Annotated in this window: 49 protein-coding genes (1 of these 49 running past the window's edge); 16 read left to right on the top strand and 33 right to left on the bottom strand. The window is 65.7% G+C overall.

The window, feature by feature from the left end; translation table 11 throughout:
- From F4Y72_07265 to rpmH, 11 genes are all read right to left on the bottom strand, one after another.
- Positions 1-45, bottom strand: partial view of an ABC transporter ATP-binding protein gene (locus tag F4Y72_07265; GenBank protein MXZ28092.1) — the 5' portion only. It extends 1,764 nt beyond the left edge of the window; only the first 45 of its 1,809 coding nucleotides appear in the window; its start codon is at positions 43-45; its stop codon lies off the left edge, out of view.
- Positions 46-948 (bottom strand): ABC transporter permease subunit, encoded by a 903-nt coding sequence (locus tag F4Y72_07260; protein ID MXZ28091.1) that lies wholly within the window; start codon positions 946-948, stop codon positions 46-48.
- 22 nt (positions 949-970) lie between these two features.
- A complete protein-coding gene (gene oppB, locus F4Y72_07255; protein MXZ28090.1) occupies positions 971-1,909 on the bottom strand; it encodes an oligopeptide ABC transporter permease OppB in 939 nt (312 codons plus the stop codon).
- Positions 1,910-1,975: 66 nt separating this feature from the next.
- Entirely contained in the window at positions 1,976-3,598 is a 1,623-nt protein-coding gene (locus F4Y72_07250) for a hypothetical protein (GenBank protein ID MXZ28089.1), read from the bottom strand.
- Positions 3,595-4,356 carry an ABC transporter ATP-binding protein gene (locus F4Y72_07245; GenBank protein MXZ28088.1) on the bottom strand — a complete coding sequence of 254 codons (762 nt, stop codon included), beginning with the start codon at positions 4,354-4,356 and terminating at the stop codon, positions 3,595-3,597. The genes F4Y72_07250 and F4Y72_07245 overlap by 4 nt, the downstream gene beginning before the upstream one ends.
- Before the next feature lie 64 nt (positions 4,357-4,420).
- Positions 4,421-6,064: a peptide ABC transporter substrate-binding protein gene (locus F4Y72_07240; GenBank protein ID MXZ28087.1), complete on the bottom strand. Its 1,644-nt coding sequence runs from the start codon at positions 6,062-6,064 to the stop codon at positions 4,421-4,423.
- Positions 6,055-7,926, bottom strand: coding sequence for a tRNA uridine-5-carboxymethylaminomethyl(34) synthesis enzyme MnmG (mnmG, locus tag F4Y72_07235; GenBank protein ID MXZ28086.1), 1,872 nt, complete (start codon positions 7,924-7,926; stop codon positions 6,055-6,057). Before mnmG ends, F4Y72_07240 begins: the two co-directional genes overlap by 10 nt.
- 69 nt (positions 7,927-7,995) lie before the next feature.
- Positions 7,996-9,339 (bottom strand): tRNA uridine-5-carboxymethylaminomethyl(34) synthesis GTPase MnmE, encoded by a 1,344-nt coding sequence (gene mnmE, locus F4Y72_07230; protein ID MXZ28085.1) that lies wholly within the window; start codon positions 9,337-9,339, stop codon positions 7,996-7,998.
- The gene (yidC, locus tag F4Y72_07225; protein MXZ28084.1) at positions 9,285-10,964 is read right to left on the bottom strand and encodes a membrane protein insertase YidC; all 1,680 of its coding nucleotides are present in this window, start codon (positions 10,962-10,964) and stop codon (positions 9,285-9,287) included. The genes mnmE and yidC overlap by 55 nt, the downstream gene beginning before the upstream one ends.
- Positions 10,952-11,329, bottom strand: a complete 378-nt coding sequence (rnpA, locus tag F4Y72_07220) for a ribonuclease P protein component (protein MXZ28083.1) — start codon at positions 11,327-11,329, stop codon at positions 10,952-10,954. The genes yidC and rnpA overlap by 13 nt, the downstream gene beginning before the upstream one ends.
- A gap of 108 nt (positions 11,330-11,437) precedes the next feature.
- Entirely contained in the window at positions 11,438-11,572 is a 135-nt protein-coding gene (gene rpmH / locus F4Y72_07215) for a 50S ribosomal protein L34 (GenBank protein ID MXZ28082.1), read from the bottom strand.
- Positions 11,573-11,738: 166 nt separating this feature from the next.
- Between rpmH and dnaA the strand changes: the two genes are divergently transcribed.
- The 4 genes from dnaA (at position 11,739) to gyrB (ending at position 18,294) form a co-directional block, all read left to right on the top strand.
- Entirely contained in the window at positions 11,739-13,094 is a 1,356-nt protein-coding gene (gene dnaA, locus F4Y72_07210) for a chromosomal replication initiator protein DnaA (protein ID MXZ28081.1), read from the top strand.
- Between the two features lie 234 nt (positions 13,095-13,328).
- Positions 13,329-14,459, top strand: a complete 1,131-nt coding sequence (dnaN, locus tag F4Y72_07205; protein ID MXZ28080.1) for a DNA polymerase III subunit beta — start codon at positions 13,329-13,331, stop codon at positions 14,457-14,459.
- A 49-nt stretch (positions 14,460-14,508) separates the two neighbouring features.
- Positions 14,509-15,570 carry a DNA replication and repair protein RecF gene (recF, locus tag F4Y72_07200; GenBank protein ID MXZ28079.1) on the top strand — a complete coding sequence of 354 codons (1,062 nt, stop codon included), beginning with the start codon at positions 14,509-14,511 and terminating at the stop codon, positions 15,568-15,570.
- Between the two features lie 216 nt (positions 15,571-15,786).
- Positions 15,787-18,294 carry a DNA topoisomerase (ATP-hydrolyzing) subunit B gene (gene gyrB, locus F4Y72_07195; protein ID MXZ28078.1) on the top strand — a complete coding sequence of 836 codons (2,508 nt, stop codon included), beginning with the start codon at positions 15,787-15,789 and terminating at the stop codon, positions 18,292-18,294.
- Positions 18,295-18,331: 37 nt separating this feature from the next.
- Here the strand turns inward: gyrB and F4Y72_07190 are convergent, their stop codons facing one another.
- From F4Y72_07190 to F4Y72_07155, 8 genes are all read right to left on the bottom strand, one after another.
- Positions 18,332-19,057: a 1-acyl-sn-glycerol-3-phosphate acyltransferase gene (locus F4Y72_07190; GenBank protein MXZ28077.1), complete on the bottom strand. Its 726-nt coding sequence runs from the start codon at positions 19,055-19,057 to the stop codon at positions 18,332-18,334.
- A complete protein-coding gene (gmhB, locus tag F4Y72_07185; protein ID MXZ28076.1) occupies positions 19,054-19,602 on the bottom strand; it encodes a D-glycero-beta-D-manno-heptose 1,7-bisphosphate 7-phosphatase in 549 nt (182 codons plus the stop codon). The genes F4Y72_07190 and gmhB overlap by 4 nt, the downstream gene beginning before the upstream one ends.
- A gap of 21 nt (positions 19,603-19,623) precedes the next feature.
- Positions 19,624-21,732, bottom strand: coding sequence for a glycine--tRNA ligase subunit beta (locus F4Y72_07180; protein ID MXZ28075.1), 2,109 nt, complete (start codon positions 21,730-21,732; stop codon positions 19,624-19,626).
- 6 nt (positions 21,733-21,738) lie between these two features.
- Positions 21,739-22,650, bottom strand: coding sequence for a glycine--tRNA ligase subunit alpha (gene glyQ / locus F4Y72_07175; GenBank protein ID MXZ28074.1), 912 nt, complete (start codon positions 22,648-22,650; stop codon positions 21,739-21,741).
- Positions 22,646-23,845: an acetyl-CoA acetyltransferase gene (locus tag F4Y72_07170; GenBank protein ID MXZ28073.1), complete on the bottom strand. Its 1,200-nt coding sequence runs from the start codon at positions 23,843-23,845 to the stop codon at positions 22,646-22,648. Before F4Y72_07170 ends, glyQ begins: the two co-directional genes overlap by 5 nt.
- A complete protein-coding gene (locus tag F4Y72_07165; GenBank protein ID MXZ28072.1) occupies positions 23,842-25,296 on the bottom strand; it encodes a hypothetical protein in 1,455 nt (484 codons plus the stop codon). The genes F4Y72_07170 and F4Y72_07165 overlap by 4 nt, the downstream gene beginning before the upstream one ends.
- 42 nt (positions 25,297-25,338) lie before the next feature.
- Complete coding sequence (locus F4Y72_07160) at positions 25,339-26,193, bottom strand: DUF1838 domain-containing protein (protein ID MXZ28071.1); 855 nt, start codon at positions 26,191-26,193, stop codon at positions 25,339-25,341.
- 62 nt (positions 26,194-26,255) lie between these two features.
- Positions 26,256-26,675, bottom strand: coding sequence for a nuclear transport factor 2 family protein (locus tag F4Y72_07155; GenBank protein MXZ28070.1), 420 nt, complete (start codon positions 26,673-26,675; stop codon positions 26,256-26,258).
- A 273-nt stretch (positions 26,676-26,948) separates the two neighbouring features.
- On the opposite strand from F4Y72_07155, the gene glnA reads away from it, so the two are divergent.
- Both glnA and F4Y72_07145 read left to right on the top strand, forming a co-directional pair.
- Positions 26,949-28,358, top strand: coding sequence for a type I glutamate--ammonia ligase (glnA, locus tag F4Y72_07150; protein ID MXZ28069.1), 1,410 nt, complete (start codon positions 26,949-26,951; stop codon positions 28,356-28,358).
- Positions 28,359-28,398: 40 nt separating this feature from the next.
- Positions 28,399-28,968, top strand: a complete 570-nt coding sequence (locus F4Y72_07145; protein ID MXZ28068.1) for a DUF4124 domain-containing protein — start codon at positions 28,399-28,401, stop codon at positions 28,966-28,968.
- 28 nt (positions 28,969-28,996) lie between these two features.
- On the opposite strand, the gene F4Y72_07140 is transcribed toward F4Y72_07145, so the two are convergent.
- From F4Y72_07140 to F4Y72_07130, 3 genes are read right to left on the bottom strand one after another with little or no spacing between them, the layout of a single operon-like run.
- A complete protein-coding gene (locus F4Y72_07140; protein MXZ28067.1) occupies positions 28,997-29,959 on the bottom strand; it encodes a dihydroorotate dehydrogenase in 963 nt (320 codons plus the stop codon).
- Positions 29,956-30,966, bottom strand: coding sequence for an NAD(P)-dependent glycerol-3-phosphate dehydrogenase (locus F4Y72_07135; protein MXZ28066.1), 1,011 nt, complete (start codon positions 30,964-30,966; stop codon positions 29,956-29,958). The genes F4Y72_07140 and F4Y72_07135 overlap by 4 nt, the downstream gene beginning before the upstream one ends.
- 13 nt (positions 30,967-30,979) lie before the next feature.
- Positions 30,980-31,408 carry a rhodanese-like domain-containing protein gene (locus F4Y72_07130; protein MXZ28065.1) on the bottom strand — a complete coding sequence of 143 codons (429 nt, stop codon included), beginning with the start codon at positions 31,406-31,408 and terminating at the stop codon, positions 30,980-30,982.
- A gap of 99 nt (positions 31,409-31,507) precedes the next feature.
- Here F4Y72_07130 and F4Y72_07125 point away from each other — a divergent pair, with 99 nt between their 5' ends.
- Both F4Y72_07125 and F4Y72_07120 read left to right on the top strand, forming a co-directional pair.
- A complete protein-coding gene (locus F4Y72_07125; protein ID MXZ28064.1) occupies positions 31,508-32,635 on the top strand; it encodes a peptidoglycan DD-metalloendopeptidase family protein in 1,128 nt (375 codons plus the stop codon).
- Between the two features lie 11 nt (positions 32,636-32,646).
- Positions 32,647-33,417: an ABC transporter permease gene (locus F4Y72_07120; protein MXZ28063.1), complete on the top strand. Its 771-nt coding sequence runs from the start codon at positions 32,647-32,649 to the stop codon at positions 33,415-33,417.
- A gap of 9 nt (positions 33,418-33,426) precedes the next feature.
- On the opposite strand, the gene F4Y72_07115 is transcribed toward F4Y72_07120, so the two are convergent.
- The 4 genes from F4Y72_07115 to F4Y72_07100 all read right to left on the bottom strand — a co-directional run bounded on the left by F4Y72_07115 (position 33,427) and on the right by F4Y72_07100 (position 37,692).
- Entirely contained in the window at positions 33,427-35,250 is a 1,824-nt protein-coding gene (locus F4Y72_07115; GenBank protein MXZ28062.1) for a DegV family EDD domain-containing protein, read from the bottom strand.
- Positions 35,247-35,675, bottom strand: a complete 429-nt coding sequence (locus F4Y72_07110; protein MXZ28061.1) for a hypothetical protein — start codon at positions 35,673-35,675, stop codon at positions 35,247-35,249. Before F4Y72_07110 ends, F4Y72_07115 begins: the two co-directional genes overlap by 4 nt.
- A 226-nt stretch (positions 35,676-35,901) precedes the next feature.
- Entirely contained in the window at positions 35,902-36,753 is an 852-nt protein-coding gene (locus F4Y72_07105) for an AAA family ATPase (GenBank protein ID MXZ28060.1), read from the bottom strand.
- Positions 36,754-36,789: 36 nt separating this feature from the next.
- Positions 36,790-37,692, bottom strand: coding sequence for a polyprenyl synthetase family protein (locus F4Y72_07100; GenBank protein ID MXZ28059.1), 903 nt, complete (start codon positions 37,690-37,692; stop codon positions 36,790-36,792).
- A gap of 152 nt (positions 37,693-37,844) precedes the next feature.
- Between F4Y72_07100 and mvaD the strand changes: the two genes are divergently transcribed.
- Both mvaD and F4Y72_07090 read left to right on the top strand, forming a co-directional pair.
- Positions 37,845-38,813, top strand: coding sequence for a diphosphomevalonate decarboxylase (gene mvaD / locus F4Y72_07095; protein MXZ28058.1), 969 nt, complete (start codon positions 37,845-37,847; stop codon positions 38,811-38,813).
- A 9-nt stretch (positions 38,814-38,822) separates the two neighbouring features.
- Positions 38,823-39,776: a hypothetical protein gene (locus F4Y72_07090; GenBank protein ID MXZ28057.1), complete on the top strand. Its 954-nt coding sequence runs from the start codon at positions 38,823-38,825 to the stop codon at positions 39,774-39,776.
- A gap of 11 nt (positions 39,777-39,787) precedes the next feature.
- On the opposite strand, the gene F4Y72_07085 is transcribed toward F4Y72_07090, so the two are convergent.
- Positions 39,788-40,318, bottom strand: coding sequence for a DUF4399 domain-containing protein (locus F4Y72_07085; GenBank protein ID MXZ28056.1), 531 nt, complete (start codon positions 40,316-40,318; stop codon positions 39,788-39,790).
- 26 nt (positions 40,319-40,344) lie between these two features.
- Positions 40,345-41,325, bottom strand: a complete 981-nt coding sequence (locus F4Y72_07080; protein ID MXZ28055.1) for a malate dehydrogenase — start codon at positions 41,323-41,325, stop codon at positions 40,345-40,347.
- Between the two features lie 140 nt (positions 41,326-41,465).
- On the opposite strand from F4Y72_07080, the gene F4Y72_07075 reads away from it, so the two are divergent.
- Positions 41,466-41,885 carry a hypothetical protein gene (locus tag F4Y72_07075; GenBank protein ID MXZ28054.1) on the top strand — a complete coding sequence of 140 codons (420 nt, stop codon included), beginning with the start codon at positions 41,466-41,468 and terminating at the stop codon, positions 41,883-41,885.
- 66 nt (positions 41,886-41,951) lie between these two features.
- Here F4Y72_07075 and F4Y72_07070 read toward each other — a convergent pair whose 3' ends face one another.
- Entirely contained in the window at positions 41,952-42,302 is a 351-nt protein-coding gene (locus tag F4Y72_07070; protein MXZ28053.1) for a hypothetical protein, read from the bottom strand.
- 273 nt (positions 42,303-42,575) lie between these two features.
- Between F4Y72_07070 and gshA the strand changes: the two genes are divergently transcribed.
- Both gshA and F4Y72_07060 read left to right on the top strand, forming a co-directional pair.
- Positions 42,576-44,129, top strand: a complete 1,554-nt coding sequence (gshA, locus tag F4Y72_07065) for a glutamate--cysteine ligase (GenBank protein ID MXZ28052.1) — start codon at positions 42,576-42,578, stop codon at positions 44,127-44,129.
- 33 nt (positions 44,130-44,162) lie between these two features.
- The gene (locus F4Y72_07060; protein MXZ28051.1) at positions 44,163-46,913 is read left to right on the top strand and encodes a phosphoenolpyruvate carboxylase; all 2,751 of its coding nucleotides are present in this window, start codon (positions 44,163-44,165) and stop codon (positions 46,911-46,913) included.
- Between the two features lie 156 nt (positions 46,914-47,069).
- Here F4Y72_07060 and F4Y72_07055 read toward each other — a convergent pair whose 3' ends face one another.
- Complete coding sequence (locus tag F4Y72_07055) at positions 47,070-49,559, bottom strand: FtsX-like permease family protein (GenBank protein ID MXZ28050.1); 2,490 nt, start codon at positions 49,557-49,559, stop codon at positions 47,070-47,072.
- 142 nt (positions 49,560-49,701) lie between these two features.
- Here F4Y72_07055 and F4Y72_07050 point away from each other — a divergent pair, with 142 nt between their 5' ends.
- A complete protein-coding gene (locus F4Y72_07050) occupies positions 49,702-51,798 on the top strand; it encodes a S9 family peptidase (GenBank protein MXZ28049.1) in 2,097 nt (698 codons plus the stop codon).
- Here F4Y72_07050 and F4Y72_07045 read toward each other — a convergent pair.
- Complete coding sequence (locus F4Y72_07045; GenBank protein MXZ28048.1) at positions 51,795-52,619, bottom strand: kinase/pyrophosphorylase; 825 nt, start codon at positions 52,617-52,619, stop codon at positions 51,795-51,797. The genes F4Y72_07050 and F4Y72_07045 overlap by 4 nt on opposite strands.
- A gap of 37 nt (positions 52,620-52,656) precedes the next feature.
- Here F4Y72_07045 and ppsA point away from each other — a divergent pair, with 37 nt between their 5' ends.
- Positions 52,657-55,014: a phosphoenolpyruvate synthase gene (ppsA, locus tag F4Y72_07040; GenBank protein ID MXZ28047.1), complete on the top strand. Its 2,358-nt coding sequence runs from the start codon at positions 52,657-52,659 to the stop codon at positions 55,012-55,014.
- An 8-nt stretch (positions 55,015-55,022) separates the two neighbouring features.
- Here the strand turns inward: ppsA and F4Y72_07035 are convergent, their stop codons facing one another.
- Positions 55,023-55,685, bottom strand: coding sequence for an ATP-binding cassette domain-containing protein (locus F4Y72_07035; protein MXZ28046.1), 663 nt, complete (start codon positions 55,683-55,685; stop codon positions 55,023-55,025).
- Here F4Y72_07035 and F4Y72_07030 point away from each other — a divergent pair.
- Positions 55,651-56,337: an arylesterase gene (locus tag F4Y72_07030; GenBank protein MXZ28045.1), complete on the top strand. Its 687-nt coding sequence runs from the start codon at positions 55,651-55,653 to the stop codon at positions 56,335-56,337. The genes F4Y72_07035 and F4Y72_07030 overlap by 35 nt on opposite strands.
- Here F4Y72_07030 and F4Y72_07025 read toward each other — a convergent pair.
- Positions 56,332-57,459 (bottom strand): deoxyguanosinetriphosphate triphosphohydrolase (locus tag F4Y72_07025; protein ID MXZ28044.1); only part of this gene is annotated, 1,128 nt, incomplete at its 5' end. The genes F4Y72_07030 and F4Y72_07025 overlap by 6 nt on opposite strands.

The following is a 57,459-nucleotide window of genomic DNA, read 5'->3' as shown; positions in this document are numbered from 1 at the left end:
CGTCCCGAAATCGACTTTCAGGTCACGCACTTCGATCAGGGACATTCAGGCGCTCCTGTCGCGCGGGTCGAGCGCGTCCCGCAACCCGTCGCCGATGAAATTGCAGCAGAACAGGGTGGCGGCCAGGAAACCCGCGGGGAAGATCAGCGCCCAGGGTTCGTTCTCCATGGCCTTGGCCCCCTCGTTGACCAGCGCCCCCCAGGACGTCATGGGCTCCTGCACGCCCAGCCCCAGGAAGCTCAGAAAGGACTCCACCAGGATGACCTGCGGGATGGTGAGGGTCACGTACACCACCACCACGCCGAACAGGTTGGGCACGATATGCCGGCGAATGATCCGGGGCGTGGTCACGCCTGCGGCCTGGGCGGCCTCGACGAATTCCCGGCGCTTGATGCTGAGCGTCTGGCCGCGGACGATGCGCGCCATGTCCAGCCAGTTGATCGCGCCGATCGCCACGAAGATCAGCGCGATGTTCCTGCCGAACAGCACCATCAGCAGGATCACCAGGAACATGAACGGCATGGCGTAGAGAATGTCGACGATGCGCATCATGACCTGGTCGACGCGCCCGCCGAGATAGCCTGCGGTCGCCCCGTAGCTGATGCCGATCACGAGGCTCACCGCGGTCGCCACCAGACCCACCATCAGCGATATGCGCCCACCCACCAGCGTGCGCACGAAGAGGTCGCGCCCCAGATCGTCGGTGCCGAAGAAGTGCCAGCCTTCGAAACTGGGCGGCACCGACACATAGTCCCAATCCAGCTTGTCAAACGGCACCGGAGAAAGTTCCGGGCCGAATACGCACAGGACCGCCACCACGGCCAGGATGATCGCGGCGCTCATGGCCGCGCGGTTGCGCTTCAGGGCGCGCCACGCGTCGCTCCACAAGCCGCGCCCGGCGCCGGAAGCCTTCTGCAACGCCACGCGGTTGACACGAGTCTTTCTCATCTGTGTGGATGCCCCCGGACAGTCAGCTGCGCTGCCGGACCCTGGGGTCGAGGAAGCCGTAACAGATGTCCACGACGAAATTGAAGAGGATGATCAGTATTCCGTAGAAGACCACCACGCCCATCACCAACGTGTAGTCGCGGTTCAACGCGCCCTGCACGAAATGCCTGCCCAGCCCCGGCACGCCGAAGATCTGCTCGATCACGACCGAACCGGTGATGACCGCCGCCGTTGCCGGGCCGAGGTAGGAAAGCACGGGCAACAGGCCGGGCTTGAGCGCATGGCGAAGCAATATCGTCGATTGCGCCAGGCCCTGCGCCCGTGCCATGCGGATGAAATTGCTCCGCAGCACTTCGATCATGCTGCCGCGGGTCAGCCGGGCGATATAGGCGATCTGCGGCAGCGCCAGCGCCACCACCGGCATCACCATGTTCGGCAACCGTTCGAACAGGCTCTCCGACGGCCAGCCGCCCGCCGGAAGCCAGTCCAGGTGCACCGCGAAGACCAGGATCAGCAGCGGACCGATGACGAAATTGGGAATCGATATGCCGGTCATGCTGGCGGCCATTACCGCATGGTCGGAGGCCCGGTTCTGCCGCAAGGCGGCCCAGCCGCCCGCGGACACTCCAATCAGCAGCGCCAACAGCATTGCGCAGGCGCCGAGTTGCAACGATACGGGGAAGCCCTCCCGAATCAGTTCGGTCACGGTCCGGTCGGTGTACTGGAACGAGGGCCCGAAGTCGCCCTGGGCAAGACCGCTCAGATAGCGGCCCAGTTGCTGGATCAGCGGTTCGTCCAGGTGATAGGCCGCCCGGATCTTGGCCTCGATCTCCGGATGCAGGGTCTTCTCGGTATCGAAGGGTCCGCCCGGCGCGGCGCGGATCATGAAAAAAGCCAGCGCGATGAGGATCAGCAGCGTGGGAATCGCCGCGAACACGCGCCGCAAGGCGTATCGAAACATCAGCGCATCATACCCCGCTCAAGGCTGGAAGGACCGGTGTTTTCCCCCGCCCCCTCCTGGGCCGCATCAGCCTTCCGCTTCCAGCCAGCGCAGCCTCCGATTCAGCCGTCGGGGCAGCAGGGTCTCCATCAATACGACGCCGCTCGCGACGACGGCGAAGGTTCCGATCGCCCACGCAGGCCGGGGATAGGCGAAAGACGCATACGGCCCGATCAGGACGGACATCAGACTCAGGCCGACCATCTGGGCGCTCAACAGGCGCGTTTGCCGACTTTGCACCGGCCGCATCGTAAAGGGCAGCCGCGGCCACAGGTACTGGCTTGCCTGCATCAGGAATACGCCGAGAAGCCCAACCAGAACCACGTGCGCCAATGCATGCCAGACTGCCTCGAACAACCAGGCAAGACAGGCCGCCGCCAAAGCCAGGAAGGGCACAACGAAATACAGCGTCACGCAATGCCTTGCGTCGGCCGCCACACGCGCCCGGTTCACGGGTGTGGAGAAGAAAATCCAGCCGGCACGGTACGAGGTGCTCCAGTACAACTGTTCCAGCAGCATGGTCGGCGCCAGCAAAAGCGCGAAGTGAAAGCCGAACAACGGCCAGACGCTGCTGCCGGGAACAAATGGATCGACGCTGCCCGTGTTCCGCATGGCCAGGATGAAATAGAACGCGACCAGCGGAACCAGGCCGAAAACGCTCATTCGAAACTGGGTGTCGTGCCGGAACTGCCCGCGTATCAGTCCCGAGGCGACGCTGAGTCGGCCGAGCCCTTTCCGCTTGCCGGCTCGCCGACGGCGCTTCGATTGTCGATCTGTGTCCACGCTCACCGATTCATCAAGCTTTTGCGCGGATGCGAGCGAGAGCCGGTCACGGGAAGCCCATCCGAGCGCGACCGGCGCGCCCAGTGCCAGCGCCGCGCACAACCACTGCCCGGACCCGCCCGCGCCGCCGATGAGGCTGGCCAGGCCCGCGAACCAGGCGCTCGGCAAGGCCAGCCACCAGCCTTCCGGCGCAAGCCCCTCCATCGACCGCAGGTACGGAGTCAGCCTGTCCATGAACAGCACCGGAACGAGATAAATGGCGCCCAGGAACAGTTGCGAGTAGGACATGGCGCGACCCAGCCGGCTCGCGCCCACCTTCTCGATCAGCCAGGCATAAATGCCGATCAGCGCCAGCACGATCGACAGGAGCAGCAACGCCGCGGCCAACGCCAGTCCGATCGCGGCAAGCCAGCCGAACCGCACACCGCAAACCACGACGGACGGACCGACAATCAGGCCCGTGTTGATCCCCTGGTGGGCAAGAGTCACGGTCAGCCGCGCCAGCAGGTAGGTGCGGGGACTGACGGGCCGATGACCCAGAGCCCGGTAATCCATCGGCGAAATGGCCACGGCCTGAAAGTTGGCCAACAGCAGGAAGAACACCGCGATGGAGACAGTCGTGAGCGCGAAGAGGCCCAACGTAAACGGTCCGGGAGCAAACGCTGTCACCGCGCCCACATAGACGCCCACGATGCCCAGGAAAATTCCCGTCATCCAGGAGACAAACCGCGTGCGCTTCCCCTGTTGCGTCATCTGCTCGGTTGACAGCGAGGTGCGAAAGCCGACCTGGATCAGGACGCGCACCAGGGCCCGCCACTGCCGGTAATTGCCGCCCAGCGCGCCGATGACTCCAGGCGCCGGGTTCATTGCAGGGCCACCAGGAGTTCCCGTGCCACGGCCTCCGTATCGCGCACGCCGGTGAGTTGCACGAAGGCGTCCTCCAGCGTCTCGACGCCGTGTTCGGCGGCGATCTGCTCCGGTGCGCCACCGGCCACCTGCCGGCCTTCATGAATGATGACGACGCGGGTGCATACCCGCTCGATGACGTCGAGAATATGCGAACAGAAGAGAATGGCGCGCCCCTGATCCGCGAGCTCCCGCAACAGGGTCTTGACCACCAGCGCGGCATTGGGGTCCAGCCCGTTCAGCGGCTCATCGAGAAACAGCACCTGCGGATTGCTCAGCAGGGCCGCGCTGATCAGAACCTTCTGCTTCATCCCCTTTGAGAATCCGCTGATCAACCGGTCCCGCGCGTCGAGGATTCCGAACAGTTCCAGGAAACGGTCGGCCCGACGGTCGGCGTCTGCGCGGCGCATCCCGTACAGGCTGCCGATCATGCGCAGGAACTCCGCGGCGCTGAGCGATTCGTAGAGTGCCCCGCTTTCGGGAACATAGCCCAGGCATTGCTTTGCGGCGACCGGATCCTTGCTCACATCGATCCCGCAAATCCGCGCCCGCCCCGACGCCGGCTGAATCATGCCGGTCAGCATTTTCACCGTTGTGGTCTTGCCGGCCCCGTTGGGCCCCAAAAACCCCAGGATTTCGCCCGCCTCCACGCTCAAGTCCAGTCCATCGACGGCAAGCAGCTCGCCGTAGGACTTGCTCAGTCCCCTCGCTTCAATCATCGCGCCCAAGAGAAATCCTCCTTGTTGCCGTGGGCACCGCAATCCCTTTGTTGTTATTGGTCCGCTAGTGCTTAAGGATACTCAAGTGCCGTGCGTATATGTGATCCATGATATTACCTTCGTAGCCGTGCACCCAGGGCTTGACCATTCGCTTGGTGACGTAGAAGTACAGCGGCAGGATGGGCTGGTCCGCCAGCATCAGCCGCTCCGCATCCTGAAGGTATTCGGCCCGGCGCAGCACGTCCGGTTCCGCCGATGCGGAGGCCAGCAGCGCATCGTAGCGCGGATTGTCGTAGCCCGAGTCGTTCTGTTCGTTGCTCGATTCCAGCAATTGCGCGAAGGTATAGGCGTCTTCGTAGTCGCCGATCCAGCCGGCCCGGTAGATTTCCGTCTCCAGCTTGCTCTTGCGGGTTTCCAGGAAAACCTTCCATTCCTGGTTCGCAAGCGTGGCATCCATGCCCAGGACCTCCTTCCACATGCTCCGTAGCGCGATGGCGATTCGCTTGTGATTGTCGCTGGTGTTGTACAGGACTTCGACCGTGAGCGGATTCTCCTCGGAATAGCCCGCTTCGGCGTAGAGCCGTCTTGCCTCCGCCTCGCGCTGCTCCTGGGTCCAGCCGGCCTCTTCGGGTTCCTGCTGCGCATAACCGCGCACTGGCGGCACCCAGCTGTACGCGACCGGTTCGCCGGCGCCGCTCACGACCCGCGCAATGATGTCGCGGTCCACCGCCAGCGACAGCGCGCGTCTGAGCCCAGGCTGGTCCGCGAACGGCGGCCGCGTGGTATTGAAGCCGAAGTAGTACGTTCCAAGGTACGGCGTAACTCGGAATTCCTCGGCCAGGTTGGCGCGGATCCACTTGAGTTGCTTCTGCGGAATCGTGGCGGTGATGTCCAGCTCGTCCGCGCGGTAGCGTTTGAGTTCCGCGTCCTGGTTCTCGATCGCGTAGTAGTAGACCTCGTCGATGGTCGTGTTGGCGTTGTCCCAGTAGTGGGGATTGCGCTCGATGTGGATATGCGACTGCACGACCCAGTCCCTGAGCTGGTACGCGCCGTTGCCCACATGGGTCTCAACCCGCGACCAGTTGCTGCCGTACTGCTCCACCACTCCGCGATGCACGGCATAGCAGGTCGAGTGGGTAAGCAGTCCGAGCATGTACGGCGTGGGGGCGTTGAGGTGGATCACGAAGGTCCGCTCATCCACCGCCTCCACACCCAGCTCCTCCCGCGGAAGTTCGCCGGCGATGACTTGCCGCGCGTTGCGGATCGGCGCCAGCACACTGGAGTAGCGCGACAGCGTGTTCGGGTCCGCGCTGCGTCGCAGGCCGAACTCGAAGTCGAACGCGGTGACCGGATCGCCGTTGCTCCAGCGCCCGTCGGGCCGCATGATGAAGGTATAGGTCAGGCCGTCTTCGGATATCGTCCAGCTCTCGGCCGCCCCGGGAATCAGCTCGCCGTTCGGCGCTTCGCCGACCAGCCCCTCGAACAGGTCGCGCAATATATTCGAGGACGGGACTCCTTCGGCCCGGTGCGGGTCCAGCGTCTGGGGCTCGGTTCCGTTGCCGCGGTGGAGAACCTGCTCGTCCGCCAGCTCCAGCCCCGACTCGCCGCCGATCGGGCCGTAACTTACCGGTGTCTGTTCCGTTCCGCCGCCGCAGCCGCCGAGAAGCAGCGCCAGCGCGCCGGCCCCAATAAGGATTTTCACGCGCATTTGAGCTCCTGTTTCTTCAGGTGAACCAACAACTGGGACACCGCCGCGGGCGTCATACCCGAAATCCGCTCCGCCTGTCCGATGGTGGCCGGCCGGGCTTGCGAGAGTTTCTCGCGAACTTCATTGGACAGGCCCCGGACCACTCCGTAGTCCAGTTCCACGGGCAGCGCCGTGCCCCTCATCCGATGGTTGCGCCTGATTTCCGCCCCCTGGCGCTTGAGATAGCCGGCGTAGCGAACCTCGATCTCCACCGCCTCTTCGATCTGCCGGGCCAGCTCCGGCCACTCGCCCTTCGCCTCGGGGCGCGCGCCCACGGCGGGCAGGTCCGTCACGCGGCGGTAGTCCCAGTCCGGGCGTCGGAGCAGGTTCAGGGCGCTGCAGGCGCCGCCTGCGGCGGCCCCGGGATCCGGAGTCCTGCGCTGCGCAAGCCGCTCCCGTTCCTTCGCGATCGCCTCCTGCTTGAGGCAGAAGGCCTTCCACCGTTCCTCCCCGATCAGCCCGAGCCGCTTCCCTTCGGGCGTCAGGCGGGCGTCGGCATTGTCTTCACGCAGACGCAGACGGTACTCGGCGCGGCTGGTGAACATCCGATACGGCTCGGTAACGCCGCGGGTCACGAGGTCGTCGACCAGCACGCCCATGTAGGCCTCCTCGCGCCCGGGCGTGAAGCTCGGCTCGCCGCGCCCGGCCAGCACCGCGTTGACTCCGGCCAGCAGGCCCTGCGCGGCGGCCTCTTCGTAACCGGTGGTGCCGTTAATCTGTCCGGCAAAGTAGAGTCCCGCCACGGCCTGCGTCTGCAGGTCGGGGCCCAGTTCCCGCGGATCGAAATAGTCGTACTCAATCGCGTACCCGGGACTGGTCATGCGGGCCCGCTCGAATCCCGGAATCGTGGCCAGGAACTCAAGCTGGACGTCCGCCGGCAGGCTGGTGGATATGCCGTTGGGATAGACCTCGTCGGTGGTCAGCCCCTCCGGTTCAACGAAAATCTGGTGCGACTCGCGATCCGCGAAGCGCACGACCTTGTCCTCCAGCGAAGGACAATAGCGGGGCCCGACGCCCTCTATGGCGCCGCTGTACATCGGGGACTTGTCCAGCCTGGCCCGAACGATTTCGTGGGTGGCTTCGGTGGTGCGGGTAATGTGGCATTCCACCTGGCGCGGGTGGTGCTCAAGACGGCCCATGAACGAGAATACCGGACGCGGCCGGTCTCCCGGCTGTCTGCGCATGACCGAAAAATCGATGGTTCTTCCGTCCAGCCGGGGCGGCGTTCCGGTCTTGAGCCTCCCCACCGGCAGGTCCAGTGCCCGCAATCGCCCGGCAAGGCGGTTGGCCGGCAGGTCTCCGGCCCGGCCGGCGGCATGACGCTCGCTGCCCACGTGGATCTGTCCGCCCAGGAAGGTCCCGACCGTCAGCACCACGGCCCCGGCGCGGAACTCCAGTCCTGTGTGGGTCCTGACCCCGCCTATGCGGTGCCGATCGATTACCAGGTCGTCGACGCTGTCCTGGAACAGCGTCAGTCCGCGGGCCGACTCCAGCTCCGTCCGTATGGCCGCCTTGTACAGCAAGCGGTCGGCCTGCGCCCGGGTGGCGCGCACCGCCGGTCCCTTGCTGGCGTTGAGCCGGCGGAAATGGATGCCGGCGCGATCGGCCGCCGTCGCAATGGCCCCGCCAAGCGCGTCGATCTCGCGCGCCAGGTGGCCCTTCCCGACGCCGCCGATCGCCGGATTGCAGCTCATCTGCCCGAGCGTGTCCAGGCTGTGCGTAATCAGCAGAACGCGCGCTCCCATGCGTGAGCCGGCCAGCGCCGCCTCGGTGCCGGCGTGACCGCCACCCACAACGATTACATCAAATTCCGCCTGGCTCATCGATCCGCTTGTCCTTTCCCGCAAGGCGCACTCCAGCTCGAGGCCGACCCTGCATCAGCCGGCAGGATTTTACTTCCCGATGCAGAACTGCGAGAAGATCTCGCCCAGCAGGTCGTCGCTGCCCACCGCTCCGGTGATCTCGCCCAGGTGCTCCTGGGCGAGCCGCAGCTCCTCGGCCACCAGTTCTGCGGAATGGCCTTGACTGAACAGGGATCCCGCCGCCAGAAAACGCCGGTTCGCCTCCTTGAGGCTGTTGACCTGCCGGGACCGGGCCGAAAATACACCCTCGGCGGTCCCGCCGGCCGCTTCCGCAAGGATCTCCCTGAGCGAATCCAGCCCGGCGCCGGTCCTGGCGCTCAGGCTTACGGTCCAGTCTCCCGCCGCTCCGGCGGTCTCGCCGGTCAGGTCGATCTTGTTGCGCACGACGATGGTCCTGCCAGTCGGACGCGGCTGCGGTCCGCCCGCCGCAGCGTCCCAGACGTTGAGCACCAGGTCCGCCTCGTCGCGCGCCGCACGAGCCCGGCGGACGCCTTCCCGTTCCACGCCGCCCTCGGCCGTACGCAAGCCGGCAGTGTCGATCAGTTCCACGGGAATGCCTTCGATGCTGATCTCCGCCCGCACCAGGTCGCGCGTTGTGCCCGGCTCGTCGGCGACGATAGCGGCGGGTTCGCCCGCCAGGGCGTTCATGAGCGAAGATTTACCGGCATTGGGCCGCCCGGAAATCACGACGTTCAGCCCGTCGCGAAGGATCCGGCCCCGTTCGGCGGCGTCCGACACCCGCCCGAACCGTTTCCCCAGTTCTTCGAAGCCTTCCTTGAGCGCGCGGTCCTCGAGCGGATTGACCTCCTCGTCGGGAAAGTCCAGCGTGGCCTCCAGGTGGGCCCGCAAGCCGGTAAGGCGCGAAACCAGAGCCTCTACGGCCTCCGAGAAGGCGCCACGCAGGCTGCGTGCGGCGGCCCGCGCGGCGGCTGCGCTGGCAGCGTCGATGAGGTCGGCCACGGCCTCGGCCTGCGACAGGTCCATGCGGTCATTGAGAAACGCGCGCCGCGAGAACTCGCCCGGGCCGGCGGGCCGCGCGCCAAGTTCGCAGATCCGGGCGACAAGCAGGTCGCAGACCACCGGGCTGCCGTGGACCTGCAGTTCCAGCACATCCTCGCCGGTAAAGGAGTTGGGGGCCGGGAAGAACAGCGCCAGGCCCCGATCGAGCAATTCTCCGGAGGAATCCGTGAGCGACACCAGGCAGGCGCTGCGCGCCGGCGGCAATTCGCCGAGTATTTCCGCGGTCATGGCGCGCACGGCTTCACCCGATACGCGAATCACCGCCACGCCGCCGCGCCCGGGCGGGGTGGCGCAGGCGACTATCGTGCCGCCCGCTTCCCGGGCGCCTTGTCGGTCCGGCGATTGAGCCGCCATTGCTGCAGGGTGGAGAAGATCGAATTGGTCAGCCAGTACAAGACCAGGCCGGAGGGGAAGAACATGAAGAACACGGTGAACATCACCGGCATCGCCGTCATGATCCTGGCCTGCATGGGGTCGGGCGGCTTGGGGTTCAGTTTCTGCTGCCAGAACATCGCCGCCCCCATGAGCGCGGGCAACACGAAGATCGGGTCGCGCGAGGACAGGTCGTTGATCCACAGCAGGAAAGGCGCCTGGCGGATTTCCACGCTCTCCACCAGCACCCAGTAGAACGCGATGAAGAACGGCAACTGAATGAATATGGGCAGGCAGCCGGCGGCCGGATTGACCTTCTCCGTCTTGTACAGATCCATCATGGCGCGGTTGCGCCCCTGCGGATCGTCCTTGAACCGTTCCTGAATCGACTTGAGCCGCGGCTGCAGCTTGCGCATGCGGGCCATGGACTTGCCGCTGGCCTCCGTGAGCGGGAACAGCACCGCCTTGATGATCAGCGTGGCGAGCACGATGGCCCAGCCCCAGTTGCCGACGCCCGCGAACAAGGTCTTCAGAAGCCAGAAAAGAGGCTGGGCGAACACCGTGAAAATCCCGTAGTCCACGGTCAATTCCAGTCCCGGGGCGGTCTCGCTGAGCTGGGATTGCAGCTTCGGTCCAACAAACAACTGCGCGAAAAAACGCTCTTCACCGCCCGGTGGCACGGCCCGCACCGGACCGATCGCGCTCAGTCGGTAGGTGCGCCCGGAAACCCTGCCGTCGTACCGGTAGAGCTGTTCCCCGTCGGGCACGGCCGCGGCGACAAAATGGTGCTGTATGGACCCGACCCAGCCGGCCGTGACGGTCTCGCTGAGCGGCTCCTCCTCGATGTCGTCCACGTCCATCCGGTCGTAGCTGTCGCCGTCATAGTAGACAGGGCCGGTAATGGAGTAGGTGTCGACGTTGAACATCGAGCGCTTCTCCGGAAGGTGGACGCGGCGCAGCAGAACGTAGGGCGCCACGCCGTAATCGTCGACACCCCCGTTGCGCACCACCTGCTCCACCTCGACCGCGTAGCTTCCGCGGCGGAACGTGTAAAGCTTGGTCACGCTGACGCCGCCCTCGCTCCAGGTCAGCGGCACGACCAGCTCGTCTTCGCCCTCGAGAAGCCGGAACTCGCTCAGTTCGCTCGCAAAACGCTCGTGATGATTGGCTTCCGGAGCGTCGTCCACCGCCCGCAAACCGGTGCTCAGGGTGTATTCGGCCCCGGGCGTGGCGCTCAATAGCCGCATCTTCGCCGCGTCATCGTCCTTGTCAACCGGATATTCGAGCAGGATCGCTTCGACCAGATCGCCGCCCACCTTGCTGATGGACAGGTCAAACACGTCGGTGACCACCCGCACCACCGGCGGAGCCGCCGACAGGCGGGCGGGCGATTCCGCCTGGTCCTGCCCGGGTTCGGCGCCGGAAACGGAGGGAAGAGCCGGCAGGTCCGTCTCGACGGGCGCGTCCGGTGAAGCCGGCGCAGGCAGGTCCCCGGAGACCGGCGCCGACTCGGCGTCACGGCGAAGTTCGTCCTGGTTCCACGCCTGCCAGCTGAACAGCAGCATGGCGCCGAACATGATCCAGAGCGGGAACCTCAGTCTTTCCATTTGCCCTCCGCTTCGGCCGCCCGCACAACCTCGCTCCAAAGGCGCGGCAACCGGGGCCCGAGATCAATCGCCCCGCCGGCCGGGGGCCGGTAGAGGCTCACGACAATGTCCAGCCCCGCCAGACGGTGCTGGTTGACCCGGAAACTCTCCCTGAGCTGGCGCCGGATCCGGTTGCGGACCACGGCCTTGCGGGTGGCCTTCAGGCTCACCGCCAGCCCCAGGCGGGCGCGCCCCTTGCCGTTGGGGCGAATGCGGGCGTGCAGGAGGCCGGCGCGGGCCCGGCGACCCGTGCGAAACACGGCGCGAAAATCGGTCGCCTTGAGCAGGCGGGCGTCGCGGGGGAAACGCAGCCGTTCTGGTGTCATGCCGTGCAAGTGCCGTGGGAACCGCAAAGTGTTGATTTTCCGGCGATTCTATCGTTTGCCACCGGCTCGCCCGAAATGCCGGCGACCGCTAGCCGCCGGTTGCGGCGACTAGTGCGACAGCCTGGCCCGTCCCTTGCTCCTCCGCCTCTTCAGGACCAGCCGGCCGGCCCTCGTCGCCATGCGGGCGCGAAAGCCATGAGTGCGCTTGCGTTTGATGCGGCTGGGCTGGTAAGTGCGCTTCATTGCTCTTGAACGAAATCGCGGCGGCCACCGCCGCCGCACAAGGGGCGCTCAGCATAGCCTCTGGCAGGCGCAAAGTCAATGAAAGCAAGGGGTTTGATTCCGGCGGCTAGTTGTGGAATAAAGTGCCTTACAAGGCTCATCCGGGACCCCTTCGACCACCAAGCCCATGCCTGGCGCAACGCGTGAGAAAACTGATTTCTGGCACGAGGTTTGTCGGGAACTGAGACCTCTCCTAGCGGAGGAAAAGTACAACACCTACATCCAGCCCCTTGAGGCGCAGTTCGACAACGGCCGGCTCAGGCTGATCGCCCCCAACCGCTTCGTTCGCGGCTGGATCGAGTCCAATTGCATGCACCTCCTCGCCGAGGCTTGCGAACGGCAGGGCGCCGAGGCCGATGTGGAGCTCCTCGACCGGCCGATCCCGCGGCGGGCGCCCGCATCGGCGCCACCCGAGGCGGCGGCGCCGCCGCTGCCGGGTTCCAGGTTGACGTCCCACTTCACTTTCGATGCGTTCGTGACCGGGCCGACCAATCAGGTCGCCTACGATGCCGCCCGCCACGTGGCCCGCCACCGGGCCTACAACCCGCTGCTCATCTATGGCGGCGTCGGGCTGGGCAAGACCCATCTCATGCACGCTATCGGTCACCAACTCCTGGCGGACCGGCGCGGGCTGCGCGTCGCCTATGTGCATTCGGACACCTTCATCAACGACTACCTGAGCGCCTTGCGCAAGGTGCGCGCTTCCTACGGCAGATCGGGCTCCGACCAGCTTGTCGAGCAATTCAAGCGCTCCTACCGCAGCGTGGACACGCTCCTGCTGGACGACGTGCAGTTCCTGGCCGGCAAGGAGAGCTCGCAGGAGCAGTTCTATCACACCCTCAACGTGCTGCTGCAGGACGGCCGGCAGATCGTTCTGACCTGCGACAAGCTACCGCGCGAGGTGACCGGCCTGGAAACCCGCGTGATCTCGCGGCTCGGTTCCGGCCTGATGGTCAACATCGAACCGCCGGACCTGGAAACCCGCGCCGCCATCGTGCTTGCCAAGGCCGAAGCGGCCCGCGTGGATTGCCCCGAAGACGTGGCGATGTATATCGCGCAGCACGTCTTCTCCAGCGTCCGCGAACTCGAGGGCGCCTACCGCACCGTTGAAGCCATGTCGCGTTTCCGCGGCATGCCGATCGATCTCCAGCTGGCCAGGCAGGCCCTGAAGAATCACGTGGCTTCGGTGGCGCGCCGCATTACTCCGGAGGAAATTCAGAAGCTGGTCGCCAACTACTTTCAGATCCGTCCCTCCGACTTGCGGTCCGCCAGCCGTAAACGGGCGATCGTGCGGCCGCGGCAGATCGCAATGGTGCTGGCGCGGGAATACACCGACTTGAGCCTGCCCGACATCGGCGAGGCCTTTGGCGGGCGGGACCACACGACCGTGATCAATGCGGTCCGCCGGATTCAGGAATTGCGAGGTTCAGACCACAATTTAGACCAGCAATACAAGAGTCTGGCCAGTATCCTTGCACAGTAGCTTCCGCATGGGAGTCGCCTGGGGACAAGGCCGGTCCTGTCTGTGGATGAGTTGTTGAGCTGTCGTTCGCACACATTTCGCCCACAGGCGCCGCTACCGCAAGCACACCCATACTCCACACTGTAATGGAAATTAAGCTATTGATTTATAACATCTTTCTGGATATTCACACATATCCACCCCTGTCATTATCATCATCGTCTTTATATATGAGATGGTGATTAAGGAGGACTCATGAAACTCAGCATTCCGCAGGAGGGCCTGCACAGTCTTTTGCAGTCGGTCACGAGTGCGGCGCAAAGCCAGGCGGACACCATGGCAATTCTTCGCAATGCGCTGCTGGATGCGGCCGAAGGGTTTCTGACCGCTACCTGCACAAACCTTGAACTGACGCTCGTGGCGCGAGCGCAATTGATCGACATCGCCACGGAAGGCTCGGTAACCGTGCCGGCGAAACTGCTGCAGGGAATAAGCGCGTCCCTTCGCGGCGGCAGCAATATCGAGCTCGAGCTTGACGGAAACCAGCTTTCCGTGAAGTGCGGGCGCTATTCGGGCACGCTGGAGACCTTGCCTCCCGAGGACTTTCCGCGGCTGGACCCGGGTAACGACGTTGACGGAGTCACGATGAAGTCCGCCGTGCTCGCGAAGATGCTGTCGGAGACCCACTTCGCCATGGCGCAGTCCGATCCACGGTATTACCTCAATGGCATGCTGATAGAAATTTCGGAGGACGGCTTGCGGCTGGTGGCGACCGACGGCCATCGCCTGTCGTGTTCGGAAACGGCTGAATGCACTGCGTCCGGCGATTCCGACTCGAGCAAGGGAATTGTCCCGCGCAACAGCATCAACGCTTTGCGACCGCTGCTGGCGTTCAGCGAAGACGTGGAACTGGCGATCGGGGACAACCAGGTTCGATTCAGCCTGGGCGACCGGCACATGACTTCGAAGCTCATCGAGGGCCGCTACCCTGAATACCGGCGGGTTATTCCCGAGCGTCAGGAGAAGCCCGTCGTGGCCAATCGCGAAGCGCTGGAATCGGCGCTGAGCCGGGTGGCGCTGGTGGCGCGCGAGAGCCGCGGTGTAAGAGATCAGCGTATACCGCTGGTGTCGGTGCTGGTCAAGGAGAACCTGGTGGGTATCAGCACCGAGGGAGGCCAGGGCGCGCAGGCGCAGGACGAGATCGAGGCCAGCTACCACGGACCCGAGATCAAGGTGGGCTTTAACGCCATCTACTTGACGGACGTCCTGAGGTCGCTGCAATCCGACGAGGTTGAGATTCATGTGCGCGACGGAAACAGCAGTGTGCTCGTTTGTGCGCCCGATGGCGAGGCCGTGCAGCACATCGTCATGCCCATGCGCCTGTAGCGCGGACCGCCGCTTGCGGCGAAGGCCGCCCGTACGTAGCGGATGAGGCGTGGCCCGGTTGACGGAAATTCAGGTCCGCAACCTGCGGGCCCTGGAAGAAATGGATCTGTCCCCCGACGGGCAGGTCAACCTCGTCACGGGACACAATGGCGCCGGCAAGACAACCCTTCTTGAGTCAATCTACCTGTTGTCGCGGGGCCGGTCATTCCGGGGCAGCGACCTGCGGCAACTCGTTACGCACGGGAAGCAAGCGGCGGCAATCAGCGGCACCGTTGCAGTGGGGAAGGCCGGCCGGCGCCTTGGCCTGACGATTTCGGGAAGGAGCGCGCGGGCGCGGCTGGACGGCGCGGACGGCGCACGGCGTCCGGAGATCGCGCGGTTGCTCCCGGTACTGAACCTGGACGCGAGGCTCATGGACCTGGTGGACCGCGGCCCGGAGCGGCGGCGGCTGCTGCTGAACTGGGTGACGTTTCACGTGGAACCCGGGTTTAACGCCGCCTGGAGGCGGTTTCGGCGCGCATTGAGACAGCGGAACGCCAGTCTAAGGCAAGGCGCGGGAGCAAACGCCATCGCAGCCTGGGATGGCGAGTTCTGCCGGGCGGCGCTGGAAATGGAAGCGTTGCGGAAGGCGGTGGCAGAGCGGCTGAGACCGCGGTTTGCAAAGATCGCGGCAAGGCTTACCGGAATGCCCGCGGACTGGGACTACCATCCGGGCTGGCCCAGGGAAGATTCTCTGGAGGAAATTCTCAGGGCGGGCCTGGACGGGGACCGCAAGCAGGGAAACACCCGCTTCGGCCCGCAGCGGGCCGACCTGATTCTGCGGCTGGAGTCCAGGCGGGCCCGGTACATTGCGTCGCGCGGTCAGCAGAAGCTGTTGGCCTCGTCACTCATGCTGGCGGCTGCGGAAGTGCTTGTAAAGGAGGGCGCCAACAGGCCGGTTCTGCTGGTCGACGAGCCGCTGGTCGAACTGGATGCGGACCATGGGCGGGAATTGCTGAAAGCGTTTGTCGAACGGGGTGCTCAGCTCTTCATCGCTGCGGTCGAAACGGCTCCATATCGGCGGTGGATGGAAGCGCGGGAAATTCGCCTGAAAGAGGGCGCGCTGGTATAATTCACATGTGCCTACAGTGTTGTGTCCCGCCCGCTTACGCAGGGCGATTCCTACGCTGCCATCGGCCGCTTTGCGGCCCACGGCTTTAGGGCCGACGCTTTTACCGCGGAACGCGCCAATGCCAGGCGCAGAGCGCCGGCAGGAACACCGCCGCAGCCTCATCAAGGAAGATTTTCGTAGTCGATGACCATGCAAGAGCCCGCCGAAGAACGCACCATGCCTACGGGGCAAACTCAAACGGACGCTTCCGAATCCTATGGCGCGGACCAGATCGAAGTCCTGGAGGACCGGGAGTCGGTTCGCAAGTTGCCCGGGATGTATATCGGGGACACGGACGACGGCACCGGCCTGCATCACCTGATTTACGAGGTTGTCGATAATTCCGTAGACGAAGCCCTGGCCGGTTACTGCAGCAGGATCACCGTTCGTCTGCTTGCGGATGGCGGAGCGGAGATCAGCGACGACGGCCGGGGAATTCCGGTGGACAAGCACGCCAAGACCGGCCGCTCCGCAGCGGAATTGATCATGACCACGCTTCACGCGGGGGGCAAATTCGACGAAAGCGTGTACAAGGTTTCGGGCGGCCTGCACGGTGTGGGCGTATCGGTAGTGAATTTTCTTTCCGCGAATCTGGAACTCGTGGTTCACCGAGGTGGCCGGCAATATCGCCAGAGCTATTCGACCGGTATTCCGGACGGAGCGCTGGAGGACGTAGGGGAGAGCGATCGCAGCGGTACCGTCATCCGCTTCCGCCCGGATCCGCAGGTTTTCGCCGCCAGGCTGGAGTTTGACGCGGGCACACTGACGGATCGGTTGCGGGAACTGGCCTTCCTCAACAGCGGCATTACGATTGAGTTTGCGGACGAGCGCGAAGGCGGCGGACAGTGGACCTACCATGCGGACGGAGGAATCCGGGAGTTCGTGCAGTGGTTGAATCAATCCCGCGAACCGCTACACACGCAGGTGTTTCACGTGAAACGTTCGCAGGTTGTGGAGATCGCACGCCGGGAGGAAGGAAACGGCAACGGCGAAAACAGGGAGACGTCCGCCGAGATGGAGGTCGAGGCGGCGATGCAATGGAACGCGGGATACCAGGAGCACAGTTCGTTCTTCACCAATAACATTCCGCAGAACCATGGCGGGACGCACCAGGAGGGTTTTAGGACAGCCCTGACCCGCACGCTCAATACGTATCTGGAGCATCACGGCGGCAGCAGGGCCAAAAACCTCACGCTTCGGGGCGAGGACGTGCGCGAAGGATTGACCGCCGTCGTTTCGGTGAAGATGCGGGATCCCAAGTTTTCTTCACAGACCAAGGAAAGACTGGTTTCATCGGAGGCCAAGACCGCGGTCGAGCGCTCGGTAGCCGAGGCCCTGCGGGAATTCCTGCTCGAGAATCCCAAGCAGTCCCGGGCGATTACCGAGAAGATTGTCGACGCGGCCACGGCGCGCGAGGCGGCCCGAAAGGCGCGTGACATAGCCCGAAAGAAGAGCGATGTGGGCGGCTTGCCCGGAAAGCTGGCCGATTGCCAGGAAAAGGACGCGAGCAAGCGCGAGATCTTCCTGGTCGAGGGCGATTCCGCGGGGGGATCCGCCAAGCAGGCGCGCGACCGGCGCACTCAGGCGGTATTGCCGCTGCGCGGAAAGATCCTCAACGTGGAAAAGGCCCGCCCGGACAAGATGTTGTCTTCCAACGAGGTGGCCACGCTGATCGCGGCGCTGGGATGCGGGGTCGGGCGCGAGGAAGAGAGCTTCGACGCGGAGAAACTGCGATATCACCGGGTCATCATCATGACCGACGCGGACGTGGACGGTTCGCATATACGCACGCTGCTCCTGACCTTCTTTTTCCGCTACATGCCGGCATTGATCGAACACGGACACGTCTATATCGCCCAGCCGCCGCTCTACAAGGTAACGCGCGGCCGCAAGGAGCAATACCTCAAGGACGACGAGGAATTGCGTGACTGGACGCTGGAAGCGGCGCTGAAGGACGCAAGCCTCGTTGCGGCCGGCCGAAAAGAGCCCATGCAGGCTGAGGATTTGCGGCAGCTGGCGCAGCGTAGCCTGCAGGCGCGTAGCTCCCTGGAGGGGCTTCGCGCGAAAGCCGACGAGCGGGTCCTGGCATGCCTCATCGAGTTGCCGCCGGTCGATGCGGGGCGCCTGGACGACTCGCGCTACATGGTCGATTGGGGCACGCAGCTCGAGGCGGCGCTGGCGAAGCACGATGCGCAGGCAGCCTGGAAGGTCTCGGTACAGGCCAACGGACGGACGCCGGCCGCATTTTCAGTGGTCAGAACCGAAAACGGCGTAGACGAAGAGAGCGCGCTGGAGTTTTCGTTGTTCGGCAGCGCTGAATATCAGTCAGTACGCGGCCTGGCGGCTGAACTGAGCAAGCTGATGGTGGACGGCGCCGCCGCCCGGCGCGCATCTTCAACCCGTGAAGTGGGCCTGTTCGGACAGGCGCTGGACTGGTTCATGGACCAGGGCCGCCGGGGCGTTACGCTGCAGAGATACAAGGGTCTGGGCGAAATGAACGCGGCGCAGTTGTGGGATACCACGGTGAACCCGGAGACCCGCCGGCTTGTGCGGGTGGAAGTGGCCAGCGAATACGAGACCAGCACCACCAGCAAGCTGTTTGCCACGCTGATGGGCGAGAAAGTCGAGCCCCGGCGCGCATTCATAGAAGACAACGCACTCAACGTCGTCAATCTGGATATTTAGCGAACTCGAAAATCCTCTAAAATCTTCTAAACCGCAGCTATATACCCTTATCTGATCTTATCTGCCTTACTTCGGCTTCGATCCAGTTCTTCGCTTCCTCGGTAATCTTGCGGGCCCCGGCGCGGGTGGGGTTAATGGGGCGCCCGATAACGATGCGTATGGTGCCGGGTTGCTTGGTTGCGCTGCGCCGCGGCCAATGGTCGCCCGCGTTGTGGGCTACCGGTACCACGGGACAACCCGCGGCCGACGCGATCATGGCGCCGCCGGGCGCGTAATGGCCTACCTCTCCCGGCGCCACCCGGGTTCCTTCGGGAAACACGATGACCCACAGGCCCTCGTCCCGGATTCGCGCGCGGCCCTGGCGAATGACAGAGCGGATTCCCTTCGCCCCCCTGGCCCGATCGACGCCGATGGCGCGCATGCTTGCCAGGCCCCAGCCGAAAATCGGGACGAACAACAATTCCCGCTTCAGCATCCAGGTCTGCCGTGGGAACAGCAGCGCCTGCACGATCGTGTCAAAGGCCGATGAGTGTTTCATCAGCACGACGCACGGGCCGGCCGGCAGGTTTTCCCGGCCGCTTGCCTCCCAGGAAACTCCGCACAGGACGCGCAGCAGCCACAGGTTTGCCAGGGCCCAGCAACGCACCGCGAAGAAATAACGTATCCGGTGGGGCAGCGGCCACAGAACAACGGCCCAAAGGCTGCCGGCCATGGTGTTTGCGACCAGCAGTGCGGTAAACAGCAGGCCCGAAATCCGTCTCATTCCACGGACCGAAGCAGCCACCCGGTGAATTCCGCCAGGTCGTCGAATACGGGAACGGCGCCTCCGGGTGGCAGCCGCTGCTCGGTGGCCGCACCGAAGCCGGTGCGCACCAGCGCCGGGCGGGCCCCGGCCGCGGAGGCGGCTTCAAGATCGCGCATCGAATCGCCCACCATGTACTCGCCGGCAACCGGCAGCCCCACGGCGGCCTCGATCCGTTCCAGCAGGCCCGGAAGCGGCTTGCGGCACCGGCAGCGGTCGGCCGGCGTGTGCGGACAATGGAAGACACCCGCCAGCCCGCCTCCGGCTTCGCGTACCGCGGCTTCCATCCGGGCGTGAATGGCATCGAGCTCCCCGGGGGTCAGATATCCTCGGCCGATGCCGGATTGATTGGTGGCAACGGCTACGGCAAGCCCTGCTCGGCACAGGCTGGCGATCGCTTCAATGCTGCCCGGCAGGGGACGCCACTGGTCCACCGAGCGTATGTAGTCCAGGCGCTCTTCGTTGATCACCCCGTCGCGGTCGAGAATTACCAGCCGGTTACGCAGCGGGGCTCTTGCCACGGGCGGCTAGCTTCGGCCGGGAAGAAGCGAGAAATCGGCGAGCTGCAGCAAGGTCTCGCGGATACCGGCCAGCAGGGCAAGACGGTTGGCCCTCAATGCGTCGTCCTCGCTCATCACCATTACCTTGTCGAAGAAGGCCGCCAGCGGCCGACGCAGGGAGGCCAGCAGCTCCAGCGCGCCGGCGTAATCGAAGTCGTCCAGCCGCTGCCGGTACTGAGGCAGCAGCAGCAGGTACGAGGCGCGCAGCGTCTGTTCTTCCGGTTCCCGCAACAGCGAGGCGTCGACGCCTGCGGGCCCGGGGCCGGAGGCGGAGCGCAGAATATTTGCGATCCGCTTGTTGGCGGACGACAGGTCGGCGGCTGCGGGCCTTGCAAGAAAGGCGTGCAGCGCCAGCAGCCGGCGGTGGAAGTCCAGCGGCGAGGCCGGTGACCGGGCGCGAACCGCCGCAAACAGCTCGGCGCTCACCTCGACGGTATCCGCCTCGGGGTGCAGGCCGTCGAGATACCAGGCCCGCAGACGCTCCATGACGAACCCGTAGAGTTCGTCGACCAGGCTCTGGGGATCCTCGTTCGCGGCCGGCTGCAGGGCCAGGGCTTGTCCGAGGCGCCCCGGCAGGTCCAGGTCGATACCGCCCTCGATGCAGATTCGAAGCGTCGCCAGGGCGGCGCGACGCAGACCGAAAGGATCGCTCGCGCCCTTCGGCCGCCGACCGATAGCGAAAAGCCCGGCCAACATGTCCAGCCGGTCGGCCAGCGCCAGCGCCCTCCCGCCAGGGCCTGCCGGAATGGCGTCGCGGGCATGGCGCGGCGCGTAATGTTCGCCCACGGCGCTGCATACGTCCTCGTCTTCGCCGTCGTGACGGGCGTAGTGCTCGCCCATGACGCCCTGCAGGCCGGGAAACTCGCCCACCATCCCGGTCAGGAGATCCGCCTTGCACAACAGCGCCGCCCGCTCGGCAGTTGCAGCCTCCGCGCCGGTCTCGGCCGCCAGCTCCGCGGCCAGTTTCACAAGCCTCCCGGTCCGGTCGCCCAGCGAACCCAGGCCCTGCTGGTAGCGAACCCTGCCCAGCCCGTCAGTCCGCCCGGCCAGCGGTTCGGAGCAGTCCCGTTCAAAAAAGAAGTCGGCATCCTTCAGGCGCGCGCGGACCACGCGCTCCGCGCCCGCGCTGACCGCCGCGGGGTCGCGGCTTTCCAGGTTGCTGATGAGCACGAAACCCGGCGCCAGCCTGCCGGAATCGTCGCGCACGGGAAAGAAGCGCAGGTGCTCCTGCAGCGAAGCCACGATCACTTCGTCGGGGAGGTTCAGGAAGCGCTCCTCGAAGCGGCCGGTCAGGGCCACCGGCCATTCCACCAGGCCGGTGATCTCGTCCAGTAGCACCGCGCTGCTTACCAGCGACCCCCCGAGCCGGGCCGCTTCTTCCCCGGCCAGGCGCAGGATTGCATCCCGGCGCTCGCCGAAGCCTGCAATCACCTTGCCCCGGTCGCGCATCACGGCGGCGTAGTCGGTCGCCGATGGCAGGCTCAGCCGCTTCTGCCCCATGAAACGATGGCCGCTGCTGCGCCGGCCGCTGCGCCGGCCGAGCAGCCGGCCCGGAACGACCCGCTTGCCGTGCAGCATGACGACCCAGTGCACCGGCCGTATGAACTCTTCGTCTCCGGACCCCCAGCGCATGGCCCTGCCCACCGGAAGGCGTGTCAGAGCGCGCGCGGCGATCTCGGGCAGCAACGACGCGGCCGGCTTGCCGGCCCGGCGCCCGCGATACATGAGCCACTCGCCCTTTTCGGTGCGCAGAATCTCGAGGTCCTCCGGGCGGCAGCCGCAGGATTCGGCAAAGCCCTCGGCGGCCCGGCTCCAGTCGCCGCAGGAGCCACGCGCCGCGGCCAGCGGCGGTCCGCGCTTCTCCACGACCCTCGGCGGCTGGCGCGTCGCCAACTCGCGGACCACGACCGCCAATCTGCGCGGCGTAGCAAAAGAATCCACCTCATCGAACTCGAGGCCGGCCTCCTCCAGCCCTTGACGGAATTCGCTGCGGAGAGCCCTGTCCAGCCCGCGCAGCGCCTTCGGCGGCAGCTCCTCCACGCCAATCTCCAGCAGAAAATCGGAACGCGCGGGCACGGCCGCCTACTCCCCGGTCTCAAGCAGGGGGAAGCCCATCGCTTCCCGCGATTCGACGTAGCCTTGCGCAACCGCGCCGGCCATTTCCCGCACCCTCAGGATGTAGCGCTGCCGCTCGCTCGTGGATATGGCGCGTCGCGCGTCGAGAAGATTGAAGGTGTGCGAAGCCTCCAGCACCTGTTCGTAGGCGGCGAGCGGAAGCCGCTCGGCGGTCAGCCGCGCGCACTCGCGCTCGCAGCTCTCGAAGCGCCCGAAGAGCAGGTCGATATCGGCCAGTTCGAAATTGAACTTCGACATCTCCACTTCGTTCTGGTGATAGACGTCCCGGTACAGCACTTTCCGCCCACGGGCCGACCACAAGAGGTCGAAGACGCTGTCCACACCCTGCAGATACATCGCCAGGCGCTCCAGTCCATAGGTGATCTCGCCGGTGACCGGCCGGCAGTCCAGTCCGCCGGCCTGCTGGAAATAGGTGAACTGCGTGACCTCCATGCCGTTCAGCCAGACTTCCCAGCCCAGCCCCCAGGCGCCCAGCGTCGGCGATTCCCAGTTGTCCTCCACGAAGCGCACGTCGTCGGTCTCCAGGTCGATGCCCAGCTGGCTCAACGATTCAAGGTACCAGTCCTGAAACTTCTCGGGAGACGGCTTCATGACCACCTGGTACTGGTAGTAATGCTGCAGCCGGAACGGGTTGTCCCCGTATCGGCCGTCGGTCGGCCGTCGGCTTGGCTGCACGTAGGCGCTGTTCCAGGGCTCCGGCCCGAGCGCCCGCAGGAAGGTGGCCGGGTGGAATGTGCCTGCGCCCACCGGCTGATCGAGCGGCTGCATGATGACGCAGCCGCGCCCGGCCCAGTACGCCTCCAGTCTCTGGATCAGCGTCTGGAAGTCTGCCGGCCGCTTGCGCCCCGCCACACTAATCGTTTCGTCCGAAAACTGCCACGCTTACCACGCAGCGGGCCGGTTCGCCGCCCAGGTTATGGGTAAGGCCCAGGGTGGGCGACGGTAATTGCCGGTCGCCGGCGCGGCCCAGAAGTTGCAGATACACTTCGTAGGCCATGCGCAGTCCCGATGCGCCGATCGGGTGCCCGAAGCACTTCAGCCCCCCGTCAATCTGGCACGGCGTCGCGCCATCGCGATCAAAGGCGCCGTCAAGGACGGCCCGCCAGCCCTGGCCCTCTTCGGCGAAGCCCAGATCTTCCATCGTGACCAGTTCGGTAATCGAAAAACAGTCGTGGACCTCCATGAGGTCGATCTCGTCAGGCGCGCTGCGCACGCCGGCTTCCTCCAATGCCCGCTGTCCGGCCAGGCGGCCGCAGTGGATGTAGCTTCCGTTCCATCCTTCATGGCCCGCCTCCGAGCCGTTGCTCACCGCAAGCTGCAGGGCCTTGACCGTGACGATCTCCGTCTTGCCCAGCTCACGGGCGATTTCCGGGCGCGTGACGATCGCGCAGGCGGCCCCGTCGCTGACGCCGCAGCAGTCGAACAGTCCCAGCGGCTCCGCCACCATGGGGGCGCCGATGATGGTGTCGAGATCGACCGCCCGGCGCAGGTGCGCCTTGGGATTGATGGCGCCATTCAGGTGGCTCTTCCAGGACACGTGCGCCATGGCGCGCTTCAGGTCCTCGCCCTTTACCCGGTGCTCGGCGCTGTAGGCTGACGCCAGTTGGGCGAAAGAGCCGGGCGAACTGGTGTTGGGGCGCCATTGCTCGGTAAAGGTGCCCGGCGTGCCGACCGGCAGGCCGCCGTAGCCGGTGTCCTTGAGTTTTTCCACGCCCAGGGCCAGCGCGATGTCGCAGGCGCCCGCGGCAACCGCGTAGACCGCGCCCCGCAGCGCCTCGGTGCCCGTGGCGCACATGTTTTCCACCCGGGTGACCGGGATGTTCTTCAGCCTCAGGGCATTGGCCAGCGGCAGGGCCGACTTGCCCACGCTGGCGTCGTCGAAATAGCAACCGAACCAGGCGGCGTCCAGATCACCCGCCTCCACCCCGGCGTCCGCCGAGGCCTCCCGGAACGCTTCCAGCATCAGGTCCTCGGCGTCGCAATCCCAGCGCTCGCCGAAGCGCGAGCAGCCCATGCCCACGATCGCCACCTTGTCGCATATGCCCGTCATCAGGCCTTCTCCTCGTTGGGCGCCGGCGCGCCCTTCCAGAAATACCGCCGGTAACCTCTGTGCGAGTCTATCGCGTGAATCCGGAACACGAACCTCAGGCGCAAGCCTACCTGCATCTGCTTCAGCGGGCACTCGGTGAACTCCATCAGCACGCGCGCGCCGCTTTCCGTCGACGCCAGACCGTACTGCAGCGGCGGATGCGGGGTGTAGGCTAGCCAGTCCTGCGTAAAGGAGGTGACGGTACCCGGCTCGTCGGCAAGCAGCACCACTTCCTGCTCGCCCTCGGCATTGCAGTCCGGGTTAACGCAGCGCCCGCTGCGCGGGAACTGGACCGTATGGCAGACGGAGCAGCGGCCCCCAGCAAACCCGGTCAGCTCGGCACGGTGCCGGTCGAAGACGCTGAGCTGGGTCTTGGCGTCCGCTTCGGCCCGCATGCCGAAATCCATCGGCAGCAGGCCGCTGAAATTCAGGTACTTGGTGTAGGCGCTCTCCGGCCGTGGCGGCGACAGCGCCAGACGGTGGGCGTTGCGCTGCTGCCACTGGGGCAGGTTTCCGGTGGCTTTCAGCAGCAGGGCGATTCCGCCCTGGGCAAAACCGACCACCAGGACCAGGTCGCCCGGCCGCGATTCCGCCAACGCATCCACCATGAGCAGAAGCGGGTGCGGGGCGCCGGTGTCGCCGACGTCGCCGAGCCGTCCGTCCTGCACCGCTTCGGGCGCCAGGCCCAGCGCCTTCGCCATTGCGGCGGTCATTCGCGCCGGCGCCGCCGGCAGGATCAGGCGGGCCAGTTGCCCCGGCGCCGTACCGGCTTTCTTCAGAACGCCCTGAACCAGCCCGGGGATGATTTCGCGCAAGCCCCGGTCGCGGATCCAGCGCTCTTCCCAGCGGTAATCGAAGTCTTCCCCGCTGCCGCGGAACTGGTCCACGAAGTCCCGCGTCAGCCGGTACTCGGCCACGATGTCGGCGATGGCGCCTTCGCGGCCCAGCAGCAGCGCCGCCGAACCGTGCCCGTATTGCAGTTCCTGCACGCTGGCGGGCTTTGCCCGGCGTGCGTCCGCGGAAACCACAAGAGACTGCCCGTCACCCCGCAGCGCCTCGCACAGGGCCTGCATCCCGGCGTTGCGGGAGTTCCCGAAATCCACCGCGGCCAGTTGCCCGGACAGGTTCAGCGCTTCGCCGATAACGGTTGCGCTTTGCCTGTCCGCAAAGGGGGGCGTCGTCGAGGCGAAGTACAAGCGCCCGACGTCGTCCGTCGAGCGACCGGCCAGGCAACGGCGTGCCGCCTCGACGCCCATGGTGAGGCTGTCCTCGTCCCAGTTGCAGATGCTGCGCGACCCCCGCGCCAGTCCCTTGAGCGCCGGATTGGCCCAGGAATTGGCGGCGAAGATGGCTCCCCGGTCGAGCCGCATGGACGGCACATAGGCTGCCGCGTCGACGATACCCAGCCTGTTCACGACGATCAGCCGCTCCCGGACGAGGTTTCGCGCGCCATGCCGCTAATCAAAGGAAGCGGGGTTGGCGGTCAGTTGTCCCGGGAACAGCCGGTCGGCACGTTCGCGATAGGCGTCCGATACCTCGTCCACCGAATTCAGCTTGCAGCCGGACGAATGCCATATGAGGTGGCCGGGCTGGCCCTGCATGCCCATCCAGCGGAGCCAGGGCGAAAAGTAGGTCGAGGAAAAACTGCTGCGCAGGCTCTCGATGCCGGGATCGGCGAAGTCCTCCCTGCGGCAGAACATGGTCATGGCCTCCAGCCACGGTTGCGGCGCATGCGTCATTCCCCGGCTCGCCATGAGCCATACGTGCGGGCCGGATACCTTCCAGTCCCAGTTCCAGCGCCGAAGTTCGCCGGAGGGATCGATATGCTCCGCGAAGATCATTCCCTCCTTCGTGTAGCGGGCGCCGTCGGGACCGCCCAGGATGTTGGGGCTGACTTCAATCGTCTCGCCGGTATACGGGTTCGTGAACTCGTCGAGCATTTCGTCGGTGGCGGGGTCCTTGAAGAAAGTCAGTGTGCGGCTGCTGATCGAATACTCGCCGCTGCCGAGCGGACGGGGCCAGTAGATTTCCGTACCCTCCAGGTTCAGGATGTGGTTGGGGCGCTCCTCGCCCACCTGGGCATAAATCCGCCCCATGTACCACCAGGGCGAATCCTGCTCCCCAAGGCTCGCCTGAACGCGCAACCAGGCCTTCAGCCAGCCCTCCCTGTCGTCGGCCGCGGGGAAAAACCCGCCCCCGTCGGAAGCGCACGCCTCAATGCTCAGCGCGGTGGCCAGGCCAAGCCCTCCCAGCCCTCCGAGCATTGCGCGCCGGGACAGGCCGAAAGGCACAGTTGAATTGTCGTGATTCATCCGGATTCTCCGCCGGCCACCAGTACGGGCCGCGCGGCGCCAATGATATAGGCGCTAACCGCCTACTCGGTGATCGGCGGAACGCCGGAGGGCGCCATTCCCTCGTGGTGGTGCACGATGCGCCAGCCGTTCGGTGTGCGCAGAAGCACGTCGGTGATGCGAACCCGCCCGGAAGTCGCATTGGGCGGCTCGTAGGTGAATGCCAGCCAGTAGCGCGCCACGGCGACGTCGTCGTATACGTCCAGCTTCAGAGGATCGATGCTGATGCTCAGGCTGCCTCGCGCCATCGACTGCGTCTTGTCGCGCTCATGAAAGGCTTCGCGCTCTTCCTTGCCCTCGATCAACTCGGGTTCGAAAAGGTCCCAAAGCGTGCAATCGTCGTGCAGCAGGTCTTCCATGCCCTGCACGTCGCGCCCCGCAAAGGAATCGAATACCCCCTGGATCAGGTTCCAGATCTCATGCTGTCCCGCCCGCCTGTTCATTTGAGTTCTCCGGTTCGCAAAGCAAGTCTAACCTCCACCGTCCGGTCCGCCGCACGCAAATTCTTCGCCGAAACACTGGACCTGGCGGGGTGATACCCGCTACAATAGCGGGCCGTGCCGCGGGAGGGAGCCCCCGGCGCTGGTTTCGGTCTGTCCCCAGGTTATTTCAGGCGCATTCTGGCGCGCCAATCGGGTGTGGGTGTGGGCGACCGGCGCGGGGCAAACTGCCGCTCCCCTGGAGAAACTTATCCGGCATTTGGGGGCCGAATCGCAATGAAAGTATCAGAAGTTCTCGCAATGATCGAGGAAAAGGGCGTGAGGTTTGTCGACCTCCGCTTCACCGACACCCGGGGCAAGGAGCAGCACGTCAGCGTGCCCGCGAGTGTTGTCGACGAGGAATTTTTTGTTTCAGGGAAGATGTTTGACGGGTCTTCCATCGCCGGCTGGCGGGGAATCGACGAATCCGACATGGTCCTGATACCCGAGGCGGCTACGGCCGTCGTCGACGTATTCGCCGAGGACACGACGCTGCTTCTGCGCTGCGACGTATACGAACCGGTCACGATGCAGGCCTATGCACGCTGCCCGCGGCTGACCGCGAAGCGGGCGATCGAATACCTGCGCTCCACCGGCATCGGCGACGATGCCAATTTCGGGCCGGAGAACGAGTTCTTCATCTTCGACGACGTGCGCTACGGTTCCTCGCTGGAGAGCGCCTCGTACCATGTGGACTCGATCGAGGGAAGCTGGAACTCCACGCGCGAATTCGAGGAAGGCAATTACGGTCACCGGCCAGGCGTGAAAGGCGGTTATTTCCCGGTTCCCCCGGTGGATTCGCTGCAGGACATCCGCTCCACGATCTGCCTGGCGCTTGAGGACCTGGGTCTGCCCGTGGAAGTACATCACCACGAGGTGGCGACGGCCGGCCAGGGCGAGATCGGAGTGCGTTTCAACAGCCTTGTGACCAAGGCCGACCAGGTGCAGATTCTGAAGTACGCGGTCATGAACACGGCCCATCAGTTCGGCAAGACGGCCACCTTCATGCCCAAGCCCCTGGTCGGCGATAACGGCAACGGTATGCACGTTCATCAGTCGGTCATCAAGGACGGCAACAACGTCTTCACGGGCGACGGCTACGGCGGGCTGTCCGAGGCCGGCATGTATTACATCGGCGGCATCCTCAAGCATGCGCGCGCGCTGAACGCTTTCACCAACCCGGCCACGAACAGCTACAAGCGGCTGGTGAAGGGCTTCGAGGCGCCGACGCTGCTGGCCTACTCGGCCCGCAACCGCTCGGCCGCGGTGCGTATCCCGTTTGTGGCCGATTCCCGGGCGCGCCGGGTTGAAGTGCGGTTCCCGGACAGCATGGCCAACCCGTACCTCGCGTTCGCGGCCATGCTGATGGCGGGCATCGACGGCATTCAGAACAAGATTCATCCTGGCGACCCGGTGGACAAGGACTTGTACGACCTGCCCCCCGAGGAAGAGGCGGGGCTGCCGACCGTGGCGTTTTCGCTGGAGGAGGCGCTCGACGCATTGCGCGCCGACAACGATTTCCTCAAGGCCGGCGATGTCTTCACCGACGACCTGCTGGAAGGCTACATGGAACTCAAGGAAGAGGAGTGCACCCGCTTGCGGGCCACCACCCATCCGGTCGAGTTTGAGATGTACTACAGCCTGTAATACCTCTTAAAACGCTACAAGACGGAGTCCAGGGAGGACCATGAAAAAAGGGTTGGCGGGCCTGCTGTTGATGGCGGGCCTGCCACCCGCGTTGCAGGCGCAGGAGATCTGGCGCCATGTGGATGAGAGCGGTACCGTGCGTTATGCGGACCGGCCCTTTGCCGACGCTGTCCCGGTGGAATTGCCCGAGACGGCCCGCTGGGCCGGGCGAGCCGCTGATGTGCCCGGCAATGAGGAGCGCGAACCGAAAGCGTCCGGACCACGAGCAGGGGCAGGTCCCGAACTTGCGATTGTGCAGCCCGCTCCGGAAGAGACAGTCCGGGGATCCGGCGGCGCGCTCCATGTCACGGTCGCCGCGGGCCGGGAGTTCGAGCCCGGAAGCCGCCTGGTCCTGGAGCTGGACGGTGTGGAGACCGAATGGCGCGGCGAGCCGCCGACAGTGACGCTCTACGAGGTATGGCGGGGCGAACATCGCTTGCGCGCCCGGCTGTTTGACCAACGGGGCAGGGAACTTGCCTCCAGCGAGGAAATCCGCTTCTACAAGCGGGAACCGTCGGTCGCAAGACCGGGGGAGCGAACTCCCGGAGACGGCCGGCCCCAGAACCAGTAGCGAATTCCGACGGTCGATCCCGTAACGCTCAGCCGGAAAGCGGACTGTCCTCGACGCCGGGTTGCAGGTTGAGCGCCCCGGTGAGTTCGCTCACGTTGCCGATACCGTGCTCGGCAAGGTATTCGGCAATGCCCGCGTTGATCTTTCTGCACACCAGCGGATCGTAGAACAGCGCGGTTCCCACGCCGACCGTGGTGGCGCCGGCCAGCAGGAACTCGATCGCGTCGGCGGCATTCATGACGCCGCCCTGGCCGATGATGGGCGCGTCATACTTTCGCGCGACCTGGTAGGTCTGGTAGACCTTCAGAAGCGCCAGTGGTTTGATGGCCGGCCCCGACAGGCCGCCCTGCACGTTTCCGATCACCGGGCGGCGGCTTTGCGCGTCGATCGCCATGCCCATCAGCGTGTTGATCACGGCCAGGCCGTCGGCGCCTGCTTCCAGGCAACGCCGCGCATTCTCGGCGATATCGGTCTGGTTCGGCGAGAGCTTTGCGATCAGCGGCTTGGAGGTCGCTGCCCGGCACGCCTCCACCACGCGGGCGGACATGTCCGGATCGTTGCCGAAAGCCACGCCGCCCTCGCGCACGTTGGGGCAGGAGATATTGATCTCCATGCCCTGCATCGGCGTATCGTCAAACCGCCGCGTCACTTCGGCGTACTCTTCGACCGTGCTGCCGCAAATGTTCGCGAACCAGCAGGTTTCGTCGTAGTCGAGTCCGGGCGCAATGTCGCGAACGACCGCGTCCACGCCGGGATTCTGAAGACCGATGGCGTTGAGCATCCCGCCGGGGGTTTCCCAGAGGCGGTGGCCCTTGTTTCCCAGGCGCGGCTTCAGCGTCGTGCCCTTGCAGACAATGGCTCCCGCGTCGGCATTGGAGAAACCTTCGACGCGCGTGTACTCGTCGCCGAAGCCCACGCAACCGGACAACAGCACGATCGGCGAGTTCAGCCGCAGTCCGCAGAAATCGACCGAGAGCGGGGAGCTGTTCATGCCGCCGCCACCGGCACTTCGTCTTCGGACTTCAGCGGCCGGCTCAAGAGCGCCTTGAGCACCTTTCCGGGGTCCCGTCCCCGGTGCAGCACCTGGTAGACCTGTTCCGAAATCGGCAGGTCCAGGTCGAGGCGGCGCGACAGGCGATGCACGGCGTCGGCGGCATAGAGTCCTTCGGCGACCTGTCCGAGTTCCTCCAGCGCCTTCTCGACCGGCGTGCCTCGCGCCACCTTCAGCCCCAGCCGCCGGTTGCGGGACTGATCGTCGGAGCAGGTCAGCGCCAGGTCGCCCAGGCCCGCCAGACCCATGAAACTGCTGGCGCGCCCCCCCAGGGCCACGCCCAGGCGCACGATCTCCGCCAGACCACGGCAAAGCAGCGCCGCCCGGGCATTGGCGCCGTAACCGAGGCCGTCCGACAGGCCGGCCCCAATCGCGATCACGTTCTTTGTGGCGCCGCCCACCTCGACGCCGGTCACGTCGCCGGAAACATAGGCCCGCACTGCGCCCGAATTGAGCTTCAGCGCCAGCCAGCCGGCCAGTTCGGCGCTCCCGGAAGCCACCGTAATCGCGGCAGGACGCCCGGCGGCGACTTCGGTGGCGAATGTGGGGCCTGAGACCGCCGCCAGCGGGAAATCGGCGCCGAGCTCCTCGGCCGCCACCTGGTGCGTAAGCAGCCCGCTTTCGACCTCCAGGCCCTTGGAGGCGCAGCACAGCCGCATGCCGCGCGTGAGCAGCGGCTTGAGGCGGCGGAAAGTCCCCCGCAGGGCCGAGCTGGGCGTCACAAGCAAGACGCACTCGGCGCCCCGGACGGCGGTTTCCAGTTCCTCCATGGGCTGAACGCAGCTCGGGAGGGAAACGCCGGGAAGGTTGCGCTTGTTTTCCCGGTCCGACAGCAGATTCGCGACATGCGTGCGGTCAATGTCCCAGAGCTTCGCGGGCCAGCCGGCCTTGCCCAGGTGAACCGCCAGCGCCGTGCCCCATGCGCCGGCGCCGATTATCGCGAACATGGAATTCGGCGGACTATTTCCGCCGGCCCCGCCCAACGATCACCGGCAGGTTGTCCCGCTGCCAGGCGGCCAGCCCGCCCTTCAGGCAGAACACCTGTTCGGAACCCTTCTTGCGCAGTTCCTGGGCCAGGCGGCCGCTGGCCGAGCCGTTGTCGCACACCAGCAGCACCGTCTTGCCGGACTTGAACTTCGGCGCCGCCGGCACGTCCACGGCGCGAATATTGCGGGCATTGGGAATATGGCCCTGGCCGAAGGCTTGCGGCTCCCGTAAATCGAATATGGCCGCGCCCTTGTTGATGGCCTGTATCGCAACGTCGGGGGCCAGCGCGCTCACGCCCAGAGCCCGCAGGCGCACTTCGTTGAACAGCGCGGCCAGCAGAGTGCCCACCACGCCCAGGCTGAGCCAGGGGTGGGCGGTTGCGAATTCGATCAGACGTCCCATTTCAGCGAAGAAATTATAACGAGACCGATATAATTTCCGCGCCGCCCCACCCCATTCCGCAGCAATCGTCTCATCGTCAAGCCGAGTTCCTTCGCCGCAATGAGAGGCGCCATCGCAAGCCTTCTAGCGATCGCGATCCCGATCCTGGCCGCCGCACAGGATACCGGCGGAGACCGGGAACTGGCCCTACTGCTCGGGCGCATCGAGGCGATCGAGCAGGAGCTCGACCGGGACATGCGGGCGAAGAGTCAGGCGGAGGCCGAACTCAGGGATGCGGAAACCGAAATCGTGCGCCTGCGGGAAGAGTCCACCGAAGTGGAGCGGCAACTCGCAACCGGCCGGCAGAAACGGTCCCGGCTGGCGGCGGATCTGACCCGCAACGCAGAGGACCGCCGCCAGGCCCGACAAGCCTTGACGACCTCAATGCGACTTGCCTGGCGCTCCGGCAACCAGGAAGAGTTGAAGGCGCTCCTGGGCGGCGACAGCGCCGGAGAAGTGGACCGCCGGTTGGCCTGGGCCGGTATGCTGATCCAGTCCTGGGCGCAGCGGGCCGGGGCTTCGGCCCGGTTGGCGGGAGAGAGGCGCTCGTTGACCGAGGAATCCGGCAGCTTGGAGCAGGAGCTGGAGGAACTGCAATCTCGAAGGGCCGGGCAGATTCGCAGGCTGGAACAGGCCGCGGCCCGGCGCAGGTCCACTGTTGCGGGGCTTGCCAGGCGTATAGGCGCGGCCGGAGAAGAGATTGAGAGGCTCAGGAGCCGGGCGGCCACGTTGGCCTCCCTGGTCGAGAACCTGGGGGAAGTGATCGAGGAGCACCCGCCGGCTGCCCTGCCCTCGATCACCGCTGCGCGCGGTCAATTGTCCTGGCCGGTCGACGGTCGCGTTGTGAGGCGTTTCGGGGCCGGCCTGGGCGCCGGCCGGGCAAGCTGGGACGGCATCCTTCTCGAGGCCGCCGAGGGCGCCGAAGTGCGGGCGCCGCACGCCGGACGAGTGGTGTTCGCGGACTGGGTGAGGGGGTTGGGGTTTCTGCTGGTGCTGGATCACGGAGAGAACGTTCTGAGCCTGTATGCATACAATGACCGCCTGGTGGGCAGGAAGGGCGAAACGGTGGACAAGGGACAGGTGATCGCCCATGCCGGGAGTTCCGGCGGCCGTCCGCAACCCGGCCTTTATTTCGAAATTCGCCGCAACGGCAAGCCCGAGGATCCGGTTCGATGGCTGAGCAGGTAAGGGCGGGAGGCATGAGCGGCGCGGAGAAGGCCATCGGCCTCTACACCGTCGTTCACAAGGAAGCGCGCCGCATCGTGCGGATCTGGGTGCAGACGATTGTCCCGCCGGCGATCACCATGTCGCTGTACTTCATCATTTTCGGACAGTTACGCGAGCGGATCGGCTCCATGTCGGGCTTCGACTACACCCAGTTCATCGCCCCCGGACTGATCCTGATGTCGGTGATAACCAATTCCTACGGCAACGTCGTGGCCTCGTTCTTCGGCGCCAAGTTTCAGCGCCACCTTGAGGAAATGCTGGTGTCGCCCCTGCCCAACTACATCATCATCCTCGGTCATGCCGCCGGAGGAGTAATGCGGGGCCTGATCGTGGGCCTGATCGTAACGATAGTCGCCATGGGCTTTACCGATCTCGAAATTCGCCATCCCCTGATCGTCGTGTTCACCCTTTTCTGCACCGCAATCACGTTTTCGCTGGGCGGCATGATCAACGCCATCTTCGCGCGCAAATTCGACGACGTGTCGCTGATTCCGGCTTTCGTCCTTACGCCGCTGACCTACCTGGGCGGCGTGTTCTACTCGGTGGACCTGCTCCCGGGGATATGGCGGACGCTCAGCCTCTTCAACCCCATCCTCTACATGATCAACGCATTTCGCTACGGGATGATCGGCACGACGGATGTCGATCTGAACACCGCTTTCGTCATGATGGGCGTGTTCGTGTTTTTCCTGTTCGGAGTGTGCGCCGTGCTGATCCGCAAGGGCGTAGGCATCCGCGAATAACCTGGCGCTTCAGGCGGCCCGGGCCTCGGGGGCTGGGCGTAGTGGCAGTGCCGGGATGGCGGCGGCGAGCAGCGCTCCGGGACCGGCGTGCGCGCTCACTACAGCGCCCAGTTCGGTCACGTAGCTGGACACCAGGTTCGGGACGTTTTCCACCAGCAGGTCGTGCAGGCGTTGCCCGGATTCCGGACGGTTGGCGTGCGCGACCGCAATCCGCAACGGCCGGCCGGTGGGAAAGCGCTTGAGCACGTAGCGCGCAAAGCGCCTGACGCGGTCGCCCGACCGGCGCTGCACGCCGCATGCCTTCACGGTCCCGTTGCGGCTGATGCCGAGCAGGGCGTCCACCTTCAGCAAGTCACTGAGCTGCTTGATGCGCGGCGAGATGCGCCCGCCGCGCACGCCGTGGGACAGGTCCTCGATCACGCCGAAGGTGCGGGCGGCCTCCAGCAGGGGCGGTAGCGCCGCAATGATTTCGTCCGCGCCGGCCCCCTGCCGCGCCCATTCGGCTGCGTGCTGAACGATGAGGCCATGGCCGATGGAAACATTGACGCTATCCACGACCCGTACTTTCCCGCCGGTCAATTCCGAAGCCACGCTACGCGTCACATCGGCGGTGCCGCTGACCGCGCCGGCCAGCGTGATCCACACGGACTCGGGGAAATGTCCGGCCAGAAATCCCATGGTTCGTTCCATGTCGCCGCGCGGCGGCGTGGCAGTCTGCGCTCTCTCGCCATGGTCCTCCATCGCCCGCCACAGCCAGTCCGCCGGCAGCCCCAACTCGTCGAGATAGCCTTGCTCTCCCAGGTGGATGCGCAGCGGCGCCGTGGTGATCCGCAGTTCGCTGACCAGTTCCGCGGGGATGTCCGCGCCGCTGTCGCAACCGATGGGAACTCCCGAACCGTTCAGCAGCGCGAACTGGACGTGCATGTCGTCGGCCTTCTCGCTGCTGACTTCGCCGTGCTCCTGGGCGACGGCGAATACCTCGTGCGGCTTGTCCGTGTGTATGTGCAGGCGCACGATGCGGGCGCCGCCGGCCACGACAATGGAATCGCCCAGCGGCTGGATTTCCTCTCGTATACCGGCCGGCGTCAGGTCCTGGCCGGAGATCATGCACTCGGTGCAATAGCGAAATTCCGATTCCTCGCCCGGATCGTGCGCCCGTGCGGCGCCCGCCAAGGCTCTTGCCGCGCCGGCAAACTCGGCCGCCTCGGCGCCGCGCCCGGTCCTGACGAGCTTCTCGATACCGCCCAGCAGGTGCGCCAGGCCTGCGCCGCCTGCATCGACCACGCCGGCGCGCCGAAGCACTTCGAGCTGTTCCGGGGTTTTCTGCACGGCGTCGTCGGCCGCTTCCCGGGCGGCCGCCAGGAGGGCGGTGAGCTCGCCCTCGGGCGAAACGTCAAGCGCGCCGATGCCGACCGCGCTCATCACGCTCAGGATCGTTCCCTCGCGGGGATTGCTGAGGCCGTTGCGGGCGGATTCGGCCGCCGCCTTCAGCCCCAGCGCGACGTCGCGGGTATCCAGGCGTGCCTTGTTCTCCCAGGCGTCGGCCAGTCCCTGCAGGAACTGCGCCAGGATCACGCCGGAATTCCCCCGCGCGCCGTACAACGCTCCCCTGGCCGCGGACTGGGCCACCTCGCCGGCGCTCCGCGACGGGGATTCCGCCAGCGCCAGGATTACGGCCTGCGCCGTATGCGCCATGTTCAGGCCGGTGTCGCCGTCCGCCACCGGAAACACGTTGATGCGATCCAGTTCCTCGCGGCTGTTCTGAAGCTGCAGCATGCCGGCGGTGATGGCGCGCGCCAGCCGCCGCCCATCGAGGTAGTGAATGCCCTTCACCGATCCATCGCCAAAAGGACTTTCTTCCCCTGATAGGCCAGAATCACGCCGTCAGGGGCTATTTCCAGCACCTCCGGGCCGTCATCCAGTTGTTCCCCCACGCGGTAATTCCGTCCATTGATCTGCACGAAACTGCGGCCGCTTTCCGGTCCGTAAAAGAGCATCTGCAGGGTAAGCGACGGCCAGTCCGGCGGCGCCATTTCCAGCGGAAGGCCCTCCGTCGGGTGCGGCGGTTGCGCCGCAGGCGTCGGCTCGCCCGTGGCGACGGGAATCGGGACCTCGGACGCACGCTGTTCCTCACCGGTCGAAGCGGACGGATCAGCGCCGGGGCTTGCGGGACCGAGGGCCCCCGGCTTCTCCGGGCCGGCAATCGTGGCGGGTGCCGGGTTGGGGCCCGACGCGCCGGCTTCGATAGCCGCGGGCATGTCGGACGTGTTGACCGGCGCGGGGAGTGGAGCCGGGGATGGAGGAGCAACCAGGCGCCACGCAAGGAAGACGCCCGCAATGATTGGGGCAACCGCGAACACGGCAATCCAGCGCCCCCGCCTGCCGCCCCGGTTTGCAGGAGGAGGATGTGCGTACACCGGTCGGGCGAACCGGGACCGGCGCTTCTCGGAAAGCTTGAGTGCGTCGAGGACGAAAGACATCGGGTCAGCCGGTCGCGCCGCTCCAGAGCGCCCCCGCCGGCGCGCCCTGGCGCCCGTACACCTCGCGCGCCGCCAGCCGCACGAGCTGCGGCCCGACTTCGTGCTCCTTGCGAACGAAGGCCCCCAGCAGGGCGCGATCGGCCACGACGTTGATGATCCTGGGAATTCCGCGGGAAATCCGGTGCAGGCGCCGCCTTGCGCGGGAATTGAATACCTCGCGGCTTGAACCGGCCACTTTCAGCCGATGCCGGAGATACTCGCCGGTCTCCGCGCGCGACAGCGGCCCCAGGTGACAGCGCGCCGTGATGCGTTGCGCCAGTTGCCGCAGATCCCGTCTCGCCAGCGTTTCGTGCAACTCCGGCTGGCCCACCAGCACGATGCCCAGCAGTTTGTGCCGGGCGGTCTCAAGATTGGTCAGCCGCCGCACTTGCTCCAGCAGGTCCGCGCCCAGCGCCTGGGCCTCGTCCACGATCAGTATCGTCCGCCTGCCGGCGGCATAGGTTCGCAGCAGCTTGCGGTTGAGCGCCGCGCCCAGAGAGGAGGGATTCTCCGCCCAGCGGGGCGTGCGCATCCGCAATTCACGGCATATGGTTTGCAGAAACTCGATGCGTGTAGCGGGCGGATCCAGCACGATTGCGGTGTCGGTCCGTTCCGGCAGGCGTTCCAGCAGGCACCGGACCAGCATCGTCTTGCCGGTACCCACCTCGCCGGTCAGCTGGGTGAAGCCGCCGTTCTCCCGGACCCCGTACAACAGGTGGGCGAGGGCCTCGGCGTGGCGCGCGCTCAGGTACAGGTAGCGCGGGTCGGGCGTAATGCTGAAAGGCCTTTCGCTCAAGCCGTGAAATTGCTCGTACATGGCCGCCAGGTTCCGCCTTGATGTTCCCCTTCGCCCTTATTTCATTGTAGAGGCGCTGTGCGTGCCGCGCATGAAGCCGATCAGCCATTGCAGTCCGCCCGCCCGATCTTCGAAATCCTCGCACGCGGAGCGCATGATCGCCGTCAACTCCCCGATCCGCTCTTGTGCCGCCTGCGCCCCGAAACGCTGCACCCAGGAAGGCAGGTTTGCTCCACCGCCTTGCGGCTGTTGCCGCTGATCGGAATCCCGGTCCGCGAGGTCGTCGCGTATCTGGAACGCCAGGCCGAGGGCGTCGGCGAAAATCTCCAGCGAATGCCTCAGGCGCACGCCCAGATCGGGGCGCACGCAAGCCGGCGCCAGCGCCGCGGCGCGAAATAGAGCTCCGGTCTTGGTGCGATACGCGTGTTCCAATTCCGCGAGATCGGGCCGATCGCCGCCGTTCAGGTCCAGGTCCTGGCCGCCCGCCATGCCCGCCGATCCGGCGCATTCCGTCAGGAGACCGATCAGGCGCACCCGGGCGCCGTCATGGCCGTTCAGCGAGGAGTGGGTTGCCAGGACCTGCCAGGCCAGGGTCTGCAGCGCGTCCCCGACCAGCAGCGCGGTGTCCTCGCCGTACATCTTGTGAATGCTGGGTTTGCCGCGGCGGAAGTCGTCGTCGTCCATGCAGGGCATGTCGTCGTGCACAAGCGAATAGCAATGAATCAGTTCGATTGCAACGGCCGGCGCATCGACGAGCGAGTCCGGGACGCCGGCCGCTTCGGCGGCCGCATAGCAGACCAGCGGCCTCAGGCGCTTTCCGCCTCGCAGGACCGCTTCGCGCATTGCGCCGTGCAATCGCCCGGGCGTTGTCGCCGCGCTCGGCAGCACGCGCTCCAGCAACGCGTTGGCGCGAGCCTGGTAGCCGGTCCGCCTTTGTTCAAAGGTCTTGCTGGAGTCCATGCTGGCGTCGGGTGGTCATGTCGCGCGCTGCCTGCCGCTACGGGGCGACTGCTGAGGAAGGAACGAATTTTATGTCGCGCCCGCCTGCTGTTCTCCTAAAATCTTGCAAGGAGATTTTCGGCCGAGGTAGTGCCGTGTCAAGCGAGGATGTCATGCAGGGTAGCGCCATCGCGCACCCCAACGTAGCGCTGGTGAAATACTGGGGCAAGCGGCCGGCTCGCGGCAACCTGCCGGCCATGGGGTCGCTGTCGCTGTCGCTGGGGTTTCTGTCGACCCGCACCACGGTGCGCTTTGACCCGGCCGAGGGGCAGGACGCGCTGACGCTGAACGGGCGCCGAAACTCCAGGGACCTCAAACGGATGCAGGACTGCCTGGCGCCCCTGCGCCGCCGGGCCGGCAAGTCCGGGTCCGCGACGGTGGACTCGCGTAATGACTTTCCCACCGGTGCGGGCCTGGCTTCGTCCGCCTCCGGGATGGCGGCGCTGGCCCTCGCCGGCGCATCGGCGCTCGGCCTGGCGGAAGACCTTGATCTGGTCGGGCGGTCGGCAATGGCGGGTTCGGGGTCCGCGCCCCGTTCGCTGCATGGCGGAATCGTGTTGCTGTCGATCGATCCGGAAGGAAGCTGGTCCTGCAAGTCGCTGCTTCGGCCGGAGGAATGGCCGCTGAGAGTTGCGGTGGCCGTTACGCAAACCGGACCCAAGCAAACGGACTCCCGCACGGGCATGGAACTCACCCGGCGCACCTCGCCCTTCTACAGGGCCTGGCTCGGAAGCCAGCAGGCCGATCTTGAGGACGCCCGCCGCGCCGTGGCTCAACGTGACTTCGGGCGCCTCGCCGAACTGTCCGAAGGCAATTGCCTGAGAATGCACGCCGCCGCCATGGGCGCTACGCCCCCCCTGGTTTATTTCAATGGCGCTACCGTGGAGTGCCTGCACCGGATCAAGGCCCTGGCGCGCGACGGCCGGCCGGTATTCTTTACCGTGGACGCTGGCCCCCAGGTCAAGGCGGTCTGTCTTCCGGACGTGCTCGATGAAGTATGCGATGCGCTGGGCCAGGTTCCCGGAGTGCAACAGGTGCTCGGAGGAGAGCTGGGCGGCGGCGCGCGGCTCGTTTCGGGTTAACGCCGCCCGATGCCGGTTTCCGGAATCCAGGCACGGGCGCCAGGCAAGCTGTTTCTTGCCGGCGAGTACGCGGTGCTGCTGGGTGCGCCGGCCATTGCCTGCGCGGTCGGGCGGCATGTTCAGGCCAGCTTTCTTTCCGGCGATGCCCCCGAGGATCCCGAAGCCGCGCGCTGGCGATTGGCGGCCCGGGAAATACTGCTAAAGCACGGATTGGACCCGGCGCCGGCCGGCCGGCCGCTTGAAATCGACAGCAGACCGCTGTACTCGGACGGCGGAATCAAGCTGGGCTTCGGATCCAGCGCCGCCGTGGCCGTAGCGGTAACCGGCTTGCTGCTCGCCGCGCAGGACCAGGACCGCCGGTCAGGCACCGACGACCGGCTGCGCATCGCCGATCAACTGCACCGGGCGCTTCAGGGCCCGGGAGGCAGCGGCGTGGACGTGACGGTGAGCCTGCACGGAGGAGTGATTGCGGTGGAAGGTGATCGGGTAGAGCGCCTGCACTGGCCCGAGGGCCTTTATTGCGAAGTGATCTTCACCGGCCGCGACGCGGACACCGCCCATGCCATCGGGCGATTCCAGGAAGCGCTGCAGGGCGGCGAGGGAGCGCACTTCAGAGCACTGTGCGCCGCCGCGGAAGCGGCCCGGCAGGCCTGGAATCGTAGACCCGAAGCGATTGTCGCTACGGTGCAGGAATATGCGGCGGCGTGGCGGGAATTCGATCGCTGGGCCCGGCTCGGCGTTTTCAGCCGCGAGCATCTGCAATTGGAGAGTCTGGCGCGCGCCGCCGACTGCGTATACAAGCCGTCCGGGTCCGGCGGCGGCGACTGCGGGTTGGCCTTCTCGACCGACCGGGGGAAACTGCTTGCCTTGCGCGAGGCCGCCCGGAAAGCGGGATTCCTGCCGCTTGCGGTCGATCTTGGCGTGGAGGGCTTGCGGGTCCGGCGTCAATCCGATCGCGCGTAGTGCTTTACGCCCTAGTCCGTCACCTCTACCGTAATGACGTCGGACATTACCGGCGGCTCGTGCGGGATGTGCAGGTCGTCGCCCAGCAGCAACTGCAGCGTATGGGTGCCGGGTTCCAATGACAGTTCAACGCTGGTCTGTGCCAGGCCGAAGTGCATGTGGGCGTCGTCGGTGATGATCGGCAGGTCCATGCGCGGCAAGGGGGTATTCACCAGCAGGTGATGATGTCCCGTGTGCTCTCCGATCTCACCGGCAGGCAGCAATCCCATGCCTTCCAGTCCGAACTCCACCGTGAAGGGGGAAGTCAGCGCGGCTCCGTCCCCGGGGGAGACGAACCATACTCGAGCGCCTTCGGGCGAGGGCTTGCGCGGAGGCAGCGCGACTTCGGGCGCCGGCGCCGGCGCGCTCGCCGCATCCGCATCCGGCACGGCCTCATCCTGCGGTTCGGGGCTTCCGCAGGAACAGAGAAGCGCCGCTGCCAGCAGCGTTGCTAAAGTGGTTCTGTTTATGGACAAAGCGCTTGCCTTGGATAAATCGATCATAGCCTGACCTCCCGGGCCATGGGGCACTACAACATGAGATCGCTTGCCGCCGCCCGCTCGTCAAGCAATTCCTCGCCCGTGATGCGTATTTTCTCCTGCGAGAAATTGTCCAGGTCCAATCCCCGCACGATTTCCCAGTCGCCGTCCTCGCAGCGAACCGGAAAGGAGAAGAACACCCCCTCGGGCGAACCGTAACTACCGTCGCCGGGCACCGCCATGCTCACCCAGTCGCCGTCGGGCGTTCCGTGCGCCCAATCCCGCATGTGCTCGATTGCGGCGTTGGCGGCCGAGGCGGCACTGGACGTGCCGCGGGCCTTTATTACGCTGGCGCCCCGCTGTTGCACGGTGGTTATGAATTCTCCCCGCGCCCAGTCCTTCGCGACCAGCGCGCTGGCCGCCTTGCCGTCCACGGTCGCCTGTGACAGGTCCGGATATTGGGTAGCGGAATGGTTGCCCCAGATGGTCATCCGCCTGACAGCGCTGACGTGGTGGCCGGTGCGCGCCGCCAGTTGCGCGCAGGCGCGATTGTGGTCCAGCCGGGTCATGGCCGAGAAATTGCGCGGATTCATGTCCGGCGCGTTCGACGAGGCAATCAGGGCGTTGGTGTTCGCGGGGTTCCCCACGACAAGCACCCTGGCGTGCTCGTCGGCATGCTCGTTGAGCGCTGCTCCCTGTCCTGAAAATATGCGCGCATTCCCGGTCAGCAGGTCGGATCGCTCCATGCCGGGTCCGCGTGGCTTTGCGCCGACGAGGAAAACATAATCGGCGCCGCGGAAACCCTCCTCCAGGCGGTCCGTGGCGACCACTTCCGCAAGTGAGTCGAAGGCGCAGTCCTCGAGTTCCATGGCGACGCCCTCGAGTGCCTGCATTGCAGGAGCGATTTCGATCAGCCGCAACGTGATCGACTGGCCATGGCCAAGGAGTTGTCCCGATGCGATGCGGAACGCGAGCTGGTAGCCGATCTGACCGGCCGCCCCGGTGATGGCGATCTGCGTGGATGCTGACATTTCTCAAATGTTTGAGTCAGAGGACGGGCATTGTATCGCTGACGCATCCATTCGGGGGTCCAGCGGCATCTATGTATCGAGTTTGGAACACGGCGTGAAGCCATTAAAACGAGCCGCCATTGACAGAGAGGATCACAGCGATGAATTACAGAACACCATTTCTCCCCGCCCTTGCCTGCGCGTTCGCCCTCGTAGCAGGGCCGTCCGGCGCCGACGCGATTACAGACGCCGGAACGGCGCCGGGCATGGAACGGTTATCAAGCGACCAGATCGGGGAACTCAAGGAACTGCTGATTGCCCATGGCATTCCACCCGCGCGCCAGTTGGCTGGGGAGATCACCCAGGAATTAACCGGCAGCAACCGCGAGGCCGCAATGGCGGCCCTTTTCCGTCCGCCCGCCGTGCAACCGCAGGGAGCCGCGCCGACGCCCGCTGCAGTTGTTCAGGCCGGGCAAAACCAGTCCGTCGAATCCGCGCGCGCAGTTGCGCCGTACGAAAATTCTTCGCCTCTTCGCAACTTGCTGCGAAAGGTCTTGCGCTTCCTGAATCCCTCCAACTAGAAGGCGACGCTGCGCGGGACTTGCCGCGAGGGACATGCCCTCGCCCCCCGGGCTTTCCGGGCAAGCTTAGTCTTCGCTCTGGTTGATTTCATTCCACAGGCGGATCTGCTCGTTCATCTGGTTCGCCAGTTGTTGCTCCCGGTCCACCGAACCGTCATAACGCCGTACATATAACTCCCTGCGTTCGTCAGTCTTGGATTCCTCGTCCAGAGATTCGAAGTCGTCGTCAAGACACTTCCGATAACCTTCCAACGCCGTCTGAAATTCCCGAAACTCGGCGATCGCGGCCTTGAATTCATCCAGAGTCATTTCCTCCGCGTCAGGCGTCGTAGGCTCGTCGGGATAGTCGCACCCGGCCCAGGCCGTTCCGCTTGCCAGAACCAGAGTCATGACGGAAAGTGTGGCGATACGTTGCATTGTTTCCTCCTTCGAACAGCCTGCTTCCGCGGCGGGCCACGCGGCATTGCCCGTGCGCCGATGGGCCAATAGCGGGCCGTTGGCCGGCCCATTATGCCCGAAGGCCGTGCGCCACAAAATTGACACGACACCAGTGCCGGTGCGCTTACAATTGGCAGCCGCACAGCGCCGCCATCGCGTGGATTCACCGACAGGTCACCCCTCGAAATGCAACCTCTTCGTACCAGCGCGGCGTCCTTCCGGTAGGTCTGTCTCACGGAGCGCGGAGCGCCAATGCAAGGCGCAGTCATCAGGCAACGAATAAAGCGGCTTACCCGGCAGCAGCTTTCGGGCGGACTCCGGGGCGTCGAGCGGGAATGCCTGCGCGTTACGCCGGCCGGCCGGGTCGCGCCTACGCCGCATGGTGAGGAACTCGGGTCTGCCCTGACCCACCGCTACATCACCACCGACTTTGCCGAGGCGCTGCTGGAACTGATCACCCCTCCGGTGAAATCCACCCACGACGTCAGCGACTGGTTGGCGGCGTTGCACGAATTCGTCCTGTCGAAAGTGGACGGCGAACAGCTTTGGGCGCCCAGCATGCCGCCCGCGATATCTTCCGACCGACAACTTTCTCCGGCCCGGTACGGAAGCTCCAATATCGGCATGCTCAAGCATATTTACCGTCTCGGGCTGGCCAACCGCTACGGTCCGCGCATGCAGGCCATCGTGGGCATCCATTTCAATTACTCGCCACCGCCCGATTTCTGGGGGTCGCTGCCGGACCTGGAAAGCCCGCCCTCCGGAATCGTCGCGAAGCGCTCCTCCTGGACCATGGGTCAGATGCGCAACGTGCGCCGGCTCGCCTGGATGCCCACGTATCTGCTCGGCGCTTCGCCGGCGTTTCACGGCTCTCTTTCGCGCGTGCGCACCGCCGACCTGAGGAAGGGGCGCAAGGGCACCCTCTACGCGCCCGACGCGACCTCGCTGAGGATGAGCAGCCTGGGCTACACCAGCGCGTTGCAGGCGGGCCTGGTGATTTCCGCCAACAGCCTTCACGAATACGTTCGCGACCTGGAGGCGGCCGTCCATGCCCGGCATGCGGCGTACGGCAAGATCGGCGTGCGCGTGCGGGGCCGCTACCGGCAATTGTCGGACAGCGTCCTGCAGGTGGAGAACGAGTACTACTCGGCGGCGCGGCCCAAGCGCCGGATTCGCAGGGGCGAGCGCGCGGCGACGGCGTTGCGGCGGCGCGGAGCGGAGTATCTCGAATTGCGGCTGGTCGATGCCGATCCCTTCGAACCGTTGGGCGTCAGCGAAGCATCCATGCGTTTCCTGGAGGCCTTTCTTCTCTATTGCCTGCTGGAGGAAAGCCCTCCGATGGCTGCCGACGAATACCTGGCCTGCGTTTCAAACCTCGACGATACCGCGTGGCGCGGACGCGCGAGGGGCATCCGGCTTATCCGCAACCGTCGACGGATTAGACTGGACAACTGGGGTCTTGAGGTGTGCAGGGCAATGATGCCGGTGTGCGAAGCGCTGGACGGCGGGGCGGGAGGCGAATATTCAGCCGCGCTCAAGGCGGCCCGTGCATCTTTGCGCGACCCGGGGCTTACTCCGGCGGCAAGGGTGCTGGACGAGCTCAGCGATGCGGGCTGGGATCATCAGGCCTGGGGCATGGAGAAGGCCCGCCTGGCCTCGCGTCCTCCCCGGGCGCGGCCCAATGCCGCCAGGCGACGGGCCCTGAAGGACGAAGCGCCGGCCTCGCTCGCAAGGCTGCTGGCCATGGAGTCCGCGCCCGAGCCCCCATTCGACGAGTTCCTGGCCCGGTACCTGGAGAAGGGCTGACCCGATGCCCCCGCTCTGAAAGGCAAGGAACTCATGGGACAGCACTCTAGCCGCAAGCGCCACCCGGCCTCGCTGCCGGCCGACAAGCGGCGCAACATCCGCTTTTCCAAGACGGAAGTTTCCTTAAGGCAGGACGTGCATCAGCTCGGCGGCCTGATTGGCGCCATGATCCAGGATCGGGGCGGCGCGGGACTTTTCGAGGCCGTTGAATCGGCGCGCAGCCTCGCGATTGCACGCCGCAATGGCGACGCCGGCGCGCACGACCGTCTGGAGGAATTGCTGGCCGGCATGGACGACAGCCGGGCCCAGGATGTATCGCGCGCTTTCGCCACCTGGTTTCAGGCCACGAATACCGCCGAGCAGTTGCACCGGGTTCGCCGCCGCCGCGCCTACCTTTACGACGCCAGCCAACCGCAACGGGGCGGGCCCGAAGCGGTATTTCAGCAGCTTCGCAAGGACGGAACGGATCTGGCGGGTGCTGTCGGGCTGCTGAACACGATCCGGCTGCACCCGGTGTTTACCGGCCACCCGACGGAGCCCACGCCCACAGCGGTGCTGCGTCAACAGCGTGAAATTGCGTTGAACCTTGAGGAACTCAAGAGTTCCGACGCCGCTCCCCGGCAGGTCGATGCCCTGCTGCGGTCGATGCAGCAAAAGATCACGGCGATCTGGCACTGCGAGGAACATCCTCACGAGGAAACCACGATTGCGGCCGAGCTGCAGCAGTTGCTCTATTTCGTGACCGAAGTGATCTACCCGGCATTGCCGGACTTCTACGACTCGTTGACGGAGGCCATGGCAATCGCTTTCGGAGAACAGGCCCGGGACGCGCACATCTCCAGCCTGCTTCGCTTTCATTCGTCCATCGGCGGGGACCTGGAAGCGGACGTGGAAATCACGCCCCGCTTCATCCGGCAACTCTTCGACCGGCAACGGCTGGCGGTTCTGAACCTGTACCGCGAGGAATGCCTGCAGCTTGCCGAGACGCTTACCCATTCGGCCCGGCGAATCGACGCGGGGGGAGAAATACGGCGACGGATACGAGTCTATCGCGAACATTTCCCGGACATATATGCGGAACTCGGGCCGGACCAGCGGGACATGCCCTATCGCCTCCTGCTGCTGCTGATGGCGGCGCGCCTGGAGGCAACGGCGCTGGACAGCGCCTTCCACTATGACTACGAGCACGAGTTGCTGGACGATCTGGAGGTGCTCACCGACGGCCTCATCGAGCAGGGCGGGATGTTCGCCGGAAGCCAGGGCGTGCAGCGGCTGGTCCGGCGCGTGGAAACCTTCGGCTTTCACCTGCTTTCGGTGGAATTTCGCCAGCGGGCCGTGGTCCTGCGCCGTGTTCTCGGGAAGGCATTCGGCGGCAAACGGTGGGAGACTCCCGCGGCCCGGTTGAAGTGCCTGCGCCAGGCGCTGGAGCAGGATCTGGGCCGTCCGGAGGGTCTGGGCAACGAGGGCTTGCGCGCGCTGGCGGTGTTCGACGCCCTTCGTTACCTGAGGGGGCGCTACGGCAGGAAAGCACTGGGCGGTCTGCTGCTGGGCGGCGTCAAGGAGCCGGCGGACGTGCTCGGCGCGCTGCTGCTGGCGCGCTGGGCGGGATTTGAACGGGCCGACGGACACACGCCCCTGGACCTGATTCCGGTGTTCGAAAGCGACATGGACGCCCGCCAATGCGCTCGCGTGATCGGACAGTTGCTGAAGGAACCTGCGTATCGCCGACACCTGGAAAAGCGAAACCGGCGGCAGTTCGTGATGGTGGATCACGCCCGCTCGAGGTTGGTATTCGATCTTCCCTCCGAGCAATGGTCGATCCGCGGGCTGCAGAAGGCTGCGGTCGGGGCGGCAACGGAGTCGGGAATAACACCGGTGCTGCTGCAGGCGCGGGGAAGCGCCTATGAGCGCAGTGGCCGCCGCAGACTGCTGGCCGACATTCCGCCCGAACAGCTTCAGCAACCCTTCCGGTACGCCGAGGCCGGCGAACGGGCCGGGCTGCGCTATGGCATGCGGGGCATCGTCCTGCGGTCGCTGGAACTCGCGGTCGGGGAACTGTTGCTGGCCAGGGCCCGTCGCGGAGGAACGGAAACTGTCCGGAGAGCGGAAGAATTGCTGGAGTGCCTGGCCAAGGCGAGCGTCCGAGCCCATAGCGAGTTCCCGGGCGGTCCGCGCGGCATGGCCGACTATTTCGAACTTGCCACGCCGGCGGACCTGCTGGCGCGTATGCCGACCACGGCCAGGCGCAGCGGCATGCGGGAGGGAACGGCCGTGGAACTGCCCCGTCCGCTGGTTACCTTCTGCTGGGCCCAGAGCCGCAATCTGTTACCGGGCTGGTTCGGGTTCGGCGCCGGTTTTGTTGACGCCATGGAGGAATTCGGGCTCAGGTTCATTCGCGGAATGGCCCGCGAATGGCCCTATTTGCAGGGCATGCTTCGCGACCTGGAGTTGGCGCTGGCCCGTTCCGACCTCGAAATCGCCAGAGGCTATTCGCGTCTGGCCGGCGACCTGCACGAAGCCTGTTTCTCCGCCATACAGCAGGAGCATGAACGAACGCTGGAGGGTCTGATGAGCATACTTGGCCAGAAAGTCCTGCTTGAGGACCAGCCCGCCTTGCGGCGTTCGATCCGGCTGAGGAATCCTTACGTGGATCCCATCAACCTGTTGCAGGTGAGACTTCTGTCCCGCTGGCGGGCGAACGGCCGTGTCTGCTCGGGGGAACTCTATGCGGCGCTCAAGTCCACGGTTTACGGCATCGCCCGCGGCGTGCAGGAGGCCACCTGAGTGCTACTGCCGTCCTTCGCCTGTCCCATTACATAGCCCTTCCAGGAGTATTGGAGGCAGGGATGCCGGAGCAAGCTCCATGGATGGATTTATGCGTCTCCGGGAAGGGCTATGTAATGGGACAGGCGCGCCAGCGGACGGCGAGCGTAGTTCGGGTCAGTCGCCGCGCAGGACGCTCATGAGGGGGGCGTTCAGGGCGCCGCGCACGGCTAGCATTCCGGCCAGGCCGATCAGTACGGCGCCGGCGGCCACGCCAGAGGCCAGCAGCAGGGGATCGAGGCTGTAGTCGAGATCGAAGACGCGGTCGGCCAGCAGCAGCCCCAGCGCGCTGGCGGCGCCCGCTCCCAGCAATCCGGCCACGGCCCCCAGCACGCCGAACTCCACGGCAAGGCTGCGCAGTATGACCCCTCTGCGCCCGCCCAGGGTTCGCAGCACGGCCGTTTCCACCGACCGCTCTCCTCGATTCGAGCGCACCGCGGCAAGAACCACGACCACAGCCGCGAGCAGGCTGAAGGCGAACACGAATTGCACCGCCAGGCCGGCGCGATCCAATATCCGCCGCGCCTGGCCGATGATCGCGTCCAGGTCGATGATGGTCACCCCGGGATATCGCTTGAGCAGGGTCATCAGTATCTGTCCCTCCTCCTGCGGAATGTAGGCGCTGGCAATCATTGTGTGCGGCAAATCGGCGGCGTTCGGGGAAAGCATGAGCTGGAAATTCGGATCGAAGGTGTCCCAATCGACGCTGCGCAGGTTGCTGAGTTCCGCCTGCAGCGCCACGCCGCCGACATCGAAGGTCAGGCGGTCGCCGAGGTCCACTCCCAGGCGGGCCGCGGTCTGCGCGTCGGCCGACAATTCCGGCGGACCGGCGTGCGCTTCGTCCCACCACTCGCCGCGTACTACGCGGTCGCCCTTCGGGATGCCGGCCGACCAGGAAACGTTAGCGGCGCGTTCGATGAAGCGGCGGCCTTCGGGGTACGGCAAGGGCCACTCTGCGGCGGGGATGCCGTTGATTTCCGTGAGCCGCGCCCTGATGAAGGGCAGCGCATCGGACAGGTCCGGGACACTCTCGCCGAGCAGGTCGCGCATGCCGGGCCATTCCTCGGGCGCGATGTTGATGAAGAAGTAGTTGGGTGCGTCTTCCGGCATGGATTGACGCCAGGCGTCGAGCAGGTCGGTCCGCATGAGGCCCAGCAGCAGCACGGCCATCAGGCCCAGCCCGAACCCCGCAACCTGCGCGACGCTCTCTCCCCCGCCGCGGCGGATATTGGCCAGGCCGTGCCGCCAGGCTACCCCGCCGGCGCCGCGCACCGCCGACAGCGCCCGGACCAGCAGCCAGCCGAGCAGCATGCCCGCTCCGGCCGTCAGCGCCAGACCCAGGGTCATCCACAGGGCCAGTTCGGCGTCGCCGGCCAGAAGGGTGACGATCAGAAGGATGGCCGCGACCGGCGCGCCCTGGCGCAGCAGTGGCCCCGGCCCCTGCATGGGCAGGTCCTGCCGAAGAACCCGCAGCGGCGAGGTTCGTGCCAGGCTGCGCAGCCAGGGAACAACGCAGGCGCCGGTTACCGCGATTGCGATCAACGCGCCGGGCAGCAGGCTGCGCAGGCTTGCGGGAGGCAGGTCCAGATTGATGACTTCGCGCGCGTAGGCCGAAAGCGCCAGGTGGGCGCCGTAGCCGGCAATACTGCCCAGGCCGATTCCCAGCGCCGACACGATGAGGACCGGAATCAGACAACGGCGAAAGACCTGGCCCTGCGAAGCGCCCAGGCATTTCTCCAGCGCCGCGGTCACCAGCCGCCGGCGGGTATAGCTGCGAGCGGCGAGGACCGTGGCGACGGCCGACAGGATTACGCTGACCAGCGCCGCCAGCGCCAGGAAACTTCCCGCCCGGTCCACGGCGGAGGCAAGCGTCTGACTCGTTTCCTCGAGGTTCTGTATCCGCTCGTCGGAACGCAGGCCGTCCTCCTCGGCTGTGCGGAATTCGAGCACCCGGTCCTTTTGTCCGGCGAACAACTGCCGGTAGGACACCCGGCTGCCGGGACGCACCACGTCCATCTCGGCAACGTCCGCCAGATTGGTCAGCACCGTAGGACCGAGCTGCTGAAAACCGGTTCCGGGATCCGGACGGTAGCGCAACACGCGCGTCGCGCGGAGGTCTTTCGATCCGACGCGCATGCTAGCTCCCACGTCGATGTCCAATTGCGCGAGCAGGGCCGCGTCCACCCATGCTTCCCCCGGTGGCGGGATGCCTTCCTCGACCGTGTCGGCGCCGTAGGGTTCGGCCGAAGTACGGACCTCGCCGCGCAGCGGATAGTCACCGGTAACCGCCACCACCGAACTCAGGGCTGTCATTTCGCCGGCCACGGCGACCGTGGCGAAGGACCAGGTCTCGGCGCTTTGCAGGGAATAGGCGCGGGCCCGCTCAAGCCGCCCCGGGTCGGGCCGCACCGGGGCGGCAACCGCCAGGTCGGCCGCCAGCACTTCCGCCGCCTGCTGCTGCACCGCCGCGCCGATGCGTTCGGTCAGGAAACTCACCGCGGCCACCGCCGCCACCGAAACGGTGAGCGCCGAGAGCATCACGGTAAATTCGCCGGCGCGAAGTTCGCGCAGCCATCTCCGCCATCGCGTTGAGTGTGCAACGGTCATCGCGGCGGGAACTTTCGCATATACTGCACGCCCGCTCAAGGCAAAGCCGCAAGTTCAGGGGCCCTCGCGCCAAGTGAAAGTTAAATTCCTGTCCTGCCTGGCCGTGGCCGCGCTTACCGCCTGCGCTGCTGAGGACCCGCAAATGTCCGAAGACCAGACACCCGTCGAGCCGCCGGTCGCGGACCGCCGTCACCACTCCTACAGCCATCACGGCGTCACCATCGAGGACCCCTACCACTGGCTGAAGGACCCGGGCTACCCGCAGGTGGACGACCCGCACGTCCTGGCCTATCTGGAGGCGGAAAACGCCTACTTCGAGAGCATGATGGCGCCCCGCGGGGAGCTGGTGGACACGCTGTTCGAGGAAATCAAGGCGCGCCAGAAGCCCGACGACTCCGGCGTTCCCTTCAAGGACGGGGACTGGCACTACAGGTGGCGTTTCGAGGAAGGCGGGCAGTACCGCATCTGGCAGCGCTGGCCGGCGCGAGACGGCGAGACGCCGGACTCTCCCGGCGCAAACGCCGAAACCCTGTTGAACGAACCGGAGCTGGCGGCCGAGCACGAGTACTTCCGGCTCGGCGCACTGTCGGTAAGTCACGGCGGCGACCTGCTCGCCTACAGCACCGATACCGACGGCTCGGAGCGTTACCGGCTGTTCGTCAAGGACCTGAGCACGGGCGAGTTGCTGGAGGATGAGATCGAAAACACTCTGGGCGGCGCGGTCTGGGCGGCGGACGATTCGGCGTTGCTGTACGTGGTCGTGGACGAGAACTGGCGTCCCTACCAGGTGCGCAGGCATGTGCTGGGCCAGCCCGTGGAAAGCGACTCCATCATCTACGAAGAGCACGATCCCGGGTTCTTCGTGCGCCTGTCGGAATCGGCTTCGGAGCTTTACATATTGATCCATGCCGCCGGGCACACGTCGTCCGAGGCCTACGTCATTCCGGCCGGTGCGAGCGACGCGGAGCCGCTGCTGGTGGCGCCCCGGCGCGCCGATCACGAGTACTTCGTGGATCACCAGGAGGACCGGTTCGTGATCCGCACCAACGACCGGCACAGGAACTTCCGCCTGGTGACCGCTGCCGGTGACGATCCATCCGAGGACAACTGGGTGTCGCTGCTGGAAGGATCCGCGGAACTCTACATTCGCGGGTTCGACGTCTTTGCCGATTTCATCGCGGTGGTGGAGCGAACCAACGGCCTGAACGCAATCCGGCTCATCGGGAGGGACGGGACCACGACCCACGTGGAACTGCCGGAAACCGTCTGCTCGGTCAGCCTGGGCGACAATGCGGAGTTCCGCACGCGGACATTGCGGCTGGAATATTCGTCCATGATCACGCCGCCCACCGTCTTCGACTACCGGGTCGATTCGGGCGAGCTCAAGGCCCTCAAGATTCGCGAGATTCCCAGCGGCTACGCGAAGGAGCAGTACCTGACCGAACGGCTCATGGCGCCGGCCCGCGACGGCGCGGAGATTCCCGTGTCGCTCGTACGCCGCAAGGATACGCCGGCGGACGCCGGCGCGCCGTTGTACCTGTACGGATACGGCGCGTACGGGTTTGCCCTTCCGCCCTCATTCTCGACCAGCCGGCTGTCGCTTCTGGACCGGGGCTTCATCTTTGCTATCGCCCACATCCGCGGCGGCGACGATCTTGGCTACCACTGGTACGAAGCCGGCAAGCTGGACCGGCGTACCAATACCTTCAACGATTTCGTGGACGTGGCGCGCTTTCTCATCGAAGCGGGCTACGCAGGGAAGGGCCGCATCGCGATAGCCGGCGGCAGCGCCGGCGGGGAACTCATGGGCGCGGTCGTCAACCAGGCCCCGGAGCTGTGGGGCGCGGTAGCCGCCCACTTGCCGTTCGTCGATGTGCTCAATACGATGCTGGACGAATCGCTTCCGCTTACGCCCACGGAATGGCCGGAGTGGGGCAATCCGATCGAGGACAAGGCCGCTTTCGAGCTGATCCGGTCCTATTCTCCGTACGACCAGCTGGCAGCCCGCGAGTATCCGCCGATGCTGGTGACTGCCGGCCTGAACGATCCGAGGGTGACCTACTGGGAACCGGCCAAGTACGTGGCCAGATTGCGCCATTTGAAGACCGGCGACAGTCCGCTGTTGCTCAAGACCAACATGGGCGCCGGGCATGGCGGCAGGTCCGGCCGTTATGACTCCCTCTACGAGGTCGCCGAGGAATACGCTTTCATGCTCTGGTCGCTGGGGCTGGCCGACTAGGGACTGGCGCGGCGCTTGACGCCGGTTTCGCTCAGTATGGTGCTGGAGATTTCCTCGATGGAGCGATGCGTCGTGTCGATGTAGCTGATTCCGTGCTGCCTGAACATTCTCTCCGCACTGCGCAGTTCGAAACGAACCTGCCGTGACGAGGAATAACTGCCGTCGGGGCGCCGTTCGCGGCGGATCTGGATCAGGCGTTCGACCGAAATCGTAAGCCCGTAGAGCTTGCCGCGATGGTCGAGCAGCGGCTTGGGAAGCCGGCCCGATTCCATGTCGTCCTCGGTAAGCGGGTAGTTGGCGGCGAACACGCCGTATTGCAGCGCCAGGTACAGGCAGGTGGGCGTCTTTCCGGACCGCGAAACCCCGGTCAGTACCAGGTCGGCCTCGTCGTAGTGGATGATGCCGTGGCCGTCGTCGGAATCCATCGCGAAATGGGTTGCGTCAATCCGGGAGTTGTAGCTGGACGCGTCCGACATCCCGTGCGTTCGCCCCAGGGTATGCGAGGATTGAACCCCGAGTTCCTCCTCCAGGGGCGCCAGGAATTCCGCGAAATAATCCAGAATCAGGCCTCTGGAGCGCAGCAATGGCGCGCGGATCGCGTTATGTACGAAGCTGGTGAAGACGATCGGCCGGCACCCGGTCCGTTCGGCTTCCCAGTCGATTCGTCTCGCCACCTGGACCGCCTTCTCGACGCTGTCGACGAACGGGACCGTTGTCGGGGCGAAGTTGATTCCGTCAAACTGGGTAAGGAGGCTGTGGCCCAGCGTCTCGGCGGTGACACCGGTGCGGTCGGACACGAAAAATACCGTTCGCTCTGCCATACTACGCTATCGGCTTGGGGGCGAGCGGGAGTATAGCTTGCGCGAGTACGTCATCGGCCTTTCGGCCATCGGCAAGGACGATCTGGAGCGCGTGGGCGGGAAGAACGCTTCCCTGGGCGAGATGATCGCCCACCTGGATGAACTGGAAATTCGGGTTCCCGACGGCTTCGCCACGACGTCGGACGCGTTCTCCGAATTTCTCTATCAGGACGGGCTGGGCGAGGCCATCCACGGCATGCTGGACGGCCTGGACGTGGACGACGTCGAGTCGCTCGGCCGCACCGGCGCGCATATACGCGAACTGATCGGCAAGGCGCCTCTGCCGGCCGGCCTGGAGCGCGCGGTCCGCACGGCTTTCGAGCGGCTTTGCGACGGCGCGGAGATCGGCGTCGCGGTCCGTTCCTCGGCAACGGCGGAGGACCTGCCCGAAGCGTCCTTCGCCGGACAGCAGGACACCCTGCTCAACGTGCGCGGTCCGGACCACGTGGTTGCGGGAATACGCGAGATATACGCCTCGCTGTTCAATGACCGGGCCATCGCCTATCGCGTCCACCAGGGATTCGATCACCGCCGGGTTTCGCTCTCGGTGGCCGTGCAGCGCATGGTCCGCAGCGACCTGGCCAGTTCCGGCGTGCTCTTCACGCTGGACACCGAGTCGGGGTTCCGCGACCTGGTGCTGATTTCCTCAAGCTACGGACTGGGCGAAACCGTGGTGCAGGGCGCGGTCAACCCCGACGAGTTATACGTCTACAAGCCTGCTCTTGCGAGCGGCCGGAAGGCGGTTATCCGGCGCAACCTGGGCAGCAAGGCGCTGAAGATGGTCTATGCCGGCGACGACGGTGGGCGCGTGGCCACTGTTGAAGTCCCGAGGGAGCAGCGCGACCGGTTCTCGCTCTCCGACGCGGAAGCCGAGGAACTGGCTAGGCAGGCGATGGCGATCGAACGGCACTACGGCCGGCCCATGGACATCGAGTGGGGCAAGGACGGCGAGGACGGCCATCTCTACATCCTGCAGGCGCGCCCGGAGACGGTGAAGAGCCGGGCGGACCAGACCCTGGTGCGGTTCGAGCTCAAGGAGCGTTCGAAGGTACTGAGCAGCGGGCGCAGTATCGGCCAGCGCGTGGGCGCGGGCGTGGCGAGGATCGTGTCCAGCGTGGAGCGGATGAATCTCATTCAGCCTGGAGACGTGCTGGTGGCGGACATGACCGACCCCGACTGGGAGCCGGTCATGAAGCGTGCCGCCGCGATTGTGACGAACCGTGGGGGACGCACCTGCCATGCGGCGATCATTGCCCGCGAACTGGGCATTCCCGCGGTCGTGGGTTGCGGGAACGCCACCGGCGCAATTCCGGACGGGTCGGAAGTCACGGTTTCCTGCGCCGAAGGCGACGAGGGGTTCGTGTACCGGGGCAGGTTGCCTTACGAGGAACGTTCCATGCCGCTGGGAAGGCTACCGGAAATTCCGGTGCGGCTGGCCATGAACGTGGGCAACCCCGATCGCGCCTTTGCCTTCGCGGCCATTCCCAATCACGGCGTGGGCCTTGCCAGGCTGGAATTTATCGTCAACCGGATGATCGGCGTGCACCCCAACGCCATCCTGGAATTCGACCGGCAGGACCCGGATGTGCGGGAACTGATCGTGGAGCAGATGGCGGGTTACGCCGACCCCGTTTCCTTCTACGTGGAGAAGCTGGCCGAAGGCATTGCCTGTATTGCCGCTGCCTTCGCTCCCGAGCCGGTCATCGTGCGGCTGTCGGATTTCAAGTCCAACGAGTACGCCAACCTGATCGGCGGCGCGCGCTACGAACCGATGGAGGAGAACCCCATGCTCGGCTTTCGCGGCGCCGCCCGCTACGTGGACGAGCAATTCAAACCCTGCTTTGAACTGGAGTGTCGGGCGCTGCTGAAGGTTCGCAGGGACATGGGACTGGAGAACGTCCAGGTGATGGTGCCCTTCGTGCGCACGGTTCAACAGGCGCGCGAAGTGGTCGGACTGCTGGCCGCGAACGGTCTTGAGCGCGGCGTGGACGGACTGAAACTCATCATGATGTGCGAGTTGCCCGGCAATGCCTTGCTTGCCGGGCAGTACCTCGAATTTTTCGACGGCATGTCGATCGGCTCCAACGACCTGACCCAGCTCACGCTCGGCCTGGATCGCGATTCGGGACGGATAGCGGCGCTGTTCGACGAGCGGGACGAGGCCGTCAGGCGCCTTCTCGAAATGGCTATCGATGCTTGCCGGGCGCAGGACAAGTACGTGGGCATTTGCGGCCAGGGGCCGTCGGACCATCCGGATCTGGCCCGCTGGCTGGTGGAAAAGGGAATCGACAGCCTGTCGCTGAATCCCGACTCGGTGCTGGACACCTGGCTCCACCTGGCCGAGGCGGAGTCCTAGCTTGGCGGTTAGAGGCGGCCGCTGGTAAGGCGGCAGATCCGGTCGCAGCGTCCGGCCAGCTTCCGATCGTGGGTAGCGAGCAGCAGCGTGGCGCCGGCCCGCTCGTTCATCTCGAACAGGATGTCGCCGACCCTCCGCCCGGTATCCGCGTCGAGGTTGCCGGTCGGCTCGTCCGCCATGAGCACCTGGGGGCGGGTCACGAAGGCGCGGGCGATGGCGACGCGCTGACGCTCGCCACCGGAGAGATGGCGCGGATAATGGCGCCGCCGTTCGGAAAGACCGACGCGGCCAAGGGCCTCGTCGGCGGCCTTGCGCGCTCCCCGGCTGCCGTTCAGTTCCAGCGGCAGCATGACGTTCTCGATCGCGGTCAGGGATTCGACCAGGTGGAAGGACTGGAACACGAAACCCAGGTGCTGTCCGCGCAAGCGCGCCCGTCCGTCCTCGTCAAGCCGGGAAAGGTCCTGGCCGCACAGCACGACCCGGCCCTCGGTGGGGTGGTCGAGTCCGGCCAGGAGCGCCAGTAGCGTCGTCTTTCCGGCTCCGGAAGGGCCCATGAGCGCGCAGGACTCGCCACTTTCGAGGCGCAGGTTGATATCCTTGAGAATCTCAAGGTCCCCCTCGGGGCTGGACACGGTCATGCCCAGGTTCTCAGCGCTCAAGACTTCAGTCATTCGTTGCCTGACAGCGGTTGCGTTGTGCCTTGTGTTTGCCGGCGCAGCCGCCAGGGATGCGCCCGTATTGCTGGTTTTAGGCGACAGTTTGAGCGCCGCCTACGGAATGCCCCTGAGCCGGGGCTGGGTAAGTTTACTAGAGCAACGCCTCAGGGATGCGAACCGGCCCTGGCGAGTGGTCAATGCCAGCATCTCCGGCGATACCACCTCAGGCGCCCTGAAACGGCTGCCGAAGCTGCTTGAACTGCATGCGCCGAAAGTGGTGATTATCGAACTGGGCGGGAACGACGGCCTGCAGGGCAAGCCGCTGGACACGATAGCGTCCAACCTGCAGGGCCTGATCGGCGTTGTGCGCGGCGCGGGCGCGCAACCGGCGCTGGTCCGCATGCGGATTCCGCCCAACTACGGCCGCTACTACACCGGTGAGTTCGAGCGGCTGTATGAGCAGATTGCGGTACGGGAGGAGGTTCCGCTGCTGCGATTCGACCTGGAGGGGCTGGCAAGCGCCGAAGGCATGATGCAGGAGGACGGAATTCATCCGGCGCCGGAAGCGCAGGCGCGGATGCTGGACTCGCTGTGGCCGGACCTGAACGCCCGGCTGCTCAGCCTTGAGCGTGACCGCCAATCCCGGAAGCAAAGCCCCGGCTCATGAATCGAGCGCCAGGGCCCGGCAACGCCGGCTGGCGTACCGGTCCGTCATTCCCGCGATGTAGTCGGCTACCGCCCGCGCCCGCGCTCCGGCGTCGCGCTCCCGGCCCCGCGAATGCCTGCCCGGCATTTCGTCCGGATGGCTCATGTAGTGGTCGAACAGGGCATCGACTACGGCGCCTCCCCTTGCGTATTCCTGCTGCATGCGGGGGTGTTGGTATAGCCGGTCGGTCAGGAAGCGGGCCAGTTCCCGGTGCCGTTCGTCGACCGGACCGCTCAGGCCCACCAGCGGTCCCGGCCGGTCGCGAACCGCGTCCGCGTCGCCGGGCGCGGCCTGCTTCAGATTGGCGCTGGTGGTCTCGATCAGGTCCGAGACCACCCGGTCGATCATGCCCCGTATGGCTTCCGCGGCCAACGCGCCTCCTTCGGCTCGGGGAAATCTGCCGGCCGCTTCTTCACGGGACTCACGGAACAGGCGCACCTCCATCAGTTCGGCGGGATTCAGGAGGCCGCTGCGCAGGCCGTCGTCCAGGTCGTGATGGTTGTACGCGATCTCGTCGGCCACATTGGCCAGCTGCGCCTCCAGGCTGGGCTGGCTGCGCCGGATAAAACGTTCTCCGAGGTCTCCGAGCGTGCGCGCCTGGCGTCGCGAGCAGCGCTTGAGCAGTCCTTCGCGCGTTTCCCAGCACAGGTTCAGTCCCGGGAACCCCGCGTAGCGGTGCTCCAGTGAGTCGACAATGCGCAGCGCCTGCAGATTGTGTTCGAAGCCGCCATGGTCGGCCATGCAACGGTTCAGCGCGGTCTGCCCGGCGTGGCCGAATGGCGGATGCCCCAGATCGTGTCCCAGGCAGATCGCTTCCGTGAGATCCTGATTGAGGTGCAGGCAGGCCGCGACGGTGCGCGCGATCTGCGCCACCTCCAAGGTGTGCGTAAGCCGCGTACGGAAGTGATCGCCTTCGCCGGCGACGAACACCTGGGTCTTGTGCATCAACCGCCGGAAAGCCCGGCAGTGGATGATCCGGTCGCGGTCCCGCTGGAAAGGGCTCCTGTAGGGATGGCCGGGTTCGGCGTGAACCCGGCCGCGCGTCTGCTCGTCGCGGACCGCCCAGGCGGCAAGAGTCGTGTC

The organism is Gammaproteobacteria bacterium, from assembly GCA_009838035.1.
Taxonomy (GTDB): domain Bacteria; phylum Pseudomonadota; class Gammaproteobacteria; order Steroidobacterales; family Foliamicaceae; genus Foliamicus.
Note: the sequence above shows the minus strand (reverse complement) of the source record. Positions and strands in the feature narration are given on the sequence as shown.

Bases quoted from the DNA above. Each gene is read 5' to 3' on its own strand.
- F4Y72_07260 (MXZ28091.1), bottom strand. From the start codon at position 948: ATGAGAAAGACTCGTGTCAACCGCGTGGCGTTGCAGAAGGCTTCCGGC.
- oppB (MXZ28090.1), bottom strand. From the start codon at position 1,909: ATGTTTCGATACGCCTTGCGGCGCGTGTTCGCGGCGATTCCCACGCTG.
- F4Y72_07250 (MXZ28089.1), bottom strand. From the start codon at position 3,598: ATGAACCCGGCGCCTGGAGTCATCGGCGCGCTGGGCGGCAATTACCGG.
- F4Y72_07245 (MXZ28088.1), bottom strand. From the start codon at position 4,356: ATGATTGAAGCGAGGGGACTGAGCAAGTCCTACGGCGAGCTGCTTGCC.
- F4Y72_07240 (MXZ28087.1), bottom strand. From the start codon at position 6,064: ATGCGCGTGAAAATCCTTATTGGGGCCGGCGCGCTGGCGCTGCTTCTC.
- mnmG (MXZ28086.1), bottom strand. From the start codon at position 7,926: ATGAGCCAGGCGGAATTTGATGTAATCGTTGTGGGTGGCGGTCACGCC.
- mnmE (MXZ28085.1), bottom strand. From the start codon at position 9,339: ATGGCGGCTCAATCGCCGGACCGACAAGGCGCCCGGGAAGCGGGCGGC.
- yidC (MXZ28084.1), bottom strand. From the start codon at position 10,964: ATGGAAAGACTGAGGTTCCCGCTCTGGATCATGTTCGGCGCCATGCTG.
- rnpA (MXZ28083.1), bottom strand. From the start codon at position 11,329: ATGACACCAGAACGGCTGCGTTTCCCCCGCGACGCCCGCCTGCTCAAG.
- rpmH (MXZ28082.1), bottom strand. From the start codon at position 11,572: ATGAAGCGCACTTACCAGCCCAGCCGCATCAAACGCAAGCGCACTCAT.
- dnaA (MXZ28081.1), top strand. From the start codon at position 11,739: ATGCCTGGCGCAACGCGTGAGAAAACTGATTTCTGGCACGAGGTTTGT.
- dnaN (MXZ28080.1), top strand. From the start codon at position 13,329: ATGAAACTCAGCATTCCGCAGGAGGGCCTGCACAGTCTTTTGCAGTCG.
- gyrB (MXZ28078.1), top strand. From the start codon at position 15,787: ATGCCTACGGGGCAAACTCAAACGGACGCTTCCGAATCCTATGGCGCG.
- F4Y72_07190 (MXZ28077.1), bottom strand. From the start codon at position 19,057: ATGAGACGGATTTCGGGCCTGCTGTTTACCGCACTGCTGGTCGCAAAC.
- F4Y72_07160 (MXZ28071.1), bottom strand. From the start codon at position 26,193: ATGAATCACGACAATTCAACTGTGCCTTTCGGCCTGTCCCGGCGCGCA.
- F4Y72_07155 (MXZ28070.1), bottom strand. From the start codon at position 26,675: ATGAACAGGCGGGCGGGACAGCATGAGATCTGGAACCTGATCCAGGGG.
- glnA (MXZ28069.1), top strand. From the start codon at position 26,949: ATGAAAGTATCAGAAGTTCTCGCAATGATCGAGGAAAAGGGCGTGAGG.
- F4Y72_07145 (MXZ28068.1), top strand. From the start codon at position 28,399: ATGAAAAAAGGGTTGGCGGGCCTGCTGTTGATGGCGGGCCTGCCACCC.
- F4Y72_07140 (MXZ28067.1), bottom strand. From the start codon at position 29,959: ATGAACAGCTCCCCGCTCTCGGTCGATTTCTGCGGACTGCGGCTGAAC.
- F4Y72_07135 (MXZ28066.1), bottom strand. From the start codon at position 30,966: ATGTTCGCGATAATCGGCGCCGGCGCATGGGGCACGGCGCTGGCGGTT.
- F4Y72_07130 (MXZ28065.1), bottom strand. From the start codon at position 31,408: ATGGGACGTCTGATCGAATTCGCAACCGCCCACCCCTGGCTCAGCCTG.
- F4Y72_07125 (MXZ28064.1), top strand. From the start codon at position 31,508: ATGAGAGGCGCCATCGCAAGCCTTCTAGCGATCGCGATCCCGATCCTG.
- F4Y72_07120 (MXZ28063.1), top strand. From the start codon at position 32,647: ATGAGCGGCGCGGAGAAGGCCATCGGCCTCTACACCGTCGTTCACAAG.
- F4Y72_07110 (MXZ28061.1), bottom strand. From the start codon at position 35,675: ATGCCCGCGGCTATCGAAGCCGGCGCGTCGGGCCCCAACCCGGCACCC.
- F4Y72_07105 (MXZ28060.1), bottom strand. From the start codon at position 36,753: ATGTACGAGCAATTTCACGGCTTGAGCGAAAGGCCTTTCAGCATTACG.
- F4Y72_07100 (MXZ28059.1), bottom strand. From the start codon at position 37,692: ATGGACTCCAGCAAGACCTTTGAACAAAGGCGGACCGGCTACCAGGCT.
- mvaD (MXZ28058.1), top strand. From the start codon at position 37,845: ATGCAGGGTAGCGCCATCGCGCACCCCAACGTAGCGCTGGTGAAATAC.
- F4Y72_07090 (MXZ28057.1), top strand. From the start codon at position 38,823: ATGCCGGTTTCCGGAATCCAGGCACGGGCGCCAGGCAAGCTGTTTCTT.
- F4Y72_07085 (MXZ28056.1), bottom strand. From the start codon at position 40,318: ATGATCGATTTATCCAAGGCAAGCGCTTTGTCCATAAACAGAACCACT.
- F4Y72_07080 (MXZ28055.1), bottom strand. From the start codon at position 41,325: ATGTCAGCATCCACGCAGATCGCCATCACCGGGGCGGCCGGTCAGATC.
- F4Y72_07075 (MXZ28054.1), top strand. From the start codon at position 41,466: ATGAATTACAGAACACCATTTCTCCCCGCCCTTGCCTGCGCGTTCGCC.
- F4Y72_07070 (MXZ28053.1), bottom strand. From the start codon at position 42,302: ATGCAACGTATCGCCACACTTTCCGTCATGACTCTGGTTCTGGCAAGC.
- gshA (MXZ28052.1), top strand. From the start codon at position 42,576: ATGCAAGGCGCAGTCATCAGGCAACGAATAAAGCGGCTTACCCGGCAG.
- F4Y72_07060 (MXZ28051.1), top strand. From the start codon at position 44,163: ATGGGACAGCACTCTAGCCGCAAGCGCCACCCGGCCTCGCTGCCGGCC.
- F4Y72_07055 (MXZ28050.1), bottom strand. From the start codon at position 49,559: ATGACCGTTGCACACTCAACGCGATGGCGGAGATGGCTGCGCGAACTT.
- F4Y72_07050 (MXZ28049.1), top strand. From the start codon at position 49,702: ATGTCCGAAGACCAGACACCCGTCGAGCCGCCGGTCGCGGACCGCCGT.
- F4Y72_07045 (MXZ28048.1), bottom strand. From the start codon at position 52,619: ATGGCAGAGCGAACGGTATTTTTCGTGTCCGACCGCACCGGTGTCACC.
- F4Y72_07030 (MXZ28045.1), top strand. From the start codon at position 55,651: ATGCCCAGGTTCTCAGCGCTCAAGACTTCAGTCATTCGTTGCCTGACA.
- F4Y72_07035 (MXZ28046.1), bottom strand. From the start codon at position 55,685: ATGACTGAAGTCTTGAGCGCTGAGAACCTGGGCATGACCGTGTCCAGC.